The sequence below is a fragment of the Actinoallomurus sp. NPDC052308 genome, assembly GCF_040679195.1.
Taxonomy (GTDB): Bacteria; Actinomycetota; Actinomycetes; order Streptosporangiales; family Streptosporangiaceae; genus Actinoallomurus; species Actinoallomurus liliacearum.
On the sequence record NZ_JBFAUM010000023.1, the window covers coordinates 1 to 55,159 of the forward strand.

A 55,159-nucleotide genomic window follows, 5' to 3' on the forward strand; every position below is an offset into this window, starting at 1 on the left:
GTCCGGCGCGCGATTCGCGCGCCGGACGGCCCGGGTCCGCGCGCGGCCTGCCGCGCATCGGAATGGTCGGTCGTCAGGAGGCCGGGCGTGGGCAGACGCAGAAGGGGTGGCCGGCCGGGTCCAGCAGCACCCGCCAGCGTTCGCCTCCCGGCTGGAAGTCCGGGCGGGAGGCGCCCAGCTTCACGCAGCGCGCCTCGGCCTCCTCCAGGTCGTCGGCGTACAGGTCGAGGTGGTAGCGCTTAGGAGCGTCCTCGTCGGGCCAGTTCGGCGGCCGGTAGCCCTCGACGCGCCCGAAACCGATGTTGGTCACGCCGTCGCCGATCATCGCGTAGTCGCCTTCGCGATGGGTGATCGGCATGCCGAGGACCTCGTGGTAGAACTCGGCGAGCGCGCCGGGGTCGGCGCAGTCAAAGTTGAACATGGCCAAAGAGGCGATCGCGGTCATGACGCCGCCCTTCCTTTCGTTGGTGACGGGTCGATCATTCCGGCGATACCTGACATCTCCTGGCAGGATCTTCGGCGGACCGTCATCGCCTCGAGCGGTTCCCGGTGAGGCGTCAGATCTCGACGTCGACGAGGGCGCGGGCGCCGCGCCGCACGGCGGCCTGCCCGCCGGTGGCGGCCGCGACCCAGGTGTCGAACGCCGTGAGCTCCTCTTCCGGCACCGCGACGTCGATCTCGGCGCTCGGGCCGTAGCGGGCGCCGACCGGCGGATAGGGGGTGGCGTGCAGGTCCCGCTGGAGCCGGCCGGCCCGGTCGTGGCCGACGGTGACGGTGACGGTCACGACGGGACGCCGCTCGACCACGCCCACCGCGTCGATCGTCTCGGCGACCGCCTGCCCGTAGGCGCGGACCAGGCCGCCCGCGCCGAGCTTGACGCCGCCGAAGTACCGGGTGACCACCGCGGCCACGCCGGTCAGGCCCCGGCGGCCCAGGACCTCCAGCATGGGCAGGCCGGCGGTCCCGGCCGGTTCTCCGTCGTCGCTGTTGCGGGTGATCTCCCCGTGCTCGCCCAGGACGTAGGCGGTGCAGTTGTGGGTCGCGTCCCGGTGGGCGCGGCGGCGCGCGGCGATGAACGCCTGCGCCTCCTCCTCGGTGAGGACGCGGGCCAAGGCGCAGATGAACCGGGACCGGCGGATCTCCAGCTCGTGGACACCGGAGTGCTTGATGGTGCGCATGTCGCCTCCCACCGTAGGGCGCGCCCGGTGCGACGGCCGCACCGCCACCCGCGGCCGTCACCGACAGTGACGGATGGTGCCGGGTCGTGCCGGGCCGCCCGGCGGGGCCGAACCGCAACCCCATCGTGTCCCGCACGGTGTCTGATGTGGTGATTCACATCGGGCATAGTGGAACGGCCGGCCCGGACGGCCGGTGCCGGGACATGTGGGATGATCACGCTTTGATCATGCCCACGGGCGGGCGGCACAGGGAGCGCGGCTGATGGAATCGTTCGAGGTCCCGGACGGGTCCCTGCCGCCGATCCCGGTCATGGACACCGGCGAACGCGGGCGGCTCGCGGCCGTCCGCCGCTACCAGATCCTCGGCTCTCCGCCGGACGCGGTGCTGGATCGCGTCGCCGCGCTGGCGGCCAGGGTCCTGGACGCGCCGATCGGGAGCGTGACGATCGTCGACGAGGACCGGGTGTGGTTCGTCGCGTCGTCCGGGCTGCCGGGCGTCGCGCAGGTGAGCCGTGAGCCGGGCCTGTGCGCCGAGGCGGTTCGCCGGCCCGGGCCGTACGCCGTCGCCGACACCGCGCAGGACCGGCACGCCGCAGGGCACCCGCTGGTGGCGGGCGAGCCCGGGGTGCGGTTCTACGCGGCCGCGCCCATCACGACCGCCGACGGGCACCGCCTCGGAACGGTGAACGTCATGGGCCCTCGGCCGCGCGAGGTCGCCTCGGAGAAGCTGACCGTGCTCGCCGACCTGGCGGCCCTGGCCATGGAGCACCTGGAGCTGCGGCTGTCGGCGCTGCGCGCCGCCGCCCTCGAACGCGCCGTGCACGAGACCGCCGAGCGGGAGAAGACCCAGCTGGCGGCCCTGGCCGACGCCCTGCAGCGATCGCTGCTGCCCCCGGGCCTGCCCGAGCTGCCGCACTGTGAGATCGCCGCGCACTACCAGCCGGCGATCGAGCCGATCGGCGGGGACTTCTACGACCTGTTCCCGCTCGACGAGCACGGCCGGCGGTGGGGCCTGTTCATCGGCGACGTCGTCGGCAAGGGCGCCCAGGCGGCCGGCCGTACCTCCCTGGTCCGCTACACGCTGCGGACCGAGGCGATCACCCGCCCCAATCCTGCGCGGATGCTGACGGGCCTGGACGCGGCGATCAAACTGGACCAGGCCGTGTACGGGCCCGGCGGCGCGGAGATGTGGTTCTGCACCGCCGCGGCGGCGATCGTGCGTCCCGGCCCCGACGGGGCGATCATCACGCTCGCCGCGGGCGGGCATCCCCCGCTGATCCTGCTGCGCGCCGACGGTCGGCTGGAGAGCCGGGAACTGCGCGGGCCCATCATCGGCTGCCTCGAGGGTGCGGTGTTCGACAACGTCCACGTGGAACTGGCCGCCGGTGACACGCTGCTGCTGCACACCGACGGGCTGATCGACGCCCACCGCGGCGGCACCCGGTTCGGTGAGGACGGGCTGCACGCGTTCCTGGCCGACTGCGGCGGGCTCGCCGCGCCGGCCCTGATGGACCGTTTGCGGGGCCTGGTCGACACGTTCGACGATCCCGCCGACGACGACATCGCCATGGTCGCCCTCAGCATCCCCGCCTGACCGACCGGGACGCTCACCGTCCCGAGTCCGGAACGGGGCGGGAACCGGTTCGGGCGGCGGCGTCGTCCTCCGGTCGGCTCGGCGGCGGGACGGCCGTCTCGGGCCGGTCGGCGGCGGTCAGCAGCAGCACGGCGACCAGGATCAGGGCGGCGCCGAGGTACTGCGGGGCCAGCAGCCGTACGCCGAGGAACAGGGCCCCGGCCAGGCCGGCGACGGCCGGTTCGATCGTGCTGACGATGGCCGATTCGGTGGCCGTGACGCGGCGCAGCCCGGCGACGGACAGGCTGAAGGCGAGCGCCGTGGACACCACGACCACGATCCCGGTCAGCGCGGTCACGGTGACCGCGTCTCCGACCGGATGGACCTGCCAGGGCGGATTCCACACGAGCATGGGCACGCTCGCGAAGCTCAGCGCCCACGCCGTGGTCGCTCCGGAGCCGATGACCCGGACCATGCGCGCCGAGGCCAGCATGTAGTACGCGAAGGCGACGGCGGACGCCAGGCCGAACACGACGCCGAGGGGACTGACCCGCAGGGCGGCGAGGCCGCCGCGCTGACCCAGTACGAGCAGGGCCACGCCCACCACCGCAGCCGCCAGCGCCGCCAGCCGCCGGGGCGTCGGACGGATCTCACCGCGCAGCATCTGCCACCCGGCCGTGATGGCGATGGCGTTGTACTGCAGGAATGTGGCCGTCGCGACGTCGGAGTGCGCGATGGCCGCGAACCACGTGTACTGGGTCGCGGCCATTCCCACGATGCCCAGGACGAGAAGCCGCACGGTCTGGCGGCCCGGCCAGGCCGGGCGGAAGACCGCCAGCAGCAGCAGCCCGGCTCCCGTCATGCGCACGGCGACCAGCCAGCGCGGGTCGATGCCGTGCCGCTGGAACAGCTCCTGGGCCGCGACACCGCCCACCCCCCACAGGACGGCGGCCGTGGCGGCGAGGATCAGGCCGACCGTATGCTCCATCGCGCCACGCCGTCGCGCGGTGTCCTCCAGCAAGCGACCTCCTGGTCTGAGGGCGCGCTCGCCGGATCACGCCCGATACGTGTCCGTTTCGGCGGACTCGCGGCCATGATGCCAGAGGCGGATCCAGGGCCTCGGAGCCGATGTGGCGGGCGACCGATGGTGGCCGCGCGTCGGCGACGGTCGTCGGAGCCCGCTCACCGATGTGAGCGGGCTCTGGAAGCGGCCGCTTTGTCGGTCAGCGTTGGCCTGGGCGGGCCACCAGGATGGCGCTGCTCCGGGTGAGCGAAAGGGAGCCGAGCATGCCGATCATCCGGTAGGTCGCCGGGTCGAGGAGGATCACGGACGCGTTGTGGTTGGGCAACGGCGGGGCGTAAATGCCGATGGCCGTCCGGCCGGGGGCGTACTCGACGGACGTTCGGACCGTGACTCCCGGAATCCTCGCCAGCGCCCGGTACATCGCCGCCTGCACGCGCGGTGGTGGGCTGACCGGTGAGTTCCACAGCAGTTGCTTGATGTTCTCGAAGGCCCGACGGTCCCCGATCACACCCTCCCCCCGCCATTCGCTGCCGACTTTGCGGTACAGAGTGGTGAGCATCGCCTGCGGGTCCGTGGGAAGTGCGGCCAGGATCCGGTAGGCGCCCACCGGCGAGCCATCGGTGATGGGCCTGTCCGCCCACTCTCGGCTGACCACGAGCTTGCCGTTCGACATTGTGGCGTCCTGTTTACCGTCGAAACGCGTCCAGATCTCGAACCTTTTCACGCCGGTTCCGCCGTGGTAGTGATACTCGAGCCCCGTCCAGTACAGCCACTGTTCCGGTCTCGGCACCGGGGCGGCGGGCCGTGTTTCGGTGATGCGCGCCGCCTTGTCGAGCACCTCCGCTGCGAGGCGGATCGAGGACGGTCGCGGTGCAACCGGATGCTCACGGCGTTACGAGAACAGCCGAGGACCTTGGCGATCTCGGCGTTGCCCAGCCCCTCCCAGGCGACCAGGGCAAGCAGCTCACGGTCGGCGTCCGGCAACTTCGCGAACGCCTGGGCCACAGGCGTGTCCTCAAGCCGTGCCGGCGCGACGGCGGGCGCGGAGGCCAATTCGTCACGCAACATCGCCGTCTTGATCGAATGCCGTCGCTCACCGCGCAGGTGATTGGCCATCACCCTGCGCGCCACCCCGTACAGCCAGAGGCGGGCCTCATCACCGGGCGGCATCTCATCCGCACGGCGCCAAGCGACGGTGAAGGTCTCGGCCACCACGTCGGCGGCGTCGTCGGGAGACTGACAGCGCCGCAGGGCATAGCCCAGCAGCGGTTGGTAGTTCTTCGCGTAGACGACCGCGAACTCGTGCTCGTCCAACAGATGCAGCTTCCTCGGAACGGTGTCGATGGACAGCACCACATGTCCGCACCAACCCCGAATCTTTCACCCCACCAAGGCTGCAGGCACCCCGAGGAGGCCGGCCGGTGCGGCTCGGTGGAACCAGGCTGTCGCCCGGGGAACCGAGTCGTACGGCGGCCGCGGGCCTGACATTCCATGGTGCTGTGCCGTCGTACTGGTGGAAGACCGAGATTCCGCACCGAATGGAAGGGACGGGTGGCGATGCCCGCGCAGCGCGAGGTAGACGAAGCCGAGATCAGGCAGCAGATCGGCAAGATGGTCGAAGGAATCCGGGCCAAGGACCTCGAGGGCCTGAGGCGGTTTTACGCGACGGACGTCGTGTCCTTCGACGTCGAGCCGCCGCTGCAGCATGTGGGGATAGCCGCGAAACTGAAGAACTGGACGAACGCGTTCACGTTCTTCCAGGAAGTGGATTATGAGGTTCGCGACCTGACGCTCACCGTGGGCGATGACCTGGCGTTCGGCCACCTCTTCGGCCGGCTCAGCGGCACGCTGAAGAACGGGACGGCGACGAACGGCATGTGGGTCCGGGGCACTTTCTGCTTCCGGAAGATCGACGGGAATTGGTTGATCGTGCACGACCAGGCCTCCGTGCCGTTCGATATCTCGAGCGGCAAGGGAGTGACGGACCTCGAGCCCTGAGGAGTCGCGGAGGTCCGTGACGTCGCCCGCCGCGCCCCCGGCCTGGTTTCGCAGGGCCGAGGCGCGGCGGCGCCCCGGTCCGTGGAGCCCCGCACCCCGGCCGCCATCGATCACGGCCCTGGACTCCCGAAACCGCCGTAAGGCGACACGTGTGCGTCCGGTGTGCGAGCCACGCGGGTCCGGGGCGTCAGGCGCCATAGCGGCGCTGCCGGGCGGCATACGCGCGTACGGCACGCAGGAAGTCGACCTCACGGAATGCCGGCCAATACGCCTCGCAGAAGTACAGCTCCGAGTAAGCGCTCTGCCACAGCAGGAAGTTCGACATGCGCTGCTCTCCGCTGGTGCGGATGACCAGATCGGGGTCCGGCCGGCCGGCGGTGTACAGGTGGCGGGCGATGTCGTCCGCGGTCAGGTCTGCGGCGACGTCCCGCATCGATCTGCCGGTCTCCGCCTGCTCGTACAGCAGATCCCGCATGGCGTCCACGAGCTCCTGGCGGCCGCCGTATCCGACGGCGAGGGTCACATGCGCCCCGGTGGTGCACTCTCGCGTGGCCTCGACCGCCTCTTTGAGGGCGCGGGCAGTGGTGTCGGGCAGCGTGTCGAGCGCTCCGGCGATATGTACCTGCCAGCGCGGCAGCGGCCTGGTGAGGTGCGGGGTCAGGACGTCCTCGATCACCTGCATCAGGAAGGCGACCTCGGCGTCACCGCGTCGTTGGAGATTCTCCGCGGAGCAGACGAACACCGTGACATGCCTGATCTGGAGTGCCTCGCACCAGGACAGCACGTTCTCCACGTGTTCGGCGCCGTACTTGTGACCGAGGCTGGGGTTCCCGATGCCTCGCCGGCGTGCCCAGCGGCGGTTGCCATCCATGATCAGCCCGATGTGCCCTGGCGCCTCTCCGTCCTGGAGCTGCCGGCGAAGTCGGCGGGTGTACAGGGCGTAGAGGGGGTCGGTGACGCGCAACATCGAAGCCTTTCGAGTCGGGGTCGGCGGCCGCCGGCCGGCCGCAGCGTGCATACTACGAAGTAATAGCACGCGTCGCGTGTCATTGGGGGAACCCGCCGCCCACTGTCCGGGAGTGCCAGTGCGTACCAACGACGCCCAGATGCTCGTCCTGTCCGCGTTGGCGGACGGCCCGTTGCACGGCTATGCCGTCAACACCGCGATCGAGCGGATGACCGGCGAGAGGCTCGGCCGTGGCAGTCTGTCCAGCGCGCTCGCACGGCTGCGCGGCAAGGGATTGATCGAGTATCTGGAGGGAGAGGGCAGGAGGCGCCCGATGCGCCTGACCTCTGCCGGCCGCGAGGTGCTCGAAGGCGAGATCGAATCCCTCGCTCATGTCGCGGGGCGCATCTTCGAGACCGTGGTCCCCGACAAGGTGGCCTACCAGGATCGACTCGCCGCCACCGATGTCGCGCACTCCTACAAGCAGGCCGTGCTCGACGCACTGGCCGTCCGACCGGGCCACCTCGTCCTGGACCTGGGCTGCGGCCCGGGCACCGACCTCGGTGCGCTGGCGCGCGCGGCGGCACCCGCGGGGATGGTTCTCGGGGTCGACTCCGACCCTCAGATGACCCGTCAGGCGTTGACTCGAATCGCCGGCCTGCCACACGCTGATGTGCTGATGGCCGACGTGCACGCGCTGCCGCTTCCCCCATGCTCCGCGGATCGGGTGCGCACCGACCGCGTGCTTCAGCACGTCGCCGACGTTCCCGGAGTTCTGGCGGAGACGCGGCGGGTCCTGCGCCCCGGCGGCCGACTCGTCATGGCCGAACCGGACTGGGACTCGCTCGCCGTCGACCACCCGGACCTGGACGTCGCCCGGGCGTACACCCGCCACATCACCGACCGGATCGTGCGCAATGCCATCGTCGGGCGGCAGCTTCCTCGGCTGGCCGAGGAAGCAGGATTCGCCGTCACGTCGGTCGTCCCGGTCACCTCGGTCTTCCGCGAGGTCCAGGCCGCCGACCAGGTCCTCGGTCTCCAACGCAACACCGAGCGCGCCGTGGCCGCCGGCTATCTCACCCGTCGGCAGGCCGACGGGTGGCTGGACCACCTCGCACGGAGTCCATTCTTCGCCGCGGTGACGCTCTACATCGTTACGGCGGAGGCCCCCGCACCGACCTGACCCGCCCCCAAGTAGCCCTGCGTGGTGCTCCGAAGCCCTTGACCACACGGCCTTGGCCGTCAGGCGAGTGGCTCCGTGGCGTCCGGCCACGGAGCCTCCGCGAAAACCCGTTGGCGGACCACGGCGACCACTGCTACTTTGCCGGAGGCCGTGCCGGAGAACGAGGAGGTGGTACCCGTGAACGCAGTATCGACATGGGTGCTCCCCTCCGGGGTCACGGTCGGGCGATAGGTCGTCCGGGAGCGCCGTTCACGAGCACTCCCGAAAGGCACGACCATGCGATTCACCTCCGAGCAGCGCCTCGACGACGGCGCCCTCGAACGCGAATTCACCCTCGGCGAGATCCCCGGCATCCTCTGGACACCCGCCTCCGCCTCCGCGTCCGCGCCGGCGCCCCTGATCCTGCTCGGCCACCCCGGCGGACTGCACAAGATGTACCCCCGGCTGGTGGGCCGGGCTCGGCACTCGGCGGAGGCCGGCTTCGCCGCGGCCGCCATCGAGCTCCCCGGGAGCGGTGACCGGCCCCGCTCGGCAGCCGCCGAGCAGGCCCGCGCCGACCTGCGCCGGGCGCTGCAGGCCGGCGAGCCGGTCGACGACGAGATCGTCGACCGGCTCGTCCCGCCGCTGGTCGAAAAGGCGGTCCCGGAATGGCAGGCCGTCCTGGACGCCCTCCTTTCGCTGCCCGAGATCGGCGGCCCGGTCGGGTACTCGGGGGGAGTCATCGCCATCGGCGTCCGGCTGGCGGTGGTCGAGCCGCGCATCTCGGCCGCCATTCTGTTCGCCGGGAGCTTCGTGCCCCGCACCACGTTCGAGGAGGCCCGGCAGGTCACCATTCCGCTGCACGTCCTGCTGCAGTGGGACGACGAAGGAAACGACCGGCAGGCGGCCCTGGACCTGTTCGACGCCTTCGGTTCCAAGGAGAAGACGCTGCACGCCAATATGGGCGGGCACGCCGGCGTCCCTCAGTTCGAGGGGGACGCCTCGGCCCGGTTCCTCACCCGGCATCTGAGGTAGCCACCGACCACCCCCGCCGTCAGGCCGGCAGCAGACGGCAGGCACTGCCGGCCTGACGGCGGCGGCGGACCAGCATCAGATCTTACGAGATGCGTACGAGATCAAAGGATCCGGACGGCATCGCAGCTGGTCACTCGTACAGGAATCATAAGTGATAGCGTAGTAATGTGAGCAAGGTGGACGAGGACACCGAACTCCTGGAGGGCGCCGCGCAGGTGCGCCAGGGCGTCACCCGGCTCGGGCGGCGGCTGCGCGCGGCGCGTGCGCCCGGCGCGCTCAGCGCCAACAAGCTCGGCGTCCTGAGCCATCTGCGTCAGTACGGCCCGGCCACCGCCGGGGAGCTCGCCGCCGCCGAGTACCAGCGGCCGCAGTCCCTCACCCGGGTCTTCGCCGAGCTGGAGCGGGCCGGTCTGATCACCCGGATCCGCGACGACCGCGATCGCCGGCAGTCGGTGCTGGCCATCACCCCGGCGGGGATCGCCGCGCTGGCCCGTGACATGGCCGAGCGCGACGCGTGGCTGGCCTCGGCGATGGCCGGGTTGTCGGACACCGAACGCCAGGTCCTGCGGCTCGCCGGGACGCTGATGGACCGGCTCGCCGGCGACCTCCCCCACTCCGGCCGCCAGGGCGGCCGGCCCACCGAGCACTGACGGGATCTCGCATGCACTGGTCCGAACACGCCGTCTGGTGGCACGTGTACCCGCTCGGGTTCACCGGCGCCGAACGCCAGGCCCTGCCGCCGTCCGCGCCGCCGGTGCCCCGGCTGTCCCGCCTGGCGAACTGGCTGGACTACCTGATCGCCCTGGGCTGCAACGGGCTGGCGCTCGGGCCGGTGTTCGCCTCCCAGACCCACGGCTACGACACCGTCGACCACTTCCGCGTCGATCCGCGGCTGGGCACCGAGGAGGACCTGCTCCGACTCATCGAGCAGGCGTCCGAACGCGGGGTGCGGGTGCTGCTGGACGGGGTGTTCAACCACGTCGGCCGGGGTTTCCCCGCCTTCGCCGACGCCGCCGTGCACGGGCCGCGCTCACGGTACGCCTCCTGGTTCCGTCCTGCGCCCGACGGCGACTACGCGACCTTCGAGGGCCACCACCGGCTCGTCGCGCTCAACCACGACGAACCCGAGGTCGCCGACTACGTCAGCCGCGTGATGACGCACTGGCTCGAGCGCGGCGTGTCCGGCTGGCGGCTGGACGCCGCCTACGCCGTGCCGGCGCCGTTCTGGCGCACCGTCACCGACCGGGTCCGGGCGCGGTTCCCCGACGCCTGGCTGATGGGCGAGGTCATCCACGGCGACTACGCCTCCTACGTCACCGAGGGCGGGCTGGACTCGGTCACGCAGTACGAGCTGTGGAAGGCGGTCTGGAGCTCGCTCAACGACCGCAACCTCTTCGAGCTGGCCTGGGCCCTGAAACGGCACAACGCCCTGCTGGAGACCTTCGCGCCCCACACCTTCGTCGGCAACCACGACGTCACCCGGATCGCCAGCCGGCTGAGCGAGCCGCGTCACCTGGAGCACGCCCTGGTGATCCTGTGCACGGTCGGCGGGATCCCCGCGATCTACTCCGGGGACGAGCTGGCGTTCCGGGGGGTCAAGGAGGACCGCGAGGGCGGCGACGACGCGATCCGGCCCGCCTTCCCCGACGACCCTGCGGGCCTGGCCGGGCACGGCCGCCCCCACTACCGGCTCCACCAGGACCTCATCGGGTTCCGGCGGCGGCACCCGTGGCTGGTCCGCGCCCGTACCGAGGTGGCGACGCTGACGAACACCGCGATCGTCTACACCGCCGGTCACGACGGCGAGGCCGTGGCGGTCGCCCTCAACGCCGCCGACCGGCCCGCCGAGCTCCCCCTTCCGCCCGGCGGCTGGGCGCACGCCGCGGGCGGCGGGCGGATCCACGAAGGACGGGTGAGCCTGCCCCCGGCGGGCTGGGCGATCGCCACCGCAGGCGGCTGACCGCCCTGGGCCGTGGTCATATCCGGCCGAGAATTCCCGCTAAGGGACGCGGGCCACCGGAAGCACCGTGCCGATGAGCGCGAGCACATGATCACCGCGGTGGAGCGCTGCCGGACCTCGGTCAGGTGCCGGGCGTAGGCGAACTCCGACGCGACCAGTTCGTCCCGCGTCATGAAGGTGGCGCCCGTGCCGGCGACCGCCTTGCGGATGGCCGCGGTGGCCGCGACCCGGTCGATGCCCGGGTCCAGGGTGATGTACGCGCGGCGGGCGAGGCCGTCCCGCGCGTACTGGGCGGTCGCGGCGAACTGCGGCGGCAGGTAGGCCACGTCTTCGCCGCGCAGCGCCTCGTACACGGCGGCGACCTTCAGGCGGGCGGTGCTGCCGTCGGCCATCAGCACGGTCTGTGTGGAGCCGACGTTGAGGTGCCACAGGTCACGGCCAAGCCGCTCCTTGACCCTGCCACAGTGTGAGGGCCGACACTCGAGAGCGTCATGTTCACCATCGGAGACTTCGCCAGGCACGGACGTGTTTCGATCCGCATGCTCAGGCACTACGACGCCATAGGTCTCCTGCGCCCCGCGCACGTGGACCAGTCCAGCGGCTACCGCTTCTACAAGGCGGCACAGCTGTCCCGCCTCAACCGGATCGTTGCGCCGAAGGACCTCGGCTTCACGCTGCAGGAGGTGCACACGATCCTCGACCAGGACGTCAGCACCGAGGAGTTGCGCGGGATGCTGCGGCTGCGACGCGCCGAACTGGAAGCAGCCCTCGCGGAGGCGGCATCCAGCCTGGTCCAGGTCGAAGCGAGGCTCCGATCGATCGAGAACGAGAGTTCCATGCCGCAGGAAGACGTCGTCATCAGGCAACTGCCCGCCATCCGCCTGGCCGAGCTGAGCGGAACGGCTGCAAGCTTCAGCCCCGACGACACCAGCCCGCTCATCGGCGGGCTGTTCGACGAGCCGTGCCGACGGCTCGACTCTGCCGGAATCGCTCCGACCGGCCCCCGCACCATCTACTTCCAGACCCCTGACGAAGGCGACTACGGGATCGTCGTGCACGCCGGCCTCCCCGTTCCCCCAGGAGTCACCGAGGGCCCGGACTTCCAGACCGCCTCGCTGCCCCCCGTCGAGCGCGCCGCCACGATCGTGCACCGCGGCATGACCCATGGCTTCTTGAGCACCAGCCAGCAACTGGTCCGCTGGATCGACCCGCACGGCTACCGATTCGACGGGCACGCGCGGGAGGTCACACTCAACTCCTCGAAGAATCCGGACGAGTGGGTCGCCGAGCTGCAGGCGCCGGTCGTCACGACCTGACCCCGGCTACCACCACGCGACCTGGCCGACATCGCCGACGCCCACCGCTCCATGGAAGCGAACGGCCAACGACGCGGGTCACGACGCCCTGGACGACTTGTTCGCCCGCTTGCGAAGCCAGGCACCGCCCGATTTCCGCTTCGACTTGGCGGCCCCGACGCGTTGATCCGGTCGCGCACCCGCATCGCCCGCCGGGGGTTAGCCTCACGGTCCAGGCCCTCGGTGGTCAGGTAGCACAAGAACGGCCTGGGATCGGTGCCGGGCATCGCCGGAACCGGCTCGGCGAGCGCCCGGGCGGCCGATCACCGGGTCACGGTGAACAGCGTGACCGATCGCCCAAGGCCAGATCCACGGCGTGTTCGACATGGATCCGGGTGGAGTCGAATATCGGGATCGGGCTGTCATCGGCGCCGATGAGCAGGGTGATCTCGGTGCAGCCGAGGATGACGGCCTCGGCGCCCTGCCCCGCGAGGCCGGCGATGATCCGGCGGTAGGCGTCGCGTGAGGAGTCCTTGACGCGGCCCTGGGTGAGCTCCTGGTAGATGACGTCGTGCACCAGCGTGCGGTCGGATTCGCCGGGGACGATGACCCGTACGCCGTGCTCGCGCATCCGGGACCGGTAGAAGTCCATCTCCATGGTGAAACGCGTGCCGAGCAGTCCGACGGTCGTGTGGCCGGCTTCGGTGATCCGCGCCGCGGTCGCGTCGACGATATGGACGAACGGCACAGTGATCTCTGCCTCGATGGCCTCGGCGACACGGTGCATGGTGTTGGTGCACAGCAGGATCATCCGCGCGCCGCCCTGCTCGAGAGTCCGGGCCGCCTGGGCCAATCGCCGACCGGCGTTCTCCCAGTCGCCGGCGCGCTGCATGGCCTTGATCTCGGCGAAGTCCAGGGTCAGCAGCAGGCTCGGCGCGCAGTGGTGGCCGCCCCGTCGGCGGCGGACCTCCTCATTGAGGAGCCGGTAGTACTCGGCGGAGGATTCCCAGCTCATGCCGCCGATCAAGCCGATTGTTCGCGTCATCGGGCCATCGTGGCGCGACGCGGTGGATCATAGGAAGACCTGGCTTTCTTGGGCAAGACCCAAGCAATACTTTGAGCATGGACGTCCAGCGCCTGCTCATCCTCCGTCAGATCGGGCGCGCGGGGTCGATCGCGGGTGCCGCCCGCGCACTCGGGTGGACCCAGCCGGCGGTCAGCCAGCACCTTCGTCAACTGGAGCGCCAGGCCGGCACGGCGCTCGTGGTCCGCCGCCCGCGCGGAGTCCAGCTGACCGAGGCGGGAGAAGTGCTGCTGCGCCACGCCGACGCCATCGCCGCACGGCTGCAGGCCGCCGCCGACGACCTGGATGCCCTGACCCACCTGCGCCGCGGCTCCGTCCGGCTGGCCGCCTTCCCCTCGGCCAGCGCCACCGTCGTCCCGGCCGCCATGAGCCTGCTTAGCCGGCGGCACCCCGGCATCGACGTACGGCTCCGCGAGGCCGAACCCCCCGAGGCCCTCGACCTGATCAACGCCGGGGAGGTCGATCTGGCCGTGACCTTCACCCATGGCGGAGAGGTACCGCTCGATCCTCCCGGGCTCGTCGGGACGGTGCTGGGTGAGGACGCCGTACGGCTGGTCCTGCCGCGATCCCATCCGCACGCCCTGTCACCGGACCGGCCGGTGAACCTGCGGCTGCTCGCCGGGGAGCAGTGGATCGCGGGCTGTACGCGCTGCACCGCGAACCTGCGGCAGACCTGCCAGGAGGCCGGCTTCGTCCCGGACATCCGGCATGGGACCGACGACTACGTGGTCACCCAGGCGTTGATCGCTCGCGGGCTGGGCATCGGCCTGCTCCCGCAACTCGCGCTCGACGCCTTCCAGGATCCCGGTGTCACCGTGCGCGCGGCGACACGGCTCCGGCCCCGCACCCTGCATCTGATCCGTCACCGCGAGGCCGAGCAGATCCCCGCGATTCGCAGCGCCGTACGCGCCATCCAGGACGTCCAGGCTTCAGCTGAGCCCCGCTGATCACGAGCGGGGCGGCGATCGGGTTCCGATCGCCGCGCATGGCCGGAACGGTCAGTCCCACGTGGTCCCGGCGGGCACCCGGAAGGTCGTGTTGATGCGGTTGAAGAAGTTGGTGATCGCCACCATGAGCACCAGGGCACCGAGCTGCCGCTGGTCGTAATGCCGCACGGCCTCGGCCCAGATCTCGTCGGTGACCGCGCCGGGCCGGTCGGAGAGCCTGGTCGCGGCCTCGGCGAGGGCGAGCGCGGCCCGCTCGGCGTCGTCGAAGAGCGGGTTCTCGTACCAGGCGGCGAGGGTGAACAGCTTCTCGGGGCCGACACCGGCCTTGGCCGCGCTCGTTGCGCCGGCGTCGACACAGGCGCTGCAGCCGTTGATCTGGCTCGCGCGCAGATGCACCAGCTCGAGCGTCTGACGCGGTACGCCGCCGGCGTACACCTCCTTGAAAAGGTGCTGGATGGCCGGTGTGATATCGGGTTGATTCGCCGCGTTCTGGATGCGTGCTGCCATCTCTCCTCCAGGGAGCCTTTGGATCGGTGAACGGCACTACGACGTCCGGTCGCGGCGGAAGGTAACGCCGGTCCGGGAGTTACCTCACCGGCGCGCGATGCGTCCTGGTAGTGACACCGCCGTACGCCAAGGAGAACCGTGACCGTAGAGGAAGAGTTCGCCGCGGAGTTCGAGACACAGCGCTCGTAGCTTCACGCGATCGCGTTCCGCATGCTCGGCTCGCACGCCGACGCGGATGACGCCGTCCAGGAGGCGTGGCTGCGGCTCGCGCGGTCCGGTCGCGGCGGCATCGAGGACCTGCGTGGCTGGCTCACCACGGTGACGAGCCGGATCTGCCTGGACGCGCTTCGCAGGCGCGGGGCGCGGGGCGAGCAGCCCCTCGAACTTCACGTCGGCGCACTCCCGCGGGAGGCGATCGGCGACTCTCGAATCGATCCCGAGGAGGAGGCCGTGCTGGCCGAGTCCGTCGGCCTCGCGCTGTACGTCGTCATGGACGCCCTCACCCCGGCGGAACGGGTGTCATTCGTACTCCATGACATCTTCGAGGTCCCGTTCGACGCGATCGCCGCCGTCCTTGGCCGCAGCACCGCGGCCGCCAAGATGCTCGCCAGCCGGGCCCGGGGACGGCTGCGGTCGGGCGTACCTACGGCCGACGCCAACGCCGCGGCCCGGGACGTCGTCGACGCGTTCCTCGCGGCGGCGGGCCGGGGCGACGTCGCAGCGTTGCTGAGCGTGCTCGCGCCCGGGGTCGAGATGCGGGCCCAGGGTCCCGAGGGGACCGTCGTCGTCCGCGGCGCGGACGAGGTCGCCGCCCAGGCGGCGCGGTTCGCGCGTCCGGACGCGCTGGGGCATCCAGTGCTCGTGGACGGCGTCCCGGGCGTTCTCATCACCGTTCGCGGACGGCCGGTCACCGTCATGGCCTTCACGGTCGCGGACGGTGCCGTCACCGCGATCCGCGCACTGACCGACCCGGCCCGGCTGGGCCAGGTCGTTCCGTCGTGGGTCGCGTGACCGTGAGGATTCCCGGATGGAGATCGTCACCCAGGTGCCCGAGGCGTACGGCCCGGCCCGGAGGCGGTGCGCGCGCCGCCTCCGGGCCGGGCCGCCCCGGAGAGGGCGGGAGCCCCGGTGCGGTGCTTCACACCGTGCGGCTCGCCCGCGGCCCGTCGAGATTCCACGAGACGATCTTGGTGGGGGTGATCCTGATCATCTCTCGGGACATGCCGGGCACGGGTGGCTCCTGGTCGGTCAGCGCCACCGCGTTGCCCCGGATCTCGATGCCCCGGGGCGCCCAGGGGTCGATCGTCGCCAGGTCATCCACGACGAACGCGACCGTGCTGCCCTGCTGGACGTTCCGGAACTTCTTCGACCTGCCCATCGCTCCCCCGCCGATGAAGATCGTTCCGGTACCGGCATCGAGGTGGAAATTGGTCGGGTTGTTCTGCACCTGCCCATCGGGCGAGACGGTGGCCAGCCGCCCGATGGGCTGTGTGGCCAGGTAGTCGAGTTCGGCCTGGGTGAAGATCATGTGTCAGTCCTTCCGGACGTCGTCGATCACGGTGGAGGTCGAGGTGTTGAGGATGCCGTCGAACGCATCGATGACGGGGGTGTGCAGGTAGGCGCTCTGGATCCGGACGCGGTCGGGGCCGGGGGTCTCCGGGTGTGCCCGGCGAAGATCGGCGATGCTGAGCCCGAGGCCGGCGTCGGCGAAGGCGGCTTCGATGCTTCCCTGCTCGGGCGGCTCCAGCGCGGTGTCGTCGATGGCGAAACCGAAGCGCGCCTTCTCGTCGGGGCGCATGTCGGCCGTGTGCCCGTTGACGCTCGTCAGGGCGAGGGCGAAGTACTCATCGCCGAGAACGCCGTGCAGGTGCTGTCCCATCGGCAGCCCCGTGAGGTGACCGTTGAACGAGACCGACGTTTTCTGGATGTGGGCGTTGTGGGCCGCCAGCACGATGCGGGTCCCGGGTTCGGCACGCTCCAGGTGCCACTGGACCGACCCGGCCATGTAGACGTCCCGGGCCGAGGTGTCGGCGGTCAGGCCGCTTCCGGCGAAGAGGTCGGCCATGGCGCGGAAGCCGTAGTCCGCGTGGCAGGCGGCTTCGAGGCGACGCAGGGCGATGTCGTAGCCGCGCCGGTCACCGCGGGAGACGTACAGCGGTTCGACGGCGCGGAACCGGATGAGCAGGCGCATCAGGATCGCGCTGAGGGCGTCCTGTTCGGCGGTGGCCAGGCGGGTCCAGGCCGGTGCGGCCGAGGCCGCGGAGGCTCCGGCGAACGATCCGGCGATCCGCATCGCCGTCTGGACCGCCGGCAGGGTTTCGGGATCGACCTGGCGCAGATAGTCGGCGACCGGGGCCAGGGCGGGAAGCAACGATCCACCGGCCGCCGGGATGTCGATCCCGGCGAAACGCACCGGCCTCGAGGCCGTGGCGTTGTGCCGGCGCATCCAGCGCAGCGGCTCGTCGACTCCCACGGGGATCGTCCCGGCGAGATGGGCCGACAGATCATCGTCGGTCCCCTCACCCTGGGCCCAGGCGTCGAGGGGGAAGCCTTCGCTGAAGCCGTATTCGAAGGCCAGGACGGTGAAACCACAGCGTTCGACCAGGAACCGCAGGATGCGCCGGCGCATGAGTGAGAACTCGGTGATGAAGTGGGAGTTCTCCCCGATCGCGACCACGCGCGCGTCGCCGACGATGTCGCGCAGCGGTTCCAGGTCGTCGAGCGGCGCCTCAGGGTCGAGGTGGGTGAGCGGGACGGCATGGCCGCGAAGCCAGCCTGCGAAGGGGTCGTGGTCGGACGGAACAGGCATGCTGACAGCTCGATTCTCAGTGCTGCAATGCGGGTGGATCACCGGTGCGGGAGCGCGGGCGCGGCGTTCTCCAGGTCGTCGATGCTCCCGGACATGATCGTGCGGAGGTGCTCGGTGATGTGCTGGAGCGGCCAGTCCCACCAGGCCAGGGCCAGGAGACGGTCGATCTCCGCGTCGCTGTGGCGGCGGCGGATGAGCCTGGCGGGGTTGCCGCCGACGATGCCGTAGTCGGGGACGTCGTCGACGACGACGGATCCGGAGGCGATGATCGCGCCGTGGCCGATGCGGACGCCGGGCATCACCATGGACCCGTACCCGAGCCAGACATCGTTGCCGACGACGGTGTCGCCCCGCCCGGGCAGGCCGGTGATGAGGTCGAAGTGCTCGGCCCAGGAACCGCCCATGATCGGGAAGGGGAACGTCGAGGGGCCGTCCATACGGTGGTTGGCGCCGTTCATGATGAACCGCACGCCCTCGGCCAGCGCGCAGAACTTCCCGATGATCAGCTTTTCCGGCCCGTAGTGGTACAGCACGTTACGAGCCTGGAAGGCGGTCGGATCGTCCGGATCGTCGTAGTAAGAGAACTCTCCGACCTCGATCAGCGGCGAGGTGATCAGCGGCTTCAGCAGCACCACCCGCTGCTGCTCGGGCATCGGATGCACCACCGTCGGGTCGGGCGCGGTCGGCATCGGCAGTCGTTTCCTTCCTGCAGGGGGTGTTCGCGGGCTTGGGGCGTCAGGCGCTGTGGCGGACGCCGAGCCGTATGCCCCAGGTGGACGGTCGCGCTCGGCGGCAGCCGCCCGTCCTGGCCGAGATGGCCGACGTCGCCGTCGGCCCGAAGATTCTACTAGTGCGACAAATGCTGCATTAAGATACTGCCACGACGCCGCCCCACCGAGCAACCGGACTACCAGCGATGACTCCCTCAGCGCCACGACCGGAGGACACCCGGCCCGTGCCACCGACCCGACGCCGCCCCGGCGGCCGGACCGCCCGTATCCGTACGCAGGTGCTCGACGCGGTCCTCGCGGAACTCGGCGAGCACGGTTATGACGGGCTCACCATGGACGCCGTCGCCGCCCGCGCCGGCGTGCACCGCGCGACGGTGTACCGGCGCTGGGGAGACGTCGGCGGCCTGCTCGCCGACGTCCTCGACGCGGCGAGCGACGACGACTGGCAGCCCCCGGACACCGGTTCGCTGGAAGGCGACCTGGCGGCGCTGAACCATGAGATCCAGGCGGCCATGACCGCCCAGCCGCCGATCATGGCGGCCCTGATCGCCGCCTCGTTCCGCTCCGAGAAGGCCGACCACGCCCAACGGAGGCTCTGGGAGGACCGGTACGCCCGCTGCGAGGACATCGTCGGCCGGGCCGTCCAGCGCGGCGAACTCCCGCCGCGTACCGACGCCCGGCGACTGCTCATCGCCGCCACCGCGCCCCTGTACCACCACCTGGTGCTTCTCCGCACGCCATCCGACCCGGACCTGCCCGGCCAGGCGGCCAGGACCGCCGCCCTCGCCGCGTCCGCCGGCGCCTTCGCCGAGCCCCCGGCCGGCGACACCTGAAGGGCCCGGCCCACCCCACGGCCGAGCGGGAACAACCGCACCTGCCGATCGCCGAGTGCGTGTGCCGGCGGCCCGGCGGGCGGCCTCGGGCTACGCGTGCGGGTCGGGGCGGACGGCGACGGCGCGTGCCAGGATCTGGATCAGTGTCCGCTCGAGGCCGGCCGGCAGGGAGCGGCCCGGTCGGCGAGGATGTCCTCGTAGACGCCGACCTTGTAGTTCACCAGGTCCAGGCACCGGGTCAGGTCGCCGATCTGGGCGCTGACCCGCTCCCCATGCGCGCGCAGGAGCGCCAGGCGCTCCTCCTCGTTGCCGTCCCCTTCGCGGACGAGTTCGGTGTAGCGGCGGATCGCCGGCAGCGGCATGCCGGAGGCCCGCAGGATGATGCACACGGTCAGCCACTCGACGTCGTTCTCGCTGTAGAACCGGCGGCCGGCCGGGTCGCGCCGCACCGGGTCGACCAATACGCCCTCACGCTCGTAGAAGCGCAGCGCGTGCACGCTCAGGCCCGTTCGCTCGGCGACCTGCCCGATGCTCAGCAGGGATGCGGAATCCGGCATGCCGCCCAGCGTAGGCCTCCGTCCTCACCCGTCGCCCGTCGAGAGCTCCAGCGCATGGCCGGGCGGCAACTCGGCGGTGGACGTCCAGGCGGGCAAGAGCTACTGAATCCACTGAACACACCGGAGGCCGACCGCCGCGGGCACCGCCGCGGTTTCGCGGCACGGGGCTCAGACGGCGAAGACCTGCGCGTCGTCGGCGAAGGCCTTGAACTCCAGCGCGTTGCCCGCCGGGTCCAGCAGGAACATCGTCCACTGCTCGCCCGGCAGGCCCTCGAACCGCAGGTAGGGCTCGATGACGAACGTGGTGCCCGCCGCACGGAACCGCTCGGCGAGCCGGTGGAACTCCGGGATGGTCAGGATCAGGCCGAAGTGCGGCACGGGGACGTCATGGCCGTCGACCGGGTTGTGCACGCGCTCGGCTCGGCACGGTGCCAGGTGGGTGACGAACTGGTGGCCGTGCAGGTTCCAGTCGATCCAGGTGTCGGCGCTGCGGCCCTGCGCGCAGCCGATGACCTCGCCGTAGAAGACGCGGGCGGCGTCCAGGTCGTCGACGGGCATGGCCAGGTGGAACCGCGGGATCGGGGAGTCGAGCGTGGACACGGCGGGGTCGTCCTTCCGTTGGCGGCAGCGGGCGACACTGTAATGGGCGGTCAGAAGGTCATTCGCCGGTGGGGGCCGCACGCAGGACGGCGGCGAGGAGGCCGGGGAACCGCTGCTCCAGGTCGTCGCGGCGCAGGCTGACGTAGCGCTGCCGGCCGTGCGGGTCGTTGCGGACGACGCCGGCCTCGCGCAGCGTCTTCAGGTGGTGGGACAGGGTCGACTTGGGGAGGTCGCCGCCGGTGGGCTGGCAGGCCGCGACCTCCAGAGGCCCCTCGGCGAGGCGGCGGGTGATCTCCAGGCGCGCCGGATCGCTGAGCGCGAACAGCACGTCCGTCAGGACGAAGTCCGCGGCGTCGGGATGGGCGAGCTCACGTGTCGATCCGGGCTGCATGGTTCGATAATAGTTGAACAATCGACCGGGCCGGAGTAGCCTCCAATGGTTCGAGAATCTTAGAACTATTGGAGGAGCACCGCATGCCCACAGTGGACGACCGCGTCGCGCCCGCGGCGGCCCGTACGGTTCGGCGCCTGCCGCGCCCGGCCGGCTTCTGGTTGCTCGGCGCGACCCTGCTGGTCTTCATGGGCGCCGCGAGCGCCCCGTCCCCGATGTACGTCGTCTACCAGCACCGATGGGGGTTCTCGGCGACCACCCTCACGGAGATCTTCGCCGTCTACGCCCTCGCCCTGCTGATCGCGTTGCTGACCGTCGGCGGGCTCTCGGACTTCCTCGGCCGCCGGCCCGTCCTGATCGCCGCACTGCTGGCCGAGGCCGCCGCCATGGTCCTGTTCCTGACCGCCGGCGACGTCGGGACGCTCCTGGCGGCGCGCACCGTGCAGGGCCTGGCGACCGGCGCCGCGACCGGCGCCATCAGCGCCGGCCTGGTCGACCTGCAGCCCGGCGCCCGGTCGGGGTCGCTGGTCAACAGCGTGGCGCCCGCCCTGGGCCTGGCCGCCGGCGCGCTGGGCAGCGGATCGCTGGTGGAGTACGCCCCCGCCCCTACGACGCTGGTCTTCGCGGGGCTCACCGCGGCGTTCGTGATCCTGGCGGCCGTGATGGCGTTCCTGCCGGACCTGGTCACCGCGCGCCCCGGCGCGCTGGCCTCCCTGCGGCCCCGGGCGGCGGTTCCCGTCCCGGCCCGCGCGGCCTTCCTGGCGACCGCGCCCTGCCTGGTGGCGACCTGGGCGATCTGCGGCCTGTACCTGTCCCTGGGCGGGTCGCTGACGGCCGGCGTCCTGCACATCGGCAACCACCTGGTCGGCGGGCTCGTCGTCACCACCCTCACCGGAGCGGGCGCCATGGCCTCGGTGCTCGTCCGCGACCGGGCGCCGCAGCGCGTCATGGCCGCCGGCTCGGCCGCGCTGGCCGCCGGAACCGCCGTGACGCTCCTGGCGCTGGCCATGGCCTCGACGCCCCTGTTCTTCATCGGCACGGCGATCGCCGGCTGCGGCTTCGGCAGCGCCTTCCTGGGGGCGTTCCGGTCCCTGGCGGCGCTGGCCGGCCCGGGGTGGCGGGCGGAGTTGTTCGCCTCGGTGTACGTGGTCAGCTACCTGGCCTTCAGCGTGCCCGCCGTCGTCGCGGGCGCGGCGGTGCCGTCGTTCGGCCTGCGGGCGACCGCCACCGCCTACGGCGCCGTCGTCATCGCACTGGCCCTCACCGCCGCGGTGTCCGGTGCCGTACGGTCCTGGGCCGCCCGCCCGGTGGCTGCCGCCCCGGCACCCGCCGCGCCCTGCCCGGTGGGCGACCGCGCCGCCGGGTGATTCGGCATGGCCTCAGGCGCGGAGACCGGGCGGGCGCCGAGGGGGACGCCCGCCCGTCACCGGACGGCGGTCAGATCACCCAGAGGTCGTAATTGGTCCAGGTGCTGCCGTAGCACTGGTACTTGGACCAGGAACGGTTGTTGATGCCGCGATTGCCGACCTCTATGCAGCTGCTGGCCCAGAAGTAGTTGTCGATGTAGCGCCAGCCGGGGCCCGGCGGGTCGCTGCAGGGGTGGTCGCACCGGTGGGCGACCGCCTCCCGGGTCGAGGCCGGCGCCGGTGTCGCACTCGCGGAAGGCGCGAGCGCGACACCGGCGGTGACCAGCGCGCCGCCGACGACGGCAGCCGCCATGAAGTTCGGTATCAGCATGGAGCGGACCCTTTCGTCCGGGGGAACTTCCACCTCGGACGCTAGGGGCGACCCTCTCTCCGGGTCTTGAACGAATGCGAAGCGTCAAAGATCGGATGCGTCGTGCGATCGGCGGAGAGTGATCGCGGCGGCGTGCTCGGCGCGCAGCCCGGTGGGCGTGCGGCCCGCGAGCCTGCGGAACTCCCGGCTGAGATGCGCCTGGTCCGCGTAGCCGCACACGGCGGCGACCCGCGCGGGTGCCGGGCTCGCGGACGCGGTGAGCAGGCGCGCGGCCCGCTCGAACCGCAGGAGGCGGGCGATGGTCTTGGGCGGCAGCCCGATCTGCTCGGCGAAGCGCATCTCCAGGCAGCGGCGGGTCACGCCGGTCTCCTCGGCCATCGTGGCGACGCTCGCCGCCCCGCCGGTGCGCCGCAGCAGCCGCCAGGCGCGTAGCACGGTGGGCGCCGGCTCCGGCCCGGCGCGAAACCAGGCGGGCAACAGGCGGTCCAGGAGCTCGAACCGCGTCGCCCAGTCGGGCGCCGCGTGGAGCCGTTCGGTGAGCCGCTCCGCGCGGGACCCCAGCAGGTCGGCCAGGTCGACGGTCGTGTTGCTCAGCTCTCGCATCGGCACGCCGAACAGCGCGTACGCCCCGGTCGGGGTGAGCTCGACGGCCATCCCCCGGTGGTGGCTGCGCTGTTCGAACAGGACCGGCCGGTCGTGCAGGCCGGTGACGTGCGAGGCCTGGACGCGCAGGGGCCGATCCTGGGCGGCGACCAGCCGCACCGAGGCGGCGAAGTCGAGGAACAGCGTGACCCCGCAGGTCGCCACGGCGCGCCCCCGCAGCGGCCGGGCGGCGTCGACGCGGAGACCGGCGTACCCGGCGACGTACGGGCGCAGCACGGGTGCCGGCCGCGCCGCCACCATCCGCGGCCCGGACCCCGGGTCCGGGCATTCCAGAATGACTCCCCCGATGCCATTCACCATCGACCGTCCTTCCGCGGGGAACCTGGCCAGTCTCCCCGGCGGACCCCCGCCCGCGGATCCGGGTAATCCCGTATCCGCGTCCATTCCGCGGCCCCGCAGGACCCGCGCCACGCCGCGGGGGCGGACGGCCGGCGTCAGGTGAGGGAGGCGTACAGGTCGTGCGTGCGGCGGGCGATCTGGGACCAGGAGAAGTGCTCGATCGCGCGGCGGCGGCCCGCCTTGCCCATCGAGGCGGCGCGCTCGGGGTCGGCGAGCAGCGCGTTCACGCGCTCGGCGAGGTCGGCGGCGAAGCGGTCGGGATCCACGGGTGTGCCGGTGCCGTCGGCGGCCTGCTCGATCGGGACGAGCAGGCCCGTCTCGCCGTCGGCGACGACCTCGGGGATGCCGCCGGTCGCGGTGGCGACGACGGCCGCTTCGCAGGCCATGGCCTCCAGGTTGACGATGCCCATCGGCTCGTACACCGACGGGCAGACGAACACGGTCGCGTGGCTGAGGATCTGCACGACCTCGGGGCGGGGCAGCATCTTCTTGATCCACACGATCCCGCCGCGCTCGCGGCGCAGTTCGTCGACGAGCGCTTCGACCTCTGCGGAGATCTCCGGGGTGTCGGGCGCGCCGGCGCACAGCACGAGCTGGGCGGACGGGTCGAGGGACCGGGCGGCCCGCAGCAGATAGGGCAGCCCCTTCTGGCGGGTGATGCGCCCCACGAACACCACGGAGGGGCGCCGCGGGTCGATGCCGTGGCGGGTGAGCACGTCGGTGCCGGGGTCCGGGGCGTACTCGTCGGTGTCGATGCCGTTGTGCAGGACGGTGACGCGGTCGGGGTCGACCTCGGGATAGCAGGTGAGCACGTCGCGGCGCATGCCCTCGGAGACGGCGACGATCGCGTCGGCCGCCAGGATCGCGGTGCGCTCGGCCCAGGAGGAGATCGCGTAGCCGCCGCCGAGCTGCTCGGCCTTCCAGGGCCGCAGGGGCTCGAGGCTGTGGGTGGTGACCACGTGCGGGACGCCGTGCAGGAGCTTGGCGACGTGACCGGCGAGGTTCGCGTACCAGGTGTGGCTGTGCACCAGGTCCGCTCCCCCGGCGCCGGCGGCCATCTCCAGGTCGACGCCGAGCGTCTGCAGGGCCGGGTTGGCCGCCTCGAGCGCCGCCGGGACGCGGTAGCCGGTCACGCCGGGCTCGGCCCGGTCGCCGTCGAAGCAGTGGACCCGCAGGTCGCACAGCCGGCGCAGCTCCCGGGCCAGGTGCTCGACGTGGACGCCGGCTCCCCCGTAGACGTCCGGCGGGTATTCACGGGTGAGCAGGTCGACGCGCATGCCCGGCAGCGTAGTGCCAAATGTGCCCCCTCGTCCTGTTTCAACGCTGGTAGGAGGGCTAAGGTCTGGCCATGGCGAGACCTCATGTCCTGGCGATGGTGCTGGCGGGCGGGGAGGGCAAGCGGCTGATGCCGCTGACGGCCGACCGGGCCAAGCCGGCGGTGCCCTTCGGCGGAATGTACCGGCTGATCGACTTCGTCCTGTCCAACCTGGCGAACGCCGGCTATCTCAAGATCGTTGTGCTGACGCAGTACAAGAGTCACAGCCTGGACCGGCACGTCTCCCGCACCTGGCGGATGTCGACGCTCCTGGGCAACTACGTCACGCCGGTGCCGGCCCAGCAGCGCCTCGGGCCCCGGTGGTTCGCCGGCTCGGCCGACGCGATCCTGCAGAACCTCAACCTGATCGAGGACGAGCGGCCCGACCACGTCATCGTCTTCGGCGCCGACCACATCTACCGCATGGACCCGCGGCAGATGGTGGACCAGCACATCCAGTCCGGCGCCGGGGTCACCATCGCCGCGATCCGCCAGCCGCTGTCCCTCGCCGACCAGTTCGGGGTGATCGAGACCGGTCCCGACGGCGTCAGCGTCTCGGCGTTCCGGGAGAAGCCCAAGGACGCCGTGGGCCTGCCCGACGCGCCCGACCAGGTGTACGCCTCCATGGGCAACTACGTCTTCGACACCGAGGTCCTCGTCGACGTGGTCAAGGAGGACGCCGCCGACCTGTCGAGCAAGCACGACGTCGGCGGGAACATCATCCCCAAGCTCGTCAAGGCCGGCCGCGCGCAGGTCTACGACTTCGCCGACAACCAGGTGCCCGGCTCCACCGACCGGGACCGCGGGTACTGGCGCGACGTGGGGACCCTGGACGCCTTCTACGAGGCGCACATGGACCTCATCTCGATCCACCCCGTGTTCAACCTCTACAACCACGAATGGCCGATCTACACCGGACACGACCCGCTGCCGCCGGCCAAGTTCGTGTTCAACGAGGAGGGTCGGCGCGGGTACGCCGTCGACTCGATGGTCTCCCCCGGCGTCATCCTCGCCGGCGGGGTGGCCGAGCGCTCCATCCTGTCGCCCCGCGTCCTCGTCGACGCCGGAGCCACCGTCCAGGACTCGGTCCTGATGGACTGTGTCCGGGTCGGGCGCGGCGCCGTCGTACGGGGCGCCATCATCGACAAGAACGTCGTCATCCCCGACGGCGCCCGCATCGGCGTCGACGAGGACTACGACCGGCAGCACTTCACCGTGACGGCGAGCGGCGTACGGGTCCTGGGCAAGAACCAGGTCGTGCCCGGCTGACTCACTCCGGGCGCAGCGCGGCGAGCTGCTCCGCGAACGGCACCACCGACTCGGCCGGCGCGGCCGCGGGCGGGCGGTCGCGCATCAGCGCGGCCAGCTCGTCCGCCGCGCGGTCGATCCGGGCCGCCAGGTCGCCGGCGCCGGCGTCCCCGCCGGAGCCCCAGTCCTCCGGTGCCGCGTATACCGCGGTGGGGGCCACGATCGCCCGCAGGTAGGTGAACAGCGGCCGCAGCGCGTGTTCGAGGGCGAGGGAGTGCCGGGCGGTGCCGCCGGTCGCGGCGATCAGGACGGGGCGTCCGGCGAGGGCGGTGTTGTCGATGACGTCGAAGAACGACTTGAACAGCCCGCTGTAGGAGGCCGAGAAGATCGGGCTGACCACGATGAGGCCGTCCGCGCCGGTCACCGCCTCGATCGCCGTGCGCAGCCGGGTGCCGGGGAAGCCGGTGACCAGACCGTTCGCGATGTCGGTGGCCAGGTCGCGCAGCTCGATCACGGTGACCTCGATCGGGCGCCCGTCCGCGGTCAGGCGCTCGCGGGTGGCCGCGGCGAGGCGGTCGGCCAGCAGGCGGGACGAGGAGGGGGTGCCCAGTCCGGCGGAGACGGCGACCAGACGCAGCGGACCGCTCACGCTCATGCGGCCTCCTTCGTCGGCGGAGTGACCAGAGGCACTGCGTTCATGAATCGCTCGCTCCGCTCGCTCATGCGGCCTCCTTCGTCAGCGGGGCGACCAGAGGCACTGCGTTCGTGAATCGCTCGCTCATCGGGCGGTCTCCGCCGGGGTCTCGGTGCCGCGGGCGGCCAGGAGTGAGGCGTGGGTGGGCGCGTCGGGGACCTCGGCCGGCCGGTTCACCGCGAACTCCTTGCGCAGCACCGGGATGACCTCCTCACCGAGCAGGTCGAGCTGCTCCAGGACCGTCTTGAGCGGCAGCCCGGCGTGGTCGACGAGGAACAGCTGGCGCTGGTAGTCCCCGAAGTGCTCGCGGAAGGTCAGGGTCTTCTCGATGACCTGCTGCGGGCTGCCGACGGTCAGCGGCGTCTCGGCCGTGAACTCCTCCAGCGACGGGCCGTGCCCGTACACGGGGGCGTTGTCGAAGTAGGGACGGAACTCCCGTACGGCGTCCTGGGAGTTCTTCCGCATGAACACCTGCCCGCCCAGGCCGACGACCGCCTGCTCGGGCGTGCCGTGGCCGTAGTGGGCGTAACGCTCCCGGTACAGGCTGATGAGCCGCTGGAAGTGCTCCTTGGGCCAGAAGATGTTGTTGGCGAAGAAGCCGTCGCCGTAGTAGGCGGCCTGTTCGGCGATCTCCGGGCTGCGGATCGAGCCGTGCCACACGAACGGCGGGACCCCGTCCAGCGGCCGGGGCGTGCTGGTGAACGCCTGCAGCGGGGTGCGGAAGCGGCCCTTCCAGTCGACCACGTCCTCGCGCCAGAGCCGGTGCAGCAGCGCGTAGTTCTCGATGGCCAGGGGGATTCCCTGGCGGATGTCCTGGCCGAACCACGGGTAGACGGGGCCGGTGTTGCCCCGGCCCAGCATCAGGTCGACGCGCCCGCCGGCCAGGTGCTGCAGCATCGCGAAGTCCTCGGCGATCTTCACCGGGTCGTTCGTGGTGATCAGCGTGGTCGCGGTCGACAGGATCAGCCGCTCGGTCCGTGCCGCGATGTAGCCCAGCATCGTCGTCGGGGACGAGGGCACGAACGGCGGGTTGTGGTGCTCGCCGGTGGCGAACACGTCCAGGCCGACCTCCTCGGCCTTCTGCGCGATCGTCACCATCGCCGTGATCCGCTCGTGCTCACTCGGCGTTCTGCCGGTGGTCGGATCGGGCGTGACGTCGCCGACCGTGAAGATCCCGAACTGCATGACGCGACCCTTCCCTGCTTATTGAAAATTCAACTATAGCGGGAAAATGCCACACCCCGATCACCGATTCCCGGCGCCGTCAGGGGACGGGGCCCAGGCGGACCGCGTGGACCTCCCCCTCCGTCACAGGCTCGCCGCAGTGCGCGCACACCGTCCGGGGGTGCAGGTCGGCCCCGCAGGAGTGCCGCCAGACCGTCGGCGGCGGTCCGTCGGTGACATAACGGTCGCCCCAGTCCATCAGGTTCAGCAGGATCGGCTGGAGCGCGCGGCCGGCCTCGGTGGGCACGTACTCATAGCGCGGAGGGTGCGCCTCGTACTGCTGCCTGGTCAGGACCCCGGCCTCCACCAGCGTCCGCAGCCGCGCGGCGAGGATGTCGCGGCTGGCGCCGGTGTTGCGGGCGATCTGGTCGAACCGCCGCTCCCCGAGCAGGATCTCCCGCAGGGCGAGCAGGCTCCACTTCTCGCCGATCACGGCCAGCGCGTTGGCGATCGAACACTGACGGCCGCGTACGGCCACGGGACTGCCCTCCTCGCTCGGCGCCGTCGGCGCACGGTCGGTCCTGAAACCCAACCTACCCCCGGGATCGCCGTGGAACGTCAGACCAGCCAGCGGCCTTCGCGCATCAGTTCACGGTCGGGCAGTTCGTTCACCTCGCGCCAGGCCTGAACGCGGCGCGGGGTGACGCGGAACCAGCGGTACGGAGTGGTCAGTGCACGCGGGTCGAAGTCTGTGTGTGCCGCGAACCGGTCGCCTCGCTCCTGCGGCAGCGCGTCGAGCTCGAGGACCTCGGCTTCGCCGTCGATCATGATCACGTCTCGGGTGTGGCCCAGTCCCAGCCGGACGGTCCGGGTCGTGGCCAGGTTCCTGCCGGTCGGGCTGTCCAGCGGGGTGGCCATCAGCAGTGCCCGGCCGTCCCAGTCGAAGGACAGCGGAACCAGGTACGGCGCGCCGTCCGCCGAGGCGGTGCCCACCCAGAGGTCGATGTCGTGGGCGAGCCGGTGCTCGGTGTCGCGGCGACGCTGAGCACGGGAGCGAGGGGCGACGTTCAAGGCGGAAGCAGAGCCGGTCATGGCCACTCCTGTCATCGAAGGTGACGATCGGCCCGGGGCGCCGTGTCGGGCCCGGGCACTGTGGTCACAGCCTCTCCCGGCCGGGGGCGGGCCGCCTCCGTGCCGACCACGGAATCCACCACTGATAATGAGCCGGTGTCCAGCCCAGTGATCTCGCCCCGGGAAGCCGAAGTGCTCGCGCTGCTCGGGGAGCACCTCAGCAACGCCGAGATCGCCGCCCGGCTGGTCCTCTCCGTACGCACCGTCGAATCACACGTCTCCTCGCTGCTGCGCAAGCTGCGGCTGCCGGATCGGCGGGCGCTCGCCCGGCACGCGGCCGAGCTCGCGCGGGCCGAGCAGTCGCGTTCGGCGCCCGCCCTGCCAGCGCCGTTGACGGCGTTCATCGGCCGGGTGCGAGAACGCGGGGAACTGGCCGAGGCGGTGCAGGCGCACCGGCTGGTGACCGTGGTCGGCCCGGGCGGGGTGGGCAAGACGCGTCTCGCGCTGGCGGTGGCGGCGGACGTGACCGGCGACTTCTCCGACGGGGTGTGGTTCGTCGACCTGGTCCCGGTCACCGAGCCGGGCCGGGTCGGGGCGGCGGTCGCGGCGGCTCTGGGCGTGGGCGAGCAACCCGGCCGCGGCATCGACGACGCGGTGCTGGCCGCGCTGGCGGATCGCCGGGCGCTGGTGATATTGGACAACTGCGAGCACGTGCGCGACGGGGTCGCGCCGTTCGTGGAGCGGCTGCTGGCGGCCTGTCCGCGGTCGCGGGTGCTCGTGACGAGCCGGGCCCGGCTGATGGTGCCGTTCGAGCGGCTCCTCCCGATCCCGCCGCTGTCGCGGGCCGGCGGCGACGAGTCCGAGGCGGTGGCCCTGTTCATGGACCGGGCGGCGGCGGTCGGCCGGCCTCCGGGTCCCGCGGTGAGCGAGGAGGTCGTGGCCATCTGCGAACGGCTCGGCGGCATGGCGCTGGCGATCGAGCTGGCGGCGGCGCGGTGGACCACCCTCGGCCTGGACGGCCTCACGACCGGCCTCTCCGACCAGTTGCGGATCCTCACCGGCGGACCCCGCGCCGACGACAGGCATCGGTCGGTGCGGGCGGTACTGGACTGGAGCCATGACCTGCTCGAGCCGTCGGATCAGGCGCTGCTGCGCCGGGTATCGGTGTTCGTCGCGCCGTTCACCGCGGAGGCGGCCGCCGAGGTCGCCGGGTTCGCCCCGCTGGATCCGGCCGCGGTCGTCGATGGGCTCGGCAGGCTCGCCGAGCAGAGCCTGCTCGCCGCGACACCGTCTGAGACCGGCACCCGGTACCACGCGCTGGAGACCATCCGCCAGTACGGCATGGAGCGGCTCGGCGACGCCGGCGAGCTGACGGGCGTCCGATCCCGGCATCTGGGTTGGTGCTCGGCCGGCGCGGCCGCCCTCATGGGAGCTCGAGGCACGGACTGGCGCGCCCGGTTCGACGCCGTGGCAGAGGACATGCGGGCCGCCCTCACCGGGGCCGCCGACCGGCCGGAGCAGCGCGCGGACGCCTACCGGCTCGCCGTGTCCATGGCCGAGCTGGCCTTCGCCCGCAACCTGCTCGGCGAGGCCCAGCAGCGGTTCGAGCAGGCGGCCCGGCTCGCCGACGCGGCGGCCGGTGCCACGGCACTGCGGCACGCCGCCGCGGTGGCCGGGTGCCGCAGCGTCGACGGCGACTCGTTCCGCCTGTACCGTGCCGCCGCGGCGGCCGCCCGCCGGGCCGGAGACACCGCCGGCGCCGGCCGCGACCTGGCGGCGGCCGCCACCGTCGCGTACCGCTTCTCCAGTTCGTTCACGCGGGTTCCCCACGTGGACGAGGTGACCGCCATCCTCGCGGAGGCGCGAGAGCTGTCCGGTGATGACCCGGCCGCCCGGGCGGCCGTCGCCCTGGCCGAGGCGGCGGTGGTCGCCGATGCCTTCGGCGCGGTCCAGGGAGACCCCGACAACACCGCGCAGGAGACGGTGGAGCGTGCCGAACACGCGGTCGAGCTCGCCCGGCGCGTAGGCGACCCGGTTGCCGAGTCCGCCGCCCTCGACGCGCTGTCCGGCGCGCAGAGCTGGGCCGGTGACGCCTTCGCCGCCGCGGCCGCCGCCCGGCGCCGGATCGACATCCTGGCCTCTGTACCGCCCACCCCGGCCGGTACGCACGAGCTGATGGACGCCCTCGCCATGGCCGCCGGAACCGCCGTCGGCCTGGGTGAACTGCCGCAAGCCCGCCGATGGGGCAGGCGGCTCGCCGACCATCCGTTGCTGGCCGAGGCGGGCCATCACGCCACGTCCTGGTTTCTGGTCGCGGAAGCGTTCACCGGCGATGTCGAGGAGGTACTCACCGGCAGCGTGAGGTTCCTCGACGCGTGGGAGCAGAGCGGTCGGCTGCGGTCGCGCTCTCTCGGCCCCGCCGCCGCGTCGGTCGCGATGATCCACGGCCTACGCGGCGACCACGACGCCCGTGCGGCCTGGCTGGCGATCGTCGACCAGGCCGGCCCCTCAGCGGACCACCGCCTGGGCTACGGCGCGGTCTTCGACGCCATGGTCCTGCTCCATCACGGGGACGCGAAGGCGGCGCTCGAGCGGGTCGCGCCGGAGCCGGATCAGGTGTGGAAGTGGGTCTGCTGGGTCTGGTTGCACTGGTACGCGGCGCTCCGCGCGGAGGCGGCGGTGCTCGCCGGGCACCCGGACGCCCGTGACCGCATCGGCGCCGCCCGGACCATGGTCGCCGGAAACCCGGTCGCCTCCGCCCAGGTGGACCGGGCGGAGGCGTTGCTCGACGGTGACCTGCCGCGGCAGCTCGCCGCCGCGGCGGCGTTCGACGCGGCCGGCTGCCGCTACCAGGCGGCACGCACGCTGGCGCTCGCGGGGGGCGAGCATGCCGCCGCCGGCGAGGCCGCGCTCGTGGGCCTCGGCCTCGCGCCCACCGCCGTCCGGTAGCCGCACCCGTGGCTCCCACGGCGAGCGGCGCGGGCCGGGACGTCAGCGGAACGATCCCCGTACCGCCGACCTGGCGCGCCCGGCCGTGCGCCGGGCACGCGGCTCAGCTCACCGCCTTCTTCACCAACTCGGCGATCCGTGCCTCCACCTCGGGGGTCAGCTCGGTAAGGGCGAACGCGACCGCCCACATCGAGCCCTCGTCCAGCGTCGCCAGGTCGCTGAATCCCAGCGTGGCGTAGCGCGTCTTGAACTTCTCCGCGGGCTGGAAGTGGCAGACGACCTTGCCGTCCAGCGCGTAGGCGGGCATGCCGTACCACAGCTTCGGCGCGAGAGCCGGGGCGTTGGCCGTGATGACGGCATGCACACGCTCGGCCATGACCCGGTCCGAGTCCTGCATCTCAGCGATCTTCGCGACCACGTCCCGCGCCGCCTCCGCCGCCTTGTCCGCCTTCGAACCAGCCCGCGCCGCCTTCTTCTGCTCCTGGGCGTGGTCCTTCATCGCGGCCCGCTCCTCGGCCGTGAACCCCTCGTACGTGCTGCTCTCGGTGGCGGCCACGGTCACTCCTTCAGTCATCGATCACGTTCGGTCATGGGTCGCGATCGGCCCGATGCGCCCTGCAGGGCTGATCGCTGTGGTCACACTCTGTCCCCTCAGGGGCGCGGGCCGCCTCCGTGCTCACCACGGAAATCACCACGGACCACGGAATCGGTGTCGGCTCCAGTTCGGGAGCGTGCCGCCGGAAGTAGGTTGTGAAATCCAACTCTGCACGATATACCGGTCGGTAGGTTCGGTTGCGAGTGAGGAGAGCTGGCATGAACGACGCGGTCATCGTCGATGCGGTCCGTACGCCGATCGGCAAGGGCAAGCCCGGTGGCGCCCTGTCGGGGATGCACCCCGTCGATCTGCACGCGCACGCGATCCGGTCGCTGCTGGAACGGACCGGGATCGACCCGGCCACCGTCGACGACGTGATCAGCGGGGCCGTCGGCCAGATCGGCGAGCAGAGCGCCAACACCGCGCGGTGGGCGGCGCTGGCGGCCGGGCTACCGGAGTCGGTGCCCGCCGTCACGGTGGACCGCCAGTGCGGCAGCAGCCAGCAGGCGATCCACTTCGCGGCCCAGGGCGTCATCAGCGGCGCCTACGACGTCGTGATCGCCTCCGGCGTCGAATCGATGAGTCGCGTGCCGATCGGCAGCCAGACCGCCGGCCGCGACTTCCTCGGGGCGGGCGTGGGCCGGCGCTATCCGGACGGTCTGGTGCCGCAGGGCGTCAGCGCGGAGCTGATCGCCCAGCGCTGGGGCCTTTCCCGGGAACGGCTGGACGCCTTCGCCGCCGAGAGCCACCACCGTGCCGCGAGGGCATGGGCGGACGGTCGCTTCGCCGCCGAGGTCTCCCCGGTGAAGGCCCCCTCGGCCGACGGCACGCCCGTGCAGGTCACCGAGGACCAGTCCGTACGGCCCGACACCTCGCCGCAGGTCCTGGCCGGTCTGCGGCCGGCGTTCCGGGCCGACGTCTGGGAGGAGCGGTTCCCGGAGATCGACTGGCGGATCACCGCGGGCAACTCCTCGCCCGTCAACGACGGTGCCGCCGCCGTGCTCATCACCAGCGGTGAGACGGCACGGCGGCTCGGGCTGCGGCCCCGGGCCCGCCTGCACACCTTCGCCGTGGTCGGCGACGACCCCCTGCTCATGCTCACCGGCATCATCCCCGCGACCCGCAAGGTCCTCGACCGCGCGGGACTGTCGCTGGAGGAGATCGACGCGTTCGAGGTCAACGAGGCCTTCACCAGCGTCGTGCTCGCCTGGCTCGCCGAGACCGGCGCCGACCCGGCCAAGGTCAACGTCAACGGCGGGGCGACCGCCCTGGGGCACCCGCTCGGAGCCAGCGGCGCACGACTGATGACCACGCTGCTGTCGGTCCTCGAACAGCGCGGCGGACGCTACGGCCTGCAGACGATGTGCGAGGCCGGCGGCCTCGCCAACGCGACCATCGTCGAGCGCCTCTGAACGGCAGGCGGCGCGGCGTCCGCCCTGGGGGCTCCGGCACGGTGCCCGGTCCCGGACAATGGGAGTCCGCGCCGGGCGCCGCGCCCGATGCCGAGCCGAACCAGGAGACCGCCCGTTGCCCCGCGACCGTCAGACCCTTCCCGTGACGCCGGTCCGCCCGGACCTGCGCGCCGACTGCGGCCGCTGCCAGGGACTGTGCTGCGTGGCGCTGCCGTTCGCGGCCTCCGCCGACTTCGCGATCGACAAGGACGCCGGGCGGCCCTGCCCGAACCTGCGCGGCGACTCCCGCTGCGGCATCCACGCCGACCTGCGGACCAAGGGCTTCTCCGGCTGTACCGTCTTCGACTGTTTCGGCGCCGGACAGCAGGTCTGCCAGGTCACCTTCGCCGGGCAGGACTGGCGGGAGTCCCCGGACACCGCCCGGCGGATGTTCGCGGTGTTCGCCGTCATGCGGCAGCTGCACGAGATCCTGTGGTACCTGACCGAGGCGCTCGCGCTGCCGGCCGCCCGCCCGGTGCACGGCGAGCTGCGCCGGGCGCTGGCCGACACCGAGCGCCTCACCCGCGCCGACGCGGCGGAGCTGGCGGACCTCGACGTCGCCGCGCACCGCGCCCGCGTCAACCCGCTCCTGCTGCGCACCAGCGAGCTCGTACGGGCCGGGGTGCCGAAGCGCGGCAAGAACCGCCGGGGCGCCGACCTCGTCGGCGCGCGCCTGCGCGGCGCGGATCTGCGCGGCGCCGACCTGCGCGGGTCCTGTCTCATCGCCGCGGACCTGCGGAACGCCGACCTGCGCATGGCCGACCTCATCGGCGCCGACCTGCGCGACGCCGATCTGCGGGGAGCAAACCTCACCGGCGCGATCTTCCTGACCCAGGCGCAGGTCAACGCGGCCCGCGGTGACGCCGCCACACGGCTGCCGCCCACGCTGACCCGCCCGGCGCACTGGTGACCCGGGCGGCCGCCCGTCACCGGACGTGTGCGGCCGGGTCCGTACGGGTCCGGAGCACCGGGTCTGATCGCCGTGCGGGTGGGCGGGAGCCGTGGGTGACCGTGGTGGGCACGGCTTGGCGGCGAGCAGGCGGCTGATGCGGCATGGAGGCCCCTTACAGTGGCTGTTCGTGCTTTACGGCAGATCAGCGGAGATCAACGCACTCGACGAGGTGATCGCACGGGCCCGCGACGGCTCCGGCGGCGCAGTGGCGTTGAAGGGCGAGGCAGGCGCGGGCAAGACCGCCCTGCTCGACGCGGCGGCCGCGCGAGGCGGCGGGATGCGCGTGCTACGGGCCACCGGCGTCGAATCCGAATTCGACCTCGCGTTCGCGGCGCTGCACCAGGTGCTGTGGCCGGTGACCGGCTCGCTCGACGCGCTGCCCGAACCGCAGCGGGACGCTCTGAGCACGGCCTTGGGGCTTTCCGCGGGAAGTGTCGGGGATCGGTTCCTGCTGGGGGCCGGCGTGCTCTCGCTGCTGGCCGAGGCCGCCGCGCCGAACGGGCTGATCTGCGTGGTCGACGACCTCCAGTGGGTCGACCGGGCCTCGGCCGACGCGTTGCTGTTCGCCGCCAGGCGGCTGGGGACGGAACGGATCGCGATGTTGTTCGCCGTGCGCGGGGACGTACCGGTCAAGGGCGTGCCGCTGACGGTCGACGTGCGCGGCCTGCCCGAGTCCGCAGCGGCCGAGCTGCTGGAGTCCCGCTGCGGTGCGCTGCCCGCCCCTGTGGCACGGGAGCTCGTCACGCTGACCCGCGCGAACCCGCTCGCACTGAGTGAGATCGCCGCCGGCCTGACGCCGGCGCAGCTCGCCGGGCGCGAACCGCTGCCCGACCCGTTGCCCGGTGGCGCCCGGCTCTTCGGCCATCGGGTGGCCGCGTTGTCCGCCCCTGCTCGGCTGGTCGCCCTGGTCGCCGCCGTGGAGACCGACCTCGACCCGGTCCTGCGCGCCACCGACCGGTTGCTGGCCGAGCAGGCGGTACGGCCCGGCGAGAACACGGGGGCCCGGGCCGGGCGGGTGGCGTTGGCCGAGCTGGAGGGGGCCGGGCTGGCCGAGGTGTCGGGCACGAGTGTGCGGTTCCGCCATCCGCTCATCCGATCCGCGGTGCATGAGGCGGCCGCTCCCGCCGACGTCCGTCGCGTGCACGCCATCCTGGCGCAGCTGACCGCGGATGACCGCCGCGCGTGGCACCTGGCCGGAGCCGCGCTGGGTCAGGACGAGCAGGTCGCCACCGCGCTGGTGGCCGCTGCGGAGCGGGCGCGCGACCGCGGCGGGTACGGCGCCGCCGCCACGGCCCTGGCCAGGGCCGCCGAGCTGACTCCCGAGCCGCGCGCCCGTGCCGCCCGCCTGAAGGACGCCGCCGCGGCGGCCTGGCTCGGCGGCCGCCCGGGACAGGCGGAGTCGCTGCTGGCAGAGGCGCGTGAACAGGCTGACGGGGACGCCACCCTGGCCATGGAGATCGCTCAGCTCCGGGGCCGGTTCGCGCTGAACTCGGGCAACGCCGCCGAGGCCGTCCGGACCCTTAAGGCAGGCGACAGCCTGGACATGCTGGCCGACGCCGTGGAGGCGGCCTCCTACGTCGGCGACACAGCGGCCGTCGTCGAGGTCGGCCGGAGGGCGGCGGCGCACCCCGAGGGCTTCCTGCGGGACACGGTGGCGGGGCTCGGCCTGACACTGGACGGTGACGCTGCCGGGCCGGGCCTGCTGCGGCGGGCGTTGGCACGGACCGGCGAGCTGGAGGACGCGGCGGAGTACCTGTGGGCGGCGGCCGCGGCCAGCGCTCTGGGCGAGTCGGATCTGGCCACCGAAATGGCCGGCCGGGCCGGACAGGTGGCCAGGGTGTCGGGAATGACCGGGCAGCTGCCCGTCGTGCTGGAATTCGTGGCGACCGCGGAGCGCATCGCCGGACGGCTGGCACGCAGCCAGGCCATCTCCGAGGAGGGCCTGGCGCTGGCCCGAGATGCCGGGTATGAGAACACGGTGGCCGCGCACCTGGCCAACCTGGCGGCGCTGGCGGCGCTGCGGGGCGAGGAGGAGACCTGCGAGCGGCAGGCCCGCGAGGCGCTGGCCATCGCCATCCCGCACCGGGTCGGATTGCGCGCGGGAGTGGCCGCGTACGCGCTGGCGCTGCTCGACCTGTGCCTGGGTCGCTACGCGGCGGCGCACGACCGTTTCACGGCCATCGCAGCGGCGGGACCGGGCGCCGGGCATCCGACCGTGGTGTGGCGGATGGCCCCTGACCGCGTCGAGGCCGCCGTGGGTGCGGGCGATGAGGCGGGCGCGCGTGCGGCGCTGGAGGCGTACGCGCGGTGGTCGGCGCACGCCGCGACGCCCGAGTCGCGCGCGCTGCTGGCCCGCTGCCGTGGCCTGGCCGGCTCGTCCGAGGACGCCTTCGGCGAGGCGCTGCGGCTGCACACCAACCCCTTCGAGGCGGCCAGGACGGCGCTGCTGCTGGGCGAGCGCCTGCGCCGCGGGCAGCGGCCGGGTGAGGCGCGGGCGCATCTGCGGATGGCGTGGGAGACGTTCGAGCAGGCGGGCGCCCGACCGTGGGCGCGGCGCGCACAGGACGAGTTGCGGGCGGCGGGTGAGAGCGGACAGGCACCGCCCGCGGCCACGCTCGACGCGCTGACCCCGCAGGAGTTGCGCATCGCGGGCCTGGTCGCCGACGGGTTGTCGAGCAAGCAGATCGCCGCCCGGCTCTTCCTGAGCCCGCGCACGGTCGAGTACCACCTGTACAAGATCTATCCGAAGCTGGGCATCGGCTCCCGTACGGATCTGGCGCGACTAGTAGTTCTACAGAAGGCGCCCGTAGCCGACGACGACATGCTGTGAGACATGCAGAACGTGACCATCTGGAGTGAGGAGTTCGGCGCCGAGACGGACGCGCCGATCCTGTTGATCATGGGCTCGATGTCGCAGGGCATTCTGTGGCCGGACGAGTTCGTCGGCCGCCTGACCGCCGGAGGCCGTCGGGTGATCCGGTACGACCACCGTGACACCGGAATGTCGGGCACCGTCGACTTCGCGGCGGAGCCGTACACCTGGGACGACATCAAGAACGACGTGTACCGCGTGATGGACGCCCACGGATTGGAGAGCGCGCACCTGGTCGGCCACTCGGCGGGCGGGCTACTCGGCCAGTTCGTCGCCGTGGAGCGGCCGGAGCGGGTGCGCTCGCTGACCGTCATCGCCTCCTCGCCGCTCGGCGGCGGTGAGGGCGAGGTGCTCGTGCGGGCCCTGATGGGGCAGCCGCAGCCCGAGGGGAGCCTGCCCGAGCCGACGCCGGAGTTCGTGGCCTTCTACCGCGCGCTGATGGCCGCTCCGCCACCGGAGGGCCGGCGCGCGCTGATCGACGGGATGATCGCCGAGCAGCGTCTGCTGCACGGCACCGGGCTGCCGTTCGACGAGGACGCGGCGCGCCGGCTGCAGGAGCGGATCTACGACCGGGCCCGTGACCTGTCGGCGGTGGCCAACCACCGGCTGGCCGCGATGGCCAAGCCGGACTTCGAGCCGGTGGGCGTGCTGCACCAGGTGAAGGCGCCCACACTGGTCATCGAGGGCAGCCACGAGCCGGCCAAGCCTGGTCATGGCGCGATCATCGCCGAGCGGATTCCGGCCGCGCGGCTGATGACCGTGGCGGGCATGGGGCACACGCTGCCGCCGGAGGCGCACGAGGAACTGGCCGCCGCCATCCTCGCGCACACGGCGGGGTGACCTGCTCACCACTGCGAGGTCGTCCGCCATCACGGTCAGATCAGTCCTTCGGCCGACAGCGGGTGCCTGGTCAGGACCTTGTCCACGCCCAGCCACAGCGCGCCCGCCATCTCCAGGATCTTGGGCTGACCCATGAGGTGCTGGGCGATCGTCGTCAGGTCACGCTGGTGACGCTCGATCGGGCAGCGCCGGTAGATCGAGGCGCTGCCCACGACGTCGGCCAGGAGCCGCACGGCGTCGCGACAGGTCCGGATCGTGTGCATGTGCGCGCCGACCAGTGCCGCCCGCAGGCGCAGGGACGGTTCACCGCCGGTCTCCAGGGTCGCCCACAGCTCGCCGAGGACGTCGTACTGGTAGCTGCGGGCCGCGCCGACCATCGCGTGGACCTGCGCGATGCCGGTGCGCACCCGCGGGTCCTCGCGCGCCGGGCGCATCTCCGGAACGAGCATCTTGTCGGCGAGGATCTGCTCGGCGGAGCGCAGCGCGGCGCGGGCGATGCCCAGCGGCACCCCGGGCAGGTTGGCGAAGAACATGCCCGGCCAGGCGTAGAGGGTCCCTGCGCGCGGGCGGCGGCGAAGGTCACCGAACCGGAAGGTCTGCTCGGCCGGGACGAAAGCGCCTTCGGTCGTGTAGTCGTGGCTGCCGCTGCCCGCCAGCCCGGTGGTGTGCCAGGTGTCGAGGATCTCGAACTCCCCGGCCGGCAGCATCGCGACGCGTACCTCCGGCCGGCCTTCCGTCAGCACCGGCGCGCCGTCCTCGAACACCAGCGCGCCGCCGATGATGACGTCGGCGTGCGCGCAGCCGCTCCCGAACTGCCAGCGGCCCTCCAGCCGGTAGCCGCCGGCCACTCGGTGCAGCCGCCCGGCCGGCACGATCCAGCCCGCGGTGATCATGTCGAGGTCGGGGTAGAGCCCGCGGGCGACGGCGTCCTCGAGCGGCGCCGTGTAGAAGCCGCCGTCCGAGCCGATCATGGCGCACCAGCCGGCCGCGCCGTCGGCCGCCGACAGCTCCTCGATGATCTCGGTCTGGGTGCGGATGTCGACCTCCGGCCCGGCCCACGCCCGCGGCATCGCCATGCGGAACACGCCCGTCGAGCGCAGTGCCTCCACCGCGCGCGGCGTGAGCCGGCGGCCGCGTTCGCTCGCCTCGGCCTCTTCGCGCAGGACCGAGGCGACCGCGCGGGCGTTCGCCAGGATCGTCGCGCCGTCCAGGACCGTGGTGTCCGTCGGGACCGTGGTGTCGGTCGGGAGCGTCAAGGGTCGATGCCTCCTACTCTCAGGCCGGGGTGGCTTCGATCACCCGGAAGTCGAAGCGGGGCAGGGCGGTCAGCCGGGCGATCTCGAACCCGGCGGCCTCCAGCAGCCGCCCGAACTCCCGCTCGGTGCGCTCCCGCCCGCCCGTGGCGACGAGCATGTGCAGGTCCAGCAGGAGGTCACGGGTCTCGGCGGGGTCGCCCGGGGTGACCTGCTCGGGAACGGCCCGCTCGATCACGAACAGGTGGCCGCCGGGCGGAACCGCGGCGCGGACGGTGCGGAGGATCGCCGTGGCGCGCTCGTCGTCCCAGTCGTGGAGGATCTGCTTGAGCAGGTACGCGTCGGCGCCGGCGGGCACCGAGACGAAGAAGTCGCCGCTCACCACCTGGCACCGCGACGCGACGCCGGCGGCCGCCAGCGTCGTGGCCGTGGCGCCCAGGCCGGTCGGCACGTCGAACACCACGCCCCGTACACCGGGATGGGCCCGCAGGACGTGGGAGATCAGGGTGCCGTCGCCGCCGCCGACGTCGACGACGGTGCCGAACCGGGACAGGTCGGCGGCGGCGAGGACGCCGGGCGCGGTGTCCCGGGTGTGCTCGGCCATGGCCCGGTTGAACGTCACCGCCTCCTCGGGCTCACGCGCGTAGTACTCGAGCCAGCTGACGCCGTGCGCCAGGTCCCAGGCCGGCTCTCCGGTGCGCACGCTGGGGACCAGCTCGTCCCAGCTCCGCCACACCGCCGGGCCGCACATCATCCGCACGAGGTCGCGGATGGAGTTCGGAGCGTCCTTGCGCAGTGGCCGCCCGAACTCGGTGAGCTCGAACCGGTCCATGCCGGTCTGGGTCACCAGTCCCAGCCCGGCCAGGGCCAGCAGCAGCCGCCGTAGGGAGGGCCCGTGCGCGCCGGTCAGCTCGGCCAGCTCGGCCGTGGTCCGCGACCGTTCGCCGAGCAGGTCGGCCAGGCCCAGCTCGGCCGCCGCGTAGACGGACTTGGCGGCCATGGCGTGCAGGACCATCTGCATGAGGCGGGCCGGCGCCGGTCGCGCGTTCGCGCCGGCGGCCGTGCCGGTGTCCCGGGCGTCGCCGACCCGATCCGTGGCGGGCACCTCACACGCTCCCGAACTCGTCCGTCGCGCGCAGGGCCGACCGTTTCACGTCGGCGGCGATCCTCTTCATCGTGACCTTCCGGTGGAAGTAGTGGTAGCTGCGGGCGAGGGCGTAGTCGATGTGCTCCCTGCGGTCCGTCCTGAAGTAGGTGACGTAGTCGCAGATCGCCGAATCCCCCAGCAGGTGCAGCGGCTCGTGGCGGACCGGGAGCGTGCCGAAGTCGACGAACAGCGGAAGGACCTCGTGCCGGACGAGGCCGGCGACGAAGTCGAAGCCCTTCGCGTGCGACAGCAGCGCGCAGTTCTTCAGGATGACGCCCAGCAGGAGGTCGCCCTGGTAGGTCTGCTCCACCGCGACGTTGTTGACCTGGAGGATCTTCTTGCCGGACGCCCCGGGGATCGTCCGGTGGAAGACCGAGTCCGGGGCGACCGGGGTCAGTCGGAAGATGGCCACCGCCTCGTCGCGGAAGGTCACCTTGTAACAGCTCGACGCACTGCTCGGCAGGAAGTCCGCGCTGTAGAGCCCGAGCGGCTTGAGCGCCTTCTCCAGGAACTCCCGGTACTCGTCGTGCTCGTGCACGTCCTCGATCTCGTGGGTCCGGTACTTGCGCACCTCCCGCAGGACCGTCTCATCCTCGGGGGCGGCCACCAGGGTGATCGGGGACGTCACGTCGTGGTTGGCGAGGATCGCGTCGTCTTCCAGGTGAAGACCGTCGTACGTGATCATCTAACAGGCGGCGCTCAGCACGTCGCGGAACATCTGGCCGTAGTAGTGGATCGTCATCCGCCTGCCCTGGACGACCTCGTCGAGGTCGGAGTCCCTGACCAGCAGGCCGTCGACGGCCTGCTTGACGTCCTCGATGTGCCGGGCGTCGAGCCCGGCGTGGCTCTTGATGAAGGTCACCTGGCCGCGTTCCAGGCCGTACTGCTGCTTGAGCGTGTCCGCGACCACCTTGCCCAGGCCCGCGCCGAGCCCTTCGGTCAGGCTCGCCACCCCGAGGATGCCCAGCGGGCTTCCGTAGGTCGCCATGTAGTAGTTCTGCGCGACCAGGGCCCAGGAGCCGGGCATCGGCGGGACGGACAGGACCCGGTCGACGTCCTCACCGAGGTTCTTCAGGTCCTTGACGCAGAAAAGGTCATGGTTGTTCTCCTCGCGGGCCTGCTCGAAGAACCAGTCCCGCAGCCCGCGGTAGTCGTCGCCGAGGCGGGCCCCTGCCAGCGACAGCATCCGGGAGGTGTGCCGGACCATGTGGTACGTCTCGCGCAGATAGCCGATGTAGTGCTCACGCTTCATTTCGCCGCCGAGGACGAGTTCGATCAACGGGTTGTTCTCGATCTCGCTCTTGAACTCTCGCTCGGTCGCGGTCAGCAGTTCGTCGAAATTGCTCATGCGCGGCGTTCCATCCTTCGGGGGACTCGCTGGGGCGGGCGAGAAAGGTGAGGTTTGCGGGACTCCGGGCCGCTAGTGCGGTCCGGCGTCGTAGTTCGGGCCGTGCGGGAAGGGCGACAGGCGGTAGGTGCCGATCGCTCGGGCCAGTGTGCGGCCGGCCCCGTCCGAAAGCCGTGCCTCGAGGAAAGCGGAACTATTGCCCATTGAGGTGATGTGGCCTTCACCGAAGACCGTTCCCACCAGAACCGGCTTGATGAAGTCCGTGGACATCGAAATGGTCATGGGCAGGAATCGCGCGTCGGTGAGCCCCACAATGGCCGAGCCCATGCATTCGTCGAGCATGGCCACGATGAATCCGCCATGAACGGTTCCGGCGGGATTCGTGAAAGCCTCAGTGGCGGTGAACGACAGATGGATCGAATCCGACTGCTTGTCGAGTTTCAGAAGCGTCCAGTCGATCAGCGCCGCGACCTGCGGTCGATCGCCCAGGCGGTCGAAGACCGTCTCTTCTGTCGTGTTGATTTCAGGCACGCACGAGTCGCTTTCGTTGATACCTCAACGGGCCTCGACCGTCGAGGCCCGTCTGCTCGGAATTACGAACAACGAGGCACCGGGCCTCGTCCGACAGGGTTAATGACTTCATGGTCCTTGTCAAGTCAACGGCGTTCCCCATCCGTCCACTCTGTGTACGCGCCCGGTGGCCGAACGCCTCGGCTGTGGCGAATGTCGACGGTTTCGACGAATTCAACGACGCCGGTGGAACGCATGCCGCCCGATTCAGTGCGGTATCCCGTGTTTTACAGGTGGGCCGAATCACGAATTCCGGCCGGGCGTCGTGGCCGGTCGCGGCGCGGCCACCGGCAGGTCCGGGCTCAAGCGGAGCGGAACATTCGTTCAAGACGCCGACGTGCGCCGGCGGCGACAGTCGGCTCATGACCATTCCTGACGGGAAACCGCACGTGAACGGCGGCGCCGAGGCCACCGAGGGTTCGATCCTGCCCCTGGACGACGGCGACATGTACGTGTGCCAGGACGGCCCCCGCGACGCCCCGCCACTGCTCCTCGTCCACGGCTCCGCCGCGTCGACCCGCTCGTGGGACTCGCTGGTCCCGTTGCTGACCGAGTCCCATCGCGTCATCCGGATCGACCTGCTCGGGTGCGGCCGGTCGGCCGCACCGGCCGGCGGCGGCTACGGGCCCCCCGAGCAGGGACGCCGGGTCGGCGCGGCGCTGGACCGGCTCGGCGTCGAGCACGCCGTGATCGTCGGCCATTCCGCCGGAGGCCTGGTCGCCACCGCCCTCGCCGAGCAGCGACCCGACCTGGTGACCGCGCTCGTGCTCATCAACACCGGACCCGGCATGGACGCCCTCATCGCGACGGAGACCGCCGCCATCGGACCCTCGCAGTGGCCTCCGACCGATGAGCAGATCCGCCAGTTCGGGAGCACCGCCTTCAGCCGCGAGGGCTTCCAGTTCCCGCAAGAGTTCGTGGACGAGGTGCGCGCCATGCCCTACCACGCGTTCGCCGCGGCGATGCAGGCCCCCCGCGACTACCTGAGGCAGCGAGTGCTCCCGGAGCGGCTGGCCGTCCTCGGCAAACCACTGCAGGTGATCTTCGGTGACCAGGACCGTCGATGGCGGCCATCGTCCGCCGCCGACTACCGCGCCGTTCCGGACGCGAGAGTCGAGATGCTGTCCGGCGTCGGACACACGCCGATACTGGAGGACCCGACGCGGACCGCCGAACTCCTCCTGGCCTTCACCGCGATCCACACCTAGGCGCGCGATCCCGAATATGGGATATCATCCCGAATATGGGACAGGACTCGGTGGAGGAGGCCGGGCCGGGCGGAGTGGACGCCCGGCTGGCGGCCCGGCTGGCGGAGCTGCGCGTCGAGGGCGGCTGGTCGCTGGAGGAGCTGGCACGGCGGACGGGGGTGAGCCGATCGACCCTGTCCCGGTTGGAGCGGGGCGAGATCAGTCCCACCGCCGCCCTGCTCGGCAGGCTGTGCGCCGCGTACGAGCGGACGATGTCACGCCTCCTCGCCGAGGTCGAGGCCGACCCTCCCCAGCTCGTACGCGCCGGTGAGCAGACCGTGTGGCGGGACGAGGAGTCGGGTTTCACCCGGCGGTCGGTGTCGCCCCCGCACCCCGGCCTGCGCGGCGAGGCCATCGAGGGGCTGCTGCGCCCGGGCGCGGACATCTCCTACGACGGACCGCCGGTTCCCGGCCTGGAGCAGCACATCTGGGTGCTCGACGGAGGCCTGGAGGTCGGCGCGAACGGTCACACGTACGAGCTGCGCGAAGGCGACTGCCTGCGGTTCCGGTTGTGGGGCCGGTCGCGGTTCCGCTGCCTCGGCACCGAGTCGGTCCGCTACGCCCTCCTGGTGGTCCTACCGTGACGTCCTCCCCCTCTCCCCCGCCGCCGGACGGTGAAGGAGCGCGCCCGACGCGGACCATCATCCGCCTGTCCGCCGCCGAGTTCACCGCCCACGTGCCGGACCTGGCCGAGCTCCTGCTGGACGCCGTCGCCGGCGGTCACTCCCTCGGCTTCGTGGACCCGTTCGAGCGTGGCGCCGCGCTCGACTTCTGGCGGGCCCGCACCCCGGCCGTGGCCGACGGGAATCTGCTCGTCTGGGCCTGCCGCGGTCCGCAGGGCCTCGAGGGGACCGTCAGCCTCGCCGTTGAGCGAAAGCCCAACGGCCGGCACCGCGCCGAGGTCGTCAAGCTGATGGTCCACCGCGCCGCGCGGGGCCGGGGGCTGGGCCGGGCGCTGCTGACGACCGCCGAGCGGTCGGCCGCCGCGCTCGGCGCGACGCTCCTGCTCCTGGACACCGAGACCGGCAGTGTCGCCGAGAGCCTCTACGTCGCGGCCGGCTGGACGCGGTACGGCATCGTCCCGGACTACGCGGTCGACCCGTCGGGCGCGCTGCGCGACTGCAGTTTCTTCTACAAGCGCCTGGCATGAGCCCCGCCGCGAGCGACCGGAGCGGGCGGGCTCACGGGCGACCGTTCGCCGGACGGAGGGTCCGGAAGAACGCGCGGATGTCGCCGACCAGCAGGTCGGGCTGTTCCATCGCGGCGAAGTGCCCGCCCCGGTCGTACTCCGTCCAGCGCACGATGGTGTTCGTCCGTTCGGCGATGTGCCGCAGCGGGATGAAGTTGTCGTGGGGGAAGACGGCCAGGGCGGTCGGCGCGGTCGACGGCTCGGGCGGCCGGCCCCAGTAGTCCGCGTGCGCCCGCTCGTAGTAGATCCGGGCGGAGGATCCGGCGGTCCCGGTCAGCCAGTACAGCATCACGTTGGTCAGCAGCTGGTCGCGGTCCACGGCGTCCTCGGGCCGGTCCCGGGAGTCCGTCCACTCCTTGAACTTCTCCACGATCCAGGCCAGCTGGCCGACCGGGGAGTCGGTCAGGGCGTAGGCGAGGGTCTGGGGACGCGTCGACTGGATCGCCGCGTACCCGATGCTCTCCCGCTCCCACGCCTGGGTGCGCCGCCACGAGGCCATGGCGCGGTCGCGTTCGGCCGGGGACAGCGCGGCCCGCTCGTCGGGCTCTTCGGTGGCGGCCCCGCCGGGCAGCAGGTTCAGGTGGACGCCGATGATCTCCTCGGGGCGGGTCCGGCCGAGTTCGCGGGAGACGACCGCGCCCCAGTCACCGCCCTGCGCGCCGTAGCGCCGGTAGCCGAGGCGGCGCATCAGCTCGGCGAACGCGGCCGCGATCCGCTTGAACTCCCAGCCCGTCTGGCGCGTCGGCCCGGACAGACCGAACCCGGGGATGCCGGGGATGACGAGGTGGAAAGCGTCGGCCGGGTCGCCGCCGTGCGCTCGCGGGTCCGACAGCGGGCCGGCGATCTCGGTGAACTCCGCGATCGATCCCGGCCAGCCGTGCGTGATGACCAGCGGGACGGCGTCCGGCTCCGGGGAGCGGACGTGGGCGAAGTGGATGGTCGCCCCATCGATGGTGGTGGTGAACTGCGGCCAGGCGTTCAGCCGTGCCTCGGCGGCCCGCCAGTCGAACTCGTTCCGCCAGTACCGTACGAGCTCGCGCAGGTACTCCCCCGGTACGCCATAGGCCCAGCCGACGCCGGGCAGCTCGTCCGGCCAGCGGGTGCGGTCCAGGCGCGCGTGCAGGTCGTCCAGGTCGACCTGGGGAATGTCGATGCGGTACGGGCGGATGTTCTCATCGGCAGTCGTCACCCGGTCATGCTAGAGAAACGGCCACGACGAGGTGGGGCAGGGCGGCCCGCGCAGGGCCGGGGTCACCGTGCGGCACGCCCCCGGTCACGGCCGAGCTCGGCCAGGCGGATCAGGGCGGGCAGCGCCTCGGCGATCGCCTGCCGCTCCTCGGGGGCCAGCCGGGCGACCAGCGGGATCAGGTGGCCGGTCCGGTCGGCGTGGCGGGACCGGCAGATCCGCCGGCCCGCCTCGGTGATGTGCACGAGGACGACGCGGCCGTCGCCCGGGTCGGGGCGGCGCTCGACCAGCCCCTCCCGCTCGAGCCGGGTGACCAGCTGGGTGACGCCGGGCTGGGTGATCTGCTCGGTCCTGGCCAGGTCGGTCAGCCGCATCGGGCTGTCGCCGTACGCGAGGGTGTCCAGCACCGACAGGGTCGTGAACGGCAGCTTCTCCAGCGTGGGCAGCCGGATGTAGAAGCGGTTGAAATCCTCGATCGCCGTCGTGAAGGCGGCCACGTCCAGGTCGTCGTTCGCGGTGTCGTCCACGGCCGCCAGCTTAGGAGGTCACGCCGCACCGCTCGGCGGGAGGAGTTCGTCGTTGTGCCGGCCCAGGGCCGGGGTCGGCGTGGTGCCGGCCGGGGTGAAGCCGTCGTAGCGGGCCGGGGTGCGGATGACGGTCTCGGTGCGTTCGCCGTCGGTGACCGTGACGGCGAGCTGATTCTCGGCGAATTGCGGCGAACTGACCACCTCCCTCCATGTTTGTACGCGCGTGGCCATCAGCCCGGCCCGTTCGAAGATCTCCACCCACTCGGCGGCGGCATGCGCGCGGAGCGCCGCGGTCAACTCGGCGGTGAGTTCTCGCCGATGGAGGCCGCGTTGCCGCTGGTCGGCGAACCGGGGATCGGCCGGCAGATCGGGGCGGCCGAGCACCTCGGTCAGCTTCTTCCAGTGCTTGGGCACATACGCGGCCAGCACGAGGTAATTGCCGTCGCCGCACCGGAAGGCGCCGCTGGGTTCGGTCGCGAACGGGCTCCGGCCGTCGGTGGGCCTGGGGGTGTTCGAAGCGGTGTTGGCCGCCATGGTGAGGCTGTTGGACTGCAGACTGCACGCCACGTCGTACATGGCGACGCGTACGACGTCCGCGACGCCGTGCCGCTCACGGTTCAGCAGGGCGGCGAGGACGGCCTGAGCCAGGACGTGCCCGGTGGCCGCGTCGACGATCGTGGAGCGCACGAACTCGGGCGTGCCGTCGCCGGACCGGAGGCCGGTCACCAGACCCGACTCGGCCTGGATCATCATGTCGATGCAGGGCCGCCGCCCCACCGGGCCGTAACCGCCGTATCCGGACAGCGCCGCGTAGACCAGCCGGGGGTTGCGGGCCCGCAAGGTCTCGGGGCCCAGGCCGAGCCGGTCCATCACCCCGGGCCGGAAGCCGTCCAGGACGACGTCGGCGGTGTCGGCCAGAGCCAGCGCCTGCCGCAGTCCCTCCTCGGACTTGAGGTCGATCACGACGGACTTCTTGCCGCGGTTGTTGGGCAGGAAGTACGGCGCCACGTGCTCGAGGCCGGGGCGGCTCGAGGTGATCCGGCGGGCGGCCTCGCCGCCGGGTGCCTCGACCTTGATGACCTCGGCGCCGAGGTCGGCGAGCACGGTGCCGGCCAGCGGACCGGCCACGTTCTGGGTGAAGTCCAGGACCCGGAAGCCGTCGAGCGGGCGGTGGGCGGGGGAAGCGGTCATGGTGACTCCCAGTCGGAGCTGTTGCCCCGGCGCTGATAATAGACTCTACCGGTCTGAAAATACGATGGGAGTATGTCCCTGCGCGACGCCGCGTACAAGGCGGCACGAGACGAGGGGCGGGGCCATGGCTGAGAGCACCGCGTCCGTCCGCGGCCGGCCGCGTGACCCCGATTTCGAGGACCGGGTCTTCGACGCCGTCATCGCGCTGTACGCCCGAGGCGGTCTGGAAGCGGTGAGCCTCGGCGCCGTCGCCCGCGAGGCCCGCGTCGGGAAGGCCTCGCTCTACCTGCGCTGGCCCGACAAGGAGGCTCTGCTCGTCGACGCGCTGAAGGCGCGGATCGTCCTGGACACCCACATCGACACCGGCGATCTGCGAGCCGACCTGCGCCGCCTCGCCGAGCAGATGCTCCTCCTGCTGTGGAGCGACGCCGGCCTCGCCTACATGCGCCGGATCGTGGACTCCTCCGTGCACCCGGAGGTCTTCGGCACCCCGCACCGGGAGGGCAGCCCGACCGTCCTAGCCGCACGGCGACTGGTGCGGGGCGCCGTCGCCCGCGGCGAACTGCCCGAGGGCACGAGCCCGACCATTCTGATGGACATGCTCTTCGGCGCCGCCATGATGCACGCCACCGTCACGCCCGCCGGCATGCGCGACGCCGCCCGCGCGAACGCCGCCGACTACCTGGACGCCCTGGTCGAGACCATCCTCGCCGGGGTCACGGGCACCAGGCCTGAGGCCTCGGCGGCCGGCGACCCATAGCCGAGAGCCGCTGACCGAGGCGATCGCCTCGGATAGGGATGCGGCCGGAAGTCAGGAACGAAGGGTGCGCAGGCCGGTGCGGATTTCGCTGACCAGGATCTCGGGCTGTTCCAAGGCCGCGAAGTGCCCGCCCTTGTCGGCCTCGCCGTAGTGGATCAGATTGCTGTAGGTGTCTTCGATCCAGCTTCGTGGCAGGCGTGGGATGTCCCTCGGGAAGACGGTCACCGCGACCGGAAGCGTCAGCTTCGGGCCGGCGAAAGTGAGCGATTTGTTCTCCCAGTAGATGCGGCCGGACGACGCTGCGCTGTTGGTGAACCAGTAGAGGGATATCGCGTCGAGCATGTCGTCCATGCTGAGGGCGTCCTCGGCGAGCCCACGGTTGTCGGTCTTGGACTGGAACTTCTCGTAGATCCAGGCTGCCTGACCAGCGGGAGAGTCCGCCAGGGCGAATCCGACAGTCTCCGGCTTCGTGCCCTGAAGGTGGTTCGACCCACCGAGATCGCCGGTGTAGAGGGCGAGGGTCTCCACGGCGTAGCGCTGTTCGGGCGACAAGGTGTCGGGTATCTGTGCGGGAAAGGCGTACTGGGTGTTCAGATGAATTCCGAGAAGCCCCTCAGGTTGCATGGCTCCGAGGGCGGTGGTGACGACGGCACCCCAATCGCCGCCTTGCGCGGCCCATCTCGTGTAGCCGAGACGCTTCATCAGCTCCACCCACGCGCTTGCGATGCGCGATACAGTCCACCCGGTCTCCGTGGGCTTCTGGGAGAACCCGAACCCGGGGAGCGACGGGACGACGACGTCGAATGAATCGGCGGCGTCTCCTCCGAACGAAACCGGATCGATCAGCGGGCCGATCAGCTTCAGGAACTCGACGATCGAGCCCGGCCATCCGTGCGTGAGTATCAGCGGCATCGCGTTGGGATTCTTGGACCTGACGTGGATGAAGTGGATGTCTAGCCCATCAATCTCGGTCAGGAATTGGGGGAAGCGATTAAGCTCGGACTCGAAGCGCCGCCAGTCGTAGCCGCGCTCCCAGTAGTCGACCAGAGATCTGGCGTTCTCTACGCGAACCCCTTGCGACCAGTCGCCCACCGTTTCCGGATCCGGCCATCGGGTTCTGGCCAGTCGCTGCTTCACGTCGTCGATCTCCGAATCCGGGATCGAGACGGTGAACGGGCGGACGAGGGTCGAGATCGGCGGCGTCGGTGCGGTCATTGCCTTCTTCTCTTCTCCTGAGCTTCGAAGCGCAGCGCAACTCTCCGTTGCACACTGGTGTGCAGCCTACTTCCCTGCACACTGATGTGCAGTGTGATTCATTGCACACTGATGTGCAACAATGGTGTTGTGCCCACCGAGTCCTCCCGTGTGCGCTCGATGAACGAGACACGCGATCGCATCCTCGACGTCGCCCTCGACGTGCTTGGAGACAACCCCGACGCCGGAATGGGCGACATCGCCTCCGCTGCCGGCGTCGTCCGTCGCACCGTCTATGGCCATTTCCCCTCGCGGCTCGACCTGGTTCGGACACTCACGGAACGGGCCGTCACCGAGATGACGGCCGTGCTCACCGAGGTCAACGCCTCCGACGCAGAAGCGGACGCGACATGGGTCGAATTCATCGCCCGCGTCTGGCCGGTGACGCACCGGTACCGAGTGCTGCTGGCGCTGCGCCGCGGCGAGTACGGCGAGGCGATCCACGGTCTGCTCGGGCCAGTCGATGAGCTCCTCGCCGACCTCGTGAAACGGGGCCAGGACAGCGACGTGTTCGCACAGCACCTGCCGGCAGGCATTCTGAGCCAGGTTGCCTACGGCGTCGTGTTCGCCATCGCGGACAGCGACCTGTCGAACGGGACCCTCGGCGCCCGAGCAGCGACGATCACGAGCCTGCTGATGCTGGGAGTTCCCGAGACGCGCGCAATCGCTCTCGTGGGCGACCAGCCCTGACCCGCGTTCGCAGAAGTCCTCTCAAGCGCGACAAGACCATCGGCGGCGCCGGCGTCACCGACGACGACATGCTGTCCATGGCCCTCCACCTGTGCGACCAAGAGATGAGCCTGCGCGACATCGCCAGGAAGCTCATCATCACCACCGGCACGAAAAGGGCCAGCACCCCTTGCCTGCCACCGTCATGCGGATGCTGCGCGAGCATGACGAGAAGGCCACCACGGCGGCGAGCGCGTGATCGGCGAAGCCATCGCCGAGGTCACTGGCATCCTCGCCGCGCCCCGCTCACTGAGGGCGGCCCCTTTCTGGCGTATTCCGGCTGACCCCCGGATAGGTCGTTCGGATCCTGTCGGTGCTCAGGCCGCTCAGGCCCGGTCGCAGAGCCGGGACCAGGCCTCGGTCAGCGCCTCGCGCAGGATGCGTTCGATCTCGTCGAAGTGCTCCTGGCCGCAGATGAGCGGCGGGGCCAGCTGGATCACCGGGTCGCCGCGGTCGTCGGCCCGGCAGATCAGGCCGGCGTCGAACAGCGCGGAGGACAGGAAGCCCCGCAGCAGCCACTCGGACTCGGCGGCGTCGAAGGTCTCGCGGGTGTCCTTGTCCTTGACGAGCTCGATGCCGTAGAAGTAGCCCGCCCCGCGGATCTCTCCCACGATCGGCAGGTCGGTCAGCTTCTCCAGCGTGGCGCGGAAGGCGGCCTCGTTGCCCCGGACGTGCTGGAGGACCCTCTCCTTCTCGAACAGGTCGAGGTTGGCGAGGGCGACCGCGGTGGAGACGGGGTGCCCGGCGAAGGTGATGCCGTGCAGGAAGGTGTCCGGGCCGTCGGCGAACGGCTCGACGAGGCGGTCGCTGACCATCATGCCGCCCAGCGGCGAGTAGCCGGAGGTGACGCCCTTGGCGAAGGTGATGATGTCGGGCTGGTAGCCGTACCGCTCGGAGCCGAAGTAGTGGCCGAGCCGCCCGAACGCGCAGATCACCTCGTCGGAGACCAGGAGCACGCCGTACTTGTCGCAGATCGCGCGGACCCGCTCGAAGTAGCCGGGGGGCGGCGGGAAGCAGCCGCCCGCGTTCTGCACCGGCTCGAGGAAGACGGCGGCCACCGACTCGGGGCCCTCCCGCAGGATGGCCCGCTCGATCTCGTCGGCCGCCCACTGCCCGAACCGCTGCGGGGAGTCGCCGTACTCGGGCGCGCGGTAGAAGTTGGTGTTGGGCACGCGGACCGAGCCCGGCACCAGCGGCTCGAACGGGTGCTTGATCGGCGCCAGGCCGGTGATCGACAACGCGCCCATGGAGGTGCCGTGGTAGGCGATGTCGCGGCTGATCACCTTGTAGCGGCCGTGCTGCCCGACCAGCTTGAAGTAGTTGCGGGCCAGCTTCCACGCCGACTCGACGGCCTCCGAGCCGCTGGCCGTGAAGAAGACGCGGTTCAGGTCGCCGGGGGCCAGAGCGGCGAGCCGCTCGGCCAGCTCGATCGCACTCGGGTGGGCGTAGGACCACAGCGGGAAGTACGCCAGCTCCCCGGCCTGAGCGCCCGCGGCGTCGGCGAGCTCGCGGCGACCGTGCCCGAGCTGGGAGACGAACAGGCCCGACAGCCCGTCGAGGTAGCGTCGGCCCTTGTCGTCGTAGACGTAGGCGCCCTCCCCGCGCACGATGACGGGCACGTCGGCGTCCTTGTAGGACGACAACCGGGTGAAGTGCATCCACAGATGGCGCTTGGCGGCGTCCTGGAGGTTCATGAGTCTGCCTTCTCTCAGCGGGTTCCCCACGCGTAGGTCTGCTTGCGGAGCTTGAGGTAGACGAAGCTCTCGGTGCCGGCGACCCCGGGCACCGCCCGGATCCGGCCGAGGACGTGGAGGAGGTGGTCGTCGCTCTCGCACACGATCTCGACCAGCAGGTCGAAGGACCCGGCGGTGATCACGACGTAGTCGATCTCGTCGAAGTCGGCGAGCGCGTCGGCGACGGTCTCCAGGTCACCCTCGCATCGGACGCCGATCATGGCCTGCCGGAAGAAGCCGAGCGAGAGCGGGTCGGTGACCGCGACGATCTGCATCACGCCCGATTCCAGCAGCCGCTGGACGCGCTGCCGCACGGCCGCCTCGGACAGCCCCACCGCCTTGCCCAGCGCGGCGTACGAGCTGCGGCCGTCCGCCTGGAGCAGCTCGATCAGCTTCTTGGACGTCTCGTCGAGATGGTTGTTGCCCGTGCGCCGTCCGTTACCCACCGGCCGTGCGGGGGGTCCTTGATCGTCGGTCATCGCGGCCTCCTTGCTGCGACATCGTGGCAGATCAGGCCCGTAAGTCAAGGATTTCGTCGTGCAATCTGATCGTAACAACGGAATCGCTTGTTTTGGGAGATTTGTTCTGTCATGGTCGGCACATCACAGCCTGTACAGCCCGGAGGCCGACCGTGATCTTGCGGAACTTCGTGGGCGGCGAGCACGTCGATGCCAAGGACGGCCGCACGTCCGATGTGATCGATCCCAGCACCGGGGAGCCGTACGCCCAGGCGCCGTTGTCGGGGCCCGCGGACGTCGACGCCGCCATGACCGCCGCCGCGGCGGCGTTCGAGGAGTGGCGCGATGCCACGCCGGGTGAGCGAAGTCTGGCGCTCCTACGGATGGCCGACGCCATCGAGGCCCGGGCCGAGGACCTCGTCCAGGCCGAGTGCCGCAACACCGGCAAGCCGCTGCAGCTCACCCGGGACGAGGAGGTCGGCCCCATGGTCGACGAGTTCCGGTTCTTCGCCGGCTGCGCCCGGCTGCTGGAGGGACGGTCGGCCGGGGAGTACATGACCGACCACACCTCAATGATCCGCCGCGAGCCGATCGGCGTCTGCGCCCAGGTCACGCCGTGGAACTACCCGATGGTCATGGCGACCTGGAAGATCGCGCCGGCGCTGGCGGCCGGCAACACGGTCGTGCTCAAACCGTCCGACACCACGCCCGTCACCACCCTCATGCTCGCCGAGATCGCCGCGGAGTTCCTGCCGCCCGGCGTGCTCAACGTGATCTGCGGCGACCGGGACACGGGGCGTGAGCTGGTCGGCCATCCGATCCCCCAGATGATCTCGGTCACCGGCTCGGTACGGGCCGGCATGCAGGTCGCCCGGCAGGCCGCCGGCTCCCTGAAGAAGGTCCACCTCGAACTCGGCGGCAAGGCGCCGGTGCTCGTCTTCGACGACGCCGACGTCGCGAAGACCGCCCAGGGCATCGCCGAGGCCGGATACTTCAACGCCGGCCAGGACTGCACCGCGGCCACCCGCGTGCTGGCCACCCCCGGCGTCTACGACGACCTCGTCGCCGCGCTCGCCGAGCGGGCGAAGGCCACGAAGGTCGGCCCGCCGAGCGACGAGGACGCCTTCTACGGCCCGCTGAACAACGCGAACCAGCTCGACCGCGTCACCCGGTTCCTCGAACGGGCGCCCGCGCACGCCGAGGTCGTGACCGGCGGCGAGCGCGTCGGCGACCGCGGCTACTTCTACGCCCCCACCGTCGTCACCGGCCTCGGCCAGGACGACGAGATGGTGCAGAGCGAGATCTTCGGCCCGGTCATCACGGTGCAGCGCGTCGCCGACGAGGACGAGGCGGTGAACATGGCGAACGGCGTGCCCTACGGGTTGGCCGCCAGCGTGTGGACCCGCGACCACGGCCGGGCGATGCGCATGTCCAAGCGGCTCGACTTCGGCGCGGTCTGGATCAACACCCACATCCCGTTCGTCTCCGAGATGCCGCACGGCGGCTTCAAACACTCCGGCTACGGCAAGGACCTGTCGATGTACGGCTTCGAGGACTACACGCGGATCAAGCACGTCATGAGCTACATCGGAGCCGGCGAATGACCGAGCTGCGAGAGACCGAGGCCGGGGCCGCCGCGAAGATCGCCGCGATCGAACTGCGCGGCGTCGTCAAGAGCTTTCAGTCCCACGGCGAGACCGTCACCGCCGTCCGGGGCGTCGACCTGTCCATCGCCGGGGGCGAGTTCTTCTCGCTGCTGGGCCCGTCCGGGTGCGGCAAGACGACGACCATGCGCATGATCGCTGGGTTCGACGAGCCCACCGAGGGACAGATCATCCTGCACGGCGGCGATGTGGTGGGCGTGCCCCCGAACCGCCGTGACATCAACATGGTCTTCCAGTCCTACGCGCTGTTCCCGCACATGAGCGTGTTCGAGAACGTCGCGTTCGGGCTGCGCCGCAAGAACACCCCCAAGGACGAGGTGACCCGCCGGGTCGGGGAGATGCTGGAGATCGTGGACCTCACGGGCCGGGAGAAACGCCGGCCG

General features: G+C 71.5%; 57 protein-coding genes (1 of these 57 cut by a window edge). 24 read left to right on the forward strand and 33 right to left on the reverse strand.

The genetic code is table 11. The features are described from left to right. Positions 1-73: 73 nt before the first annotated feature. A complete protein-coding gene (locus tag AB0L00_RS35085) occupies positions 74-445 on the reverse strand; it encodes a VOC family protein (protein ID WP_364441562.1) in 372 nt (123 codons plus the stop codon). 112 nt (positions 446-557) lie between these two features. Continuing rightward, positions 558-1,178, reverse strand: a complete 621-nt coding sequence (locus tag AB0L00_RS35090; protein WP_364441563.1) for a YigZ family protein — start codon at positions 1,176-1,178, stop codon at positions 558-560. Positions 1,179-1,440: 262 nt separating this feature from the next. Here AB0L00_RS35090 and AB0L00_RS35095 point away from each other — a divergent pair, with 262 nt between their 5' ends. Then, entirely contained in the window at positions 1,441-2,772 is a 1,332-nt protein-coding gene (locus AB0L00_RS35095) for a GAF domain-containing SpoIIE family protein phosphatase (protein WP_364441565.1), read from the forward strand. 13 nt (positions 2,773-2,785) lie between these two features. On the opposite strand, the gene AB0L00_RS35100 is transcribed toward AB0L00_RS35095, so the two are convergent. From AB0L00_RS35100 to AB0L00_RS35110, 3 genes are all read right to left on the reverse strand, one after another. Next, positions 2,786-3,772 (reverse strand): DMT family transporter, encoded by a 987-nt coding sequence (locus AB0L00_RS35100; RefSeq protein ID WP_364441567.1) that lies wholly within the window; start codon positions 3,770-3,772, stop codon positions 2,786-2,788. Between the two features lie 202 nt (positions 3,773-3,974). After that, positions 3,975-4,613, reverse strand: coding sequence for a CU044_5270 family protein (locus tag AB0L00_RS35105; protein ID WP_364441569.1), 639 nt, complete (start codon positions 4,611-4,613; stop codon positions 3,975-3,977). Continuing rightward, a complete protein-coding gene (locus tag AB0L00_RS35110) occupies positions 4,496-5,131 on the reverse strand; it encodes a sigma-70 family RNA polymerase sigma factor (protein ID WP_364441572.1) in 636 nt (211 codons plus the stop codon). The genes AB0L00_RS35105 and AB0L00_RS35110 overlap by 118 nt, the downstream gene beginning before the upstream one ends. 201 nt (positions 5,132-5,332) lie before the next feature. On the opposite strand from AB0L00_RS35110, the gene AB0L00_RS35115 reads away from it, so the two are divergent. Then, entirely contained in the window at positions 5,333-5,773 is a 441-nt protein-coding gene (locus AB0L00_RS35115; RefSeq protein WP_364441727.1) for a nuclear transport factor 2 family protein, read from the forward strand. 187 nt (positions 5,774-5,960) lie between these two features. Here the strand turns inward: AB0L00_RS35115 and uppS are convergent, their stop codons facing one another. Continuing rightward, on the reverse strand, positions 5,961-6,737 hold the full coding sequence (uppS, locus tag AB0L00_RS35120) for a polyprenyl diphosphate synthase (RefSeq protein WP_364441729.1): 777 nt from the start codon (positions 6,735-6,737) through the stop codon (positions 5,961-5,963). A gap of 121 nt (positions 6,738-6,858) precedes the next feature. On the opposite strand from uppS, the gene AB0L00_RS35125 reads away from it, so the two are divergent. From AB0L00_RS35125 to AB0L00_RS35145, 5 genes are all read left to right on the forward strand, one after another. Then, complete coding sequence (locus AB0L00_RS35125; RefSeq protein WP_364441573.1) at positions 6,859-7,902, forward strand: methyltransferase domain-containing protein; 1,044 nt, start codon at positions 6,859-6,861, stop codon at positions 7,900-7,902. A 276-nt stretch (positions 7,903-8,178) separates the two neighbouring features. After that, positions 8,179-8,916 (forward strand): alpha/beta hydrolase, encoded by a 738-nt coding sequence (locus AB0L00_RS35130; RefSeq protein WP_364441575.1) that lies wholly within the window; start codon positions 8,179-8,181, stop codon positions 8,914-8,916. Positions 8,917-9,083: 167 nt separating this feature from the next. Continuing rightward, on the forward strand, positions 9,084-9,566 hold the full coding sequence (locus AB0L00_RS35135; protein ID WP_364441576.1) for a MarR family transcriptional regulator: 483 nt from the start codon (positions 9,084-9,086) through the stop codon (positions 9,564-9,566). Between the two features lie 11 nt (positions 9,567-9,577). After that, a complete protein-coding gene (locus AB0L00_RS35140; protein WP_364441578.1) occupies positions 9,578-10,876 on the forward strand; it encodes an alpha-amylase family protein in 1,299 nt (432 codons plus the stop codon). Positions 10,877-11,367: 491 nt separating this feature from the next. Continuing rightward, on the forward strand, positions 11,368-12,192 hold the full coding sequence (locus AB0L00_RS35145; RefSeq protein ID WP_364441579.1) for a MerR family transcriptional regulator: 825 nt from the start codon (positions 11,368-11,370) through the stop codon (positions 12,190-12,192). Between the two features lie 310 nt (positions 12,193-12,502). On the opposite strand, the gene AB0L00_RS35150 is transcribed toward AB0L00_RS35145, so the two are convergent. Then, entirely contained in the window at positions 12,503-13,216 is a 714-nt protein-coding gene (locus AB0L00_RS35150; RefSeq protein WP_364441581.1) for an aspartate/glutamate racemase family protein, read from the reverse strand. Between the two features lie 77 nt (positions 13,217-13,293). On the opposite strand from AB0L00_RS35150, the gene AB0L00_RS35155 reads away from it, so the two are divergent. Beyond that, a complete protein-coding gene (locus tag AB0L00_RS35155; RefSeq protein ID WP_364441582.1) occupies positions 13,294-14,202 on the forward strand; it encodes a LysR family transcriptional regulator in 909 nt (302 codons plus the stop codon). 51 nt (positions 14,203-14,253) lie between these two features. On the opposite strand, the gene AB0L00_RS35160 is transcribed toward AB0L00_RS35155, so the two are convergent. Next, positions 14,254-14,709: a carboxymuconolactone decarboxylase family protein gene (locus tag AB0L00_RS35160; protein ID WP_364441583.1), complete on the reverse strand. Its 456-nt coding sequence runs from the start codon at positions 14,707-14,709 to the stop codon at positions 14,254-14,256. A 198-nt stretch (positions 14,710-14,907) separates the two neighbouring features. Here AB0L00_RS35160 and AB0L00_RS35165 point away from each other — a divergent pair, with 198 nt between their 5' ends. Next, positions 14,908-15,720, forward strand: a complete 813-nt coding sequence (locus tag AB0L00_RS35165; protein ID WP_364441730.1) for a sigma-70 family RNA polymerase sigma factor — start codon at positions 14,908-14,910, stop codon at positions 15,718-15,720. Positions 15,721-15,847: 127 nt separating this feature from the next. On the opposite strand, the gene AB0L00_RS35170 is transcribed toward AB0L00_RS35165, so the two are convergent. Genes AB0L00_RS35170 through AB0L00_RS35180 form a run of 3 tightly spaced genes read right to left on the reverse strand, consistent with a single transcriptional unit; the run spans position 15,848 to position 18,207 of the window. Then, positions 15,848-16,237 (reverse strand): PPOX class F420-dependent oxidoreductase, encoded by a 390-nt coding sequence (locus tag AB0L00_RS35170; protein WP_364441585.1) that lies wholly within the window; start codon positions 16,235-16,237, stop codon positions 15,848-15,850. A 3-nt stretch (positions 16,238-16,240) separates the two neighbouring features. Beyond that, positions 16,241-17,518 (reverse strand): erythromycin esterase family protein, encoded by a 1,278-nt coding sequence (locus AB0L00_RS35175; RefSeq protein WP_364441586.1) that lies wholly within the window; start codon positions 17,516-17,518, stop codon positions 16,241-16,243. A 38-nt stretch (positions 17,519-17,556) separates the two neighbouring features. Further along, positions 17,557-18,207 carry a CatB-related O-acetyltransferase gene (locus tag AB0L00_RS35180; RefSeq protein WP_364441587.1) on the reverse strand — a complete coding sequence of 217 codons (651 nt, stop codon included), beginning with the start codon at positions 18,205-18,207 and terminating at the stop codon, positions 17,557-17,559. A 266-nt stretch (positions 18,208-18,473) separates the two neighbouring features. Here AB0L00_RS35180 and AB0L00_RS35185 point away from each other — a divergent pair, with 266 nt between their 5' ends. Then, positions 18,474-19,082, forward strand: coding sequence for a TetR/AcrR family transcriptional regulator (locus AB0L00_RS35185; RefSeq protein ID WP_364441588.1), 609 nt, complete (start codon positions 18,474-18,476; stop codon positions 19,080-19,082). 140 nt (positions 19,083-19,222) lie between these two features. On the opposite strand, the gene AB0L00_RS35190 is transcribed toward AB0L00_RS35185, so the two are convergent. The 3 genes from AB0L00_RS35190 to AB0L00_RS35200 form a co-directional block, all read right to left on the reverse strand. Continuing rightward, complete coding sequence (locus AB0L00_RS35190) at positions 19,223-19,639, reverse strand: MerR family transcriptional regulator (RefSeq protein ID WP_364441590.1); 417 nt, start codon at positions 19,637-19,639, stop codon at positions 19,223-19,225. 168 nt (positions 19,640-19,807) lie between these two features. After that, a complete protein-coding gene (locus tag AB0L00_RS35195; RefSeq protein WP_364441591.1) occupies positions 19,808-20,239 on the reverse strand; it encodes a VOC family protein in 432 nt (143 codons plus the stop codon). Positions 20,240-20,297: 58 nt separating this feature from the next. Then, positions 20,298-20,630 carry a metalloregulator ArsR/SmtB family transcription factor gene (locus AB0L00_RS35200; protein WP_364441592.1) on the reverse strand — a complete coding sequence of 111 codons (333 nt, stop codon included), beginning with the start codon at positions 20,628-20,630 and terminating at the stop codon, positions 20,298-20,300. An 83-nt stretch (positions 20,631-20,713) separates the two neighbouring features. On the opposite strand from AB0L00_RS35200, the gene AB0L00_RS35205 reads away from it, so the two are divergent. Next, positions 20,714-21,997 (forward strand): MFS transporter, encoded by a 1,284-nt coding sequence (locus tag AB0L00_RS35205; protein ID WP_364441593.1) that lies wholly within the window; start codon positions 20,714-20,716, stop codon positions 21,995-21,997. Positions 21,998-22,067: 70 nt separating this feature from the next. On the opposite strand, the gene AB0L00_RS35210 is transcribed toward AB0L00_RS35205, so the two are convergent. The 3 genes from AB0L00_RS35210 to glgA all read right to left on the reverse strand — a co-directional run bounded on the left by AB0L00_RS35210 (position 22,068) and on the right by glgA (position 24,646). After that, a complete protein-coding gene (locus AB0L00_RS35210; protein WP_364441595.1) occupies positions 22,068-22,367 on the reverse strand; it encodes a hypothetical protein in 300 nt (99 codons plus the stop codon). A gap of 84 nt (positions 22,368-22,451) precedes the next feature. Beyond that, the gene (locus AB0L00_RS35215) at positions 22,452-23,330 is read right to left on the reverse strand and encodes a helix-turn-helix domain-containing protein (RefSeq protein ID WP_364441596.1); all 879 of its coding nucleotides are present in this window, start codon (positions 23,328-23,330) and stop codon (positions 22,452-22,454) included. A 134-nt stretch (positions 23,331-23,464) separates the two neighbouring features. Continuing rightward, positions 23,465-24,646 (reverse strand): glycogen synthase, encoded by a 1,182-nt coding sequence (glgA, locus tag AB0L00_RS35220; RefSeq protein WP_364441597.1) that lies wholly within the window; start codon positions 24,644-24,646, stop codon positions 23,465-23,467. A gap of 71 nt (positions 24,647-24,717) precedes the next feature. On the opposite strand from glgA, the gene glgC reads away from it, so the two are divergent. After that, positions 24,718-25,953, forward strand: a complete 1,236-nt coding sequence (glgC, locus tag AB0L00_RS35225) for a glucose-1-phosphate adenylyltransferase (protein WP_364441598.1) — start codon at positions 24,718-24,720, stop codon at positions 25,951-25,953. A gap of 1 nt (position 25,954) precedes the next feature. Here the strand turns inward: glgC and AB0L00_RS35230 are convergent, their stop codons facing one another. The 4 genes from AB0L00_RS35230 to AB0L00_RS35245 form a co-directional block, all read right to left on the reverse strand. After that, positions 25,955-26,587: an FMN reductase gene (locus AB0L00_RS35230; protein ID WP_364441600.1), complete on the reverse strand. Its 633-nt coding sequence runs from the start codon at positions 26,585-26,587 to the stop codon at positions 25,955-25,957. A 123-nt stretch (positions 26,588-26,710) separates the two neighbouring features. Then, positions 26,711-27,811 carry an LLM class flavin-dependent oxidoreductase gene (locus AB0L00_RS35235; RefSeq protein ID WP_364441601.1) on the reverse strand — a complete coding sequence of 367 codons (1,101 nt, stop codon included), beginning with the start codon at positions 27,809-27,811 and terminating at the stop codon, positions 26,711-26,713. Positions 27,812-27,890: 79 nt separating this feature from the next. Further along, complete coding sequence (locus AB0L00_RS35240; protein ID WP_364441602.1) at positions 27,891-28,328, reverse strand: helix-turn-helix domain-containing protein; 438 nt, start codon at positions 28,326-28,328, stop codon at positions 27,891-27,893. An 80-nt stretch (positions 28,329-28,408) separates the two neighbouring features. After that, positions 28,409-28,882: a pyridoxamine 5'-phosphate oxidase family protein gene (locus tag AB0L00_RS35245; protein WP_364441603.1), complete on the reverse strand. Its 474-nt coding sequence runs from the start codon at positions 28,880-28,882 to the stop codon at positions 28,409-28,411. 135 nt (positions 28,883-29,017) lie between these two features. On the opposite strand from AB0L00_RS35245, the gene AB0L00_RS35250 reads away from it, so the two are divergent. Then, positions 29,018-31,810, forward strand: a complete 2,793-nt coding sequence (locus tag AB0L00_RS35250; protein WP_364441604.1) for a LuxR C-terminal-related transcriptional regulator — start codon at positions 29,018-29,020, stop codon at positions 31,808-31,810. Between the two features lie 103 nt (positions 31,811-31,913). Here AB0L00_RS35250 and AB0L00_RS35255 read toward each other — a convergent pair whose 3' ends face one another. Next, on the reverse strand, positions 31,914-32,366 hold the full coding sequence (locus AB0L00_RS35255; protein ID WP_364441606.1) for a DUF1801 domain-containing protein: 453 nt from the start codon (positions 32,364-32,366) through the stop codon (positions 31,914-31,916). A 257-nt stretch (positions 32,367-32,623) separates the two neighbouring features. On the opposite strand from AB0L00_RS35255, the gene AB0L00_RS35260 reads away from it, so the two are divergent. From AB0L00_RS35260 to AB0L00_RS35275, 4 genes are all read left to right on the forward strand, one after another. After that, entirely contained in the window at positions 32,624-33,817 is a 1,194-nt protein-coding gene (locus AB0L00_RS35260; RefSeq protein ID WP_364399770.1) for a thiolase family protein, read from the forward strand. Between the two features lie 115 nt (positions 33,818-33,932). Further along, positions 33,933-34,766, forward strand: a complete 834-nt coding sequence (locus AB0L00_RS35265; protein WP_364441607.1) for a pentapeptide repeat-containing protein — start codon at positions 33,933-33,935, stop codon at positions 34,764-34,766. 169 nt (positions 34,767-34,935) lie between these two features. Beyond that, complete coding sequence (locus tag AB0L00_RS35270) at positions 34,936-37,638, forward strand: AAA family ATPase (RefSeq protein WP_364441609.1); 2,703 nt, start codon at positions 34,936-34,938, stop codon at positions 37,636-37,638. A gap of 3 nt (positions 37,639-37,641) precedes the next feature. Next, entirely contained in the window at positions 37,642-38,520 is an 879-nt protein-coding gene (locus AB0L00_RS35275; protein WP_364441610.1) for an alpha/beta fold hydrolase, read from the forward strand. 35 nt (positions 38,521-38,555) lie between these two features. On the opposite strand, the gene AB0L00_RS35280 is transcribed toward AB0L00_RS35275, so the two are convergent. From AB0L00_RS35280 to AB0L00_RS35300, 5 genes are all read right to left on the reverse strand, one after another. After that, the gene (locus AB0L00_RS35280; RefSeq protein WP_364441611.1) at positions 38,556-39,776 is read right to left on the reverse strand and encodes an acyl-CoA dehydrogenase; all 1,221 of its coding nucleotides are present in this window, start codon (positions 39,774-39,776) and stop codon (positions 38,556-38,558) included. Between the two features lie 19 nt (positions 39,777-39,795). Beyond that, on the reverse strand, positions 39,796-40,878 hold the full coding sequence (locus AB0L00_RS35285) for a methyltransferase (protein ID WP_364441612.1): 1,083 nt from the start codon (positions 40,876-40,878) through the stop codon (positions 39,796-39,798). 1 nt (position 40,879) lies between these two features. Further along, the gene (locus AB0L00_RS35290) at positions 40,880-41,605 is read right to left on the reverse strand and encodes a hypothetical protein (RefSeq protein WP_364441613.1); all 726 of its coding nucleotides are present in this window, start codon (positions 41,603-41,605) and stop codon (positions 40,880-40,882) included. After that, positions 41,606-42,268, reverse strand: a complete 663-nt coding sequence (locus tag AB0L00_RS35295; protein ID WP_364441614.1) for an iron-containing redox enzyme family protein — start codon at positions 42,266-42,268, stop codon at positions 41,606-41,608. It lies immediately after the preceding gene. Positions 42,269-42,340: 72 nt separating this feature from the next. After that, positions 42,341-42,799 carry a PaaI family thioesterase gene (locus AB0L00_RS35300; RefSeq protein ID WP_364441616.1) on the reverse strand — a complete coding sequence of 153 codons (459 nt, stop codon included), beginning with the start codon at positions 42,797-42,799 and terminating at the stop codon, positions 42,341-42,343. Positions 42,800-43,200: 401 nt separating this feature from the next. On the opposite strand from AB0L00_RS35300, the gene AB0L00_RS35305 reads away from it, so the two are divergent. The 3 genes from AB0L00_RS35305 to AB0L00_RS35315 are packed head-to-tail and all read left to right on the forward strand — an operon-like array spanning position 43,201 to position 45,235. After that, positions 43,201-44,046, forward strand: coding sequence for an alpha/beta hydrolase (locus AB0L00_RS35305; RefSeq protein ID WP_364441617.1), 846 nt, complete (start codon positions 43,201-43,203; stop codon positions 44,044-44,046). 35 nt (positions 44,047-44,081) lie between these two features. Further along, a complete protein-coding gene (locus AB0L00_RS35310; protein ID WP_364441619.1) occupies positions 44,082-44,669 on the forward strand; it encodes an XRE family transcriptional regulator in 588 nt (195 codons plus the stop codon). Next, positions 44,666-45,235 (forward strand): GNAT family N-acetyltransferase, encoded by a 570-nt coding sequence (locus AB0L00_RS35315; protein WP_364441621.1) that lies wholly within the window; start codon positions 44,666-44,668, stop codon positions 45,233-45,235. The genes AB0L00_RS35310 and AB0L00_RS35315 overlap by 4 nt, the downstream gene beginning before the upstream one ends. 31 nt (positions 45,236-45,266) lie before the next feature. Here AB0L00_RS35315 and AB0L00_RS35320 read toward each other — a convergent pair whose 3' ends face one another. The 3 genes from AB0L00_RS35320 to AB0L00_RS35330 all read right to left on the reverse strand — a co-directional run bounded on the left by AB0L00_RS35320 (position 45,267) and on the right by AB0L00_RS35330 (position 48,178). Further along, positions 45,267-46,463, reverse strand: a complete 1,197-nt coding sequence (locus AB0L00_RS35320; protein ID WP_364441622.1) for an epoxide hydrolase family protein — start codon at positions 46,461-46,463, stop codon at positions 45,267-45,269. 62 nt (positions 46,464-46,525) lie between these two features. Continuing rightward, positions 46,526-46,987, reverse strand: a complete 462-nt coding sequence (locus tag AB0L00_RS35325; protein WP_364441624.1) for a MarR family transcriptional regulator — start codon at positions 46,985-46,987, stop codon at positions 46,526-46,528. An 18-nt stretch (positions 46,988-47,005) separates the two neighbouring features. After that, entirely contained in the window at positions 47,006-48,178 is a 1,173-nt protein-coding gene (locus AB0L00_RS35330; RefSeq protein WP_364441626.1) for a CoA transferase, read from the reverse strand. A 124-nt stretch (positions 48,179-48,302) separates the two neighbouring features. Between AB0L00_RS35330 and AB0L00_RS35335 the strand changes: the two genes are divergently transcribed. Beyond that, positions 48,303-48,938: a TetR/AcrR family transcriptional regulator gene (locus AB0L00_RS35335; protein WP_364441627.1), complete on the forward strand. Its 636-nt coding sequence runs from the start codon at positions 48,303-48,305 to the stop codon at positions 48,936-48,938. A gap of 51 nt (positions 48,939-48,989) precedes the next feature. On the opposite strand, the gene AB0L00_RS35340 is transcribed toward AB0L00_RS35335, so the two are convergent. Further along, positions 48,990-50,153: an epoxide hydrolase family protein gene (locus tag AB0L00_RS35340; RefSeq protein ID WP_364441629.1), complete on the reverse strand. Its 1,164-nt coding sequence runs from the start codon at positions 50,151-50,153 to the stop codon at positions 48,990-48,992. A 129-nt stretch (positions 50,154-50,282) separates the two neighbouring features. Here AB0L00_RS35340 and AB0L00_RS35345 point away from each other — a divergent pair, with 129 nt between their 5' ends. Next, positions 50,283-50,882: a TetR/AcrR family transcriptional regulator gene (locus AB0L00_RS35345; RefSeq protein ID WP_364441630.1), complete on the forward strand. Its 600-nt coding sequence runs from the start codon at positions 50,283-50,285 to the stop codon at positions 50,880-50,882. Positions 50,883-51,247: 365 nt separating this feature from the next. On the opposite strand, the gene AB0L00_RS35350 is transcribed toward AB0L00_RS35345, so the two are convergent. Beyond that, the gene (locus AB0L00_RS35350) at positions 51,248-52,615 is read right to left on the reverse strand and encodes an aspartate aminotransferase family protein (protein WP_364441631.1); all 1,368 of its coding nucleotides are present in this window, start codon (positions 52,613-52,615) and stop codon (positions 51,248-51,250) included. Positions 52,616-52,629: 14 nt separating this feature from the next. Next, positions 52,630-53,133 (reverse strand): Lrp/AsnC family transcriptional regulator, encoded by a 504-nt coding sequence (locus AB0L00_RS35355; RefSeq protein WP_364441632.1) that lies wholly within the window; start codon positions 53,131-53,133, stop codon positions 52,630-52,632. 152 nt (positions 53,134-53,285) lie between these two features. Here AB0L00_RS35355 and AB0L00_RS35360 point away from each other — a divergent pair, with 152 nt between their 5' ends. After that, entirely contained in the window at positions 53,286-54,716 is a 1,431-nt protein-coding gene (locus tag AB0L00_RS35360; RefSeq protein WP_364441633.1) for a gamma-aminobutyraldehyde dehydrogenase, read from the forward strand. Then, positions 54,713-55,159, forward strand: the 5' portion of a protein-coding gene (locus AB0L00_RS35365) for an ABC transporter ATP-binding protein (RefSeq protein ID WP_364441634.1). It continues 687 nt past the right edge of the window; only the first 447 of its 1,134 coding nucleotides appear in the window; it begins with the start codon at positions 54,713-54,715; its stop codon lies off the right edge, out of view. Before AB0L00_RS35360 ends, AB0L00_RS35365 begins: the two co-directional genes overlap by 4 nt.

What these genes read in the sequence shown, in the direction of transcription:
- AB0L00_RS35155 (WP_364441582.1), top strand. Translation starts at nt 13,294, where the DNA reads ATGGACGTCCAGCGCCTGCTCATCCTCCGTCAGATCGGGCGCGCGGGG.
- AB0L00_RS35245 (WP_364441603.1), bottom strand. Translation starts at nt 28,882, where the DNA reads ATGACCGGCTCTGCTTCCGCCTTGAACGTCGCCCCTCGCTCCCGTGCT.
- AB0L00_RS35305 (WP_364441617.1), top strand. Translation starts at nt 43,201, where the DNA reads ATGACCATTCCTGACGGGAAACCGCACGTGAACGGCGGCGCCGAGGCC.
- AB0L00_RS35335 (WP_364441627.1), top strand. Translation starts at nt 48,303, where the DNA reads ATGGCTGAGAGCACCGCGTCCGTCCGCGGCCGGCCGCGTGACCCCGAT.
- glgC (WP_364441598.1), top strand. Translation starts at nt 24,718, where the DNA reads ATGGCGAGACCTCATGTCCTGGCGATGGTGCTGGCGGGCGGGGAGGGC.
- AB0L00_RS35150 (WP_364441581.1), bottom strand. Translation starts at nt 13,216, where the DNA reads ATGACGCGAACAATCGGCTTGATCGGCGGCATGAGCTGGGAATCCTCC.
- AB0L00_RS35215 (WP_364441596.1), bottom strand. Translation starts at nt 23,330, where the DNA reads ATGGTGAATGGCATCGGGGGAGTCATTCTGGAATGCCCGGACCCGGGG.
- AB0L00_RS35350 (WP_364441631.1), bottom strand. Translation starts at nt 52,615, where the DNA reads ATGAACCTCCAGGACGCCGCCAAGCGCCATCTGTGGATGCACTTCACC.
- AB0L00_RS35330 (WP_364441626.1), bottom strand. Translation starts at nt 48,178, where the DNA reads ATGACCGCTTCCCCCGCCCACCGCCCGCTCGACGGCTTCCGGGTCCTG.
- AB0L00_RS35275 (WP_364441610.1), top strand. Translation starts at nt 37,642, where the DNA reads ATGCAGAACGTGACCATCTGGAGTGAGGAGTTCGGCGCCGAGACGGAC.
- AB0L00_RS35290 (WP_364441613.1), bottom strand. Translation starts at nt 41,605, where the DNA reads ATGATCACGTACGACGGTCTTCACCTGGAAGACGACGCGATCCTCGCC.
- AB0L00_RS35260 (WP_364399770.1), top strand. Translation starts at nt 32,624, where the DNA reads ATGAACGACGCGGTCATCGTCGATGCGGTCCGTACGCCGATCGGCAAG.
- AB0L00_RS35200 (WP_364441592.1), bottom strand. Translation starts at nt 20,630, where the DNA reads ATGCAGCCCGGATCGACACGTGAGCTCGCCCATCCCGACGCCGCGGAC.
- AB0L00_RS35340 (WP_364441629.1), bottom strand. Translation starts at nt 50,153, where the DNA reads ATGACCGCACCGACGCCGCCGATCTCGACCCTCGTCCGCCCGTTCACC.
- AB0L00_RS35180 (WP_364441587.1), bottom strand. Translation starts at nt 18,207, where the DNA reads ATGCCGACCGCGCCCGACCCGACGGTGGTGCATCCGATGCCCGAGCAG.
- AB0L00_RS35175 (WP_364441586.1), bottom strand. Translation starts at nt 17,518, where the DNA reads ATGCCTGTTCCGTCCGACCACGACCCCTTCGCAGGCTGGCTTCGCGGC.
- AB0L00_RS35140 (WP_364441578.1), top strand. Translation starts at nt 9,578, where the DNA reads ATGCACTGGTCCGAACACGCCGTCTGGTGGCACGTGTACCCGCTCGGG.
- AB0L00_RS35160 (WP_364441583.1), bottom strand. Translation starts at nt 14,709, where the DNA reads ATGGCAGCACGCATCCAGAACGCGGCGAATCAACCCGATATCACACCG.
- AB0L00_RS35310 (WP_364441619.1), top strand. Translation starts at nt 44,082, where the DNA reads ATGGGACAGGACTCGGTGGAGGAGGCCGGGCCGGGCGGAGTGGACGCC.
- AB0L00_RS35115 (WP_364441727.1), top strand. Translation starts at nt 5,333, where the DNA reads ATGCCCGCGCAGCGCGAGGTAGACGAAGCCGAGATCAGGCAGCAGATC.
- glgA (WP_364441597.1), bottom strand. Translation starts at nt 24,646, where the DNA reads ATGCGCGTCGACCTGCTCACCCGTGAATACCCGCCGGACGTCTACGGG.
- AB0L00_RS35170 (WP_364441585.1), bottom strand. Translation starts at nt 16,237, where the DNA reads ATGATCTTCACCCAGGCCGAACTCGACTACCTGGCCACACAGCCCATC.
- AB0L00_RS35145 (WP_364441579.1), top strand. Translation starts at nt 11,368, where the DNA reads ATGTTCACCATCGGAGACTTCGCCAGGCACGGACGTGTTTCGATCCGC.
- AB0L00_RS35210 (WP_364441595.1), bottom strand. Translation starts at nt 22,367, where the DNA reads ATGCTGATACCGAACTTCATGGCGGCTGCCGTCGTCGGCGGCGCGCTG.
- AB0L00_RS35190 (WP_364441590.1), bottom strand. Translation starts at nt 19,639, where the DNA reads ATGCCGGATTCCGCATCCCTGCTGAGCATCGGGCAGGTCGCCGAGCGA.
- AB0L00_RS35205 (WP_364441593.1), top strand. Translation starts at nt 20,714, where the DNA reads ATGCCCACAGTGGACGACCGCGTCGCGCCCGCGGCGGCCCGTACGGTT.
- AB0L00_RS35230 (WP_364441600.1), bottom strand. Translation starts at nt 26,587, where the DNA reads ATGAGCGTGAGCGGTCCGCTGCGTCTGGTCGCCGTCTCCGCCGGACTG.
- AB0L00_RS35090 (WP_364441563.1), bottom strand. Translation starts at nt 1,178, where the DNA reads ATGCGCACCATCAAGCACTCCGGTGTCCACGAGCTGGAGATCCGCCGG.
- AB0L00_RS35095 (WP_364441565.1), top strand. Translation starts at nt 1,441, where the DNA reads ATGGAATCGTTCGAGGTCCCGGACGGGTCCCTGCCGCCGATCCCGGTC.
- AB0L00_RS35235 (WP_364441601.1), bottom strand. Translation starts at nt 27,811, where the DNA reads ATGCAGTTCGGGATCTTCACGGTCGGCGACGTCACGCCCGATCCGACC.
- AB0L00_RS35085 (WP_364441562.1), bottom strand. Translation starts at nt 445, where the DNA reads ATGACCGCGATCGCCTCTTTGGCCATGTTCAACTTTGACTGCGCCGAC.
- AB0L00_RS35355 (WP_364441632.1), bottom strand. Translation starts at nt 53,133, where the DNA reads ATGACCGACGATCAAGGACCCCCCGCACGGCCGGTGGGTAACGGACGG.
- AB0L00_RS35130 (WP_364441575.1), top strand. Translation starts at nt 8,179, where the DNA reads ATGCGATTCACCTCCGAGCAGCGCCTCGACGACGGCGCCCTCGAACGC.
- AB0L00_RS35295 (WP_364441614.1), bottom strand. Translation starts at nt 42,268, where the DNA reads ATGAGCAATTTCGACGAACTGCTGACCGCGACCGAGCGAGAGTTCAAG.